This window comes from Pseudomonas sp. TE6288 (assembly GCF_054062095.1).
Window position 1 is genome coordinate 111,860 of record NZ_JBSSEW010000007.1, and the last position, 56,904, is coordinate 168,763.

The following is a 56,904-nucleotide window of genomic DNA, read 5'->3' on the forward strand; positions in this document are numbered from 1 at the left end:
AGATATTCAAAGTGTTTTCCATCGTGACCCCGCCGCGCGCAATGCCTTCGAGGTGTTGACCTGCTACCCGGGCATGCACGCCATCTGGCTGCACCGCCTGGGCAATGCCCTGTGGAAGCGCGATTTCAAGTGGCTGGCGCGCCTGGTGTCGAACTTCGGCCGCTGGCTGACCGGTATCGAAATCCATCCGGGCGCGACCATCGGCCGGCGCTTCTTCATCGATCACGGCATGGGCATCGTCATTGGCGAAACCGCCGAGATCGGCGACGACGTGACCCTCTACCAGGGTGTCACCCTCGGGGGCACCAGCTGGAACAAGGGCAAGCGTCACCCGACCCTGGAAAACGGCGTCGTGGTCGGTGCCGGGGCCAAGGTGCTGGGCCCGTTCACCGTGGGCGCCGGGGCCAAGATCGGCTCCAACGCGGTGGTTACCAAGGCGGTGCCGGCCGGCGCCACGGCGGTAGGCATCCCGGGGCGGATCATCGTCAAGACCGAGGATGACGCCATCGAGGCCAAGCGCAAGGCCATGGCCGAGAAGATCGGCTTCGACGCCTATGGCGTCAGTGGCGACATGCCGGACCCGGTGGCGCGCGCCATCGGCCAGATGCTCGACCACCTGCAGGCCGTCGACGAGCGCCTGGAGGGCATGTGTGGCGCGCTGACCCGGATGGGCAGTGACTACTGCGCCAAGGAGCTGCCAGCGCTGCCCGACGACGACTTCGCCGAGGCCTGCGTCGAGCTGAAGCAGGGCGACACTCGGTCGCATTGATTGCGCCGGCCCGATACAAGGGGCGTGTGCTCGCGCCCCTTGTCTGCTACACTCGCGGCCGCCTCCCGCATGCATACCCGACTAAAGCACTAGGTCTTATAGTTGACTTAAATGCTCGGGAATCGCATACTCGCACACATCCTGTAACTCCCGTGGTACCCATACGCCATGCGACTGACTACCAAAGGCCGATACGCCGTGACCGCCATGCTTGACCTGGCGTTGCACGCGCAGCAGGGGCCGGTGTCTTTGGCCGATATTTCCGAGCGCCAGGGCATTTCCCTCTCTTATCTGGAGCAGCTGTTCGCCAAGCTGCGCCGCAGCAGCCTGGTATCCAGCGTTCGCGGCCCAGGCGGCGGCTACCAGCTGTCGCGAGGCATGGAAACCATCCAGGTGGCCCAGGTCATCGACGCGGTCAACGAATCGGTCGATGCCACCCGTTGCCAGGGCCTGGGGGATTGCCACGCCGGTGATACCTGCCTGACTCACCACCTGTGGTGTGACCTGAGCCAGCAGATCCATGAATTCCTCAGTGGCATCAGCCTGGCCGACCTCGTCATGCGCCGCGAGGTGCAGGAAGTCGCCCAGCGCCAGGACCTGCGCCGCGTCGCAGGCCGAACCGCCCAGCTGGACAAGATTGAGACGTCCGCCGTCGACTGAAACTGCAGCGACGAGCGACGCCACCGCCTGATAGGAGATACTCAATGAAGTTGCCGATCTACCTCGATTACTCCGCGACCACGCCGGTCGATCCCCGTGTCGCCCAGAAGATGGCCGAGTGCCTGCTGGTTGACGGGAACTTCGGTAACCCGGCCTCGCGCTCCCACGTGTTCGGCTGGAAAGCCGAGGAAGCAGTCGAGAACGGCCGCCGCCAGGTCGCCGAACTGATCAACGCCGACCCGCGCGAGATCGTCTGGACCAGCGGTGCCACCGAGTCCGACAACCTCGCCCTCAAAGGCGTGGCGCACTTCTATCAGACCAAGGGCAAGCACATCATCACCTCCAAGATCGAGCACAAGGCGGTCCTGGATACCGCTCGCCAGCTCGAGCGTGAAGGTTTCGAGGTCACCTACCTCGAGCCGGGTGAAGACGGCATCGTCACCCCGGCGATGGTCGAAGCCGTCCTGCGCGACGACACTATCCTGGTCTCGCTGATGCACGTGAACAACGAAGTCGGCTCGATCAACGACATCGCCGCCATCGGCGAACTGACCCGTTCGCGCGGTGTACTGTTCCATGTCGACGCCGCGCAGTCGGCCGGCAAGGTCGAGATCGACGTGCAAAAGCTCAAGGTCGACCTGATGTCGTTCTCCGCGCACAAGGTCTACGGCCCCAAAGGCATCGGCGCGTTGTACGTCAGCCGCAAGCCGCGCGTGCGCCTGGAAGCCATCATTCACGGCGGTGGCCATGAGCGCGGCATGCGTTCGGGCACCCTGCCGACCCACCAGATCGTCGGCATGGGCGAAGCCTTCGCCATCGCCAAGCAGGAAATGGCCGCTGAAAACGTGCGCATCAAGGCCCTGAGCGACCGCTTCTTCAAGCAGGTCTCGGACCTCGAAGAGCTGTACGTCAACGGCAGCCAGACCCAGCGCGTTCCGCACAACCTGAACCTGAGCTTCAACTACGTCGAAGGCGAGTCGCTGCTGATGTCGCTCAAGGACATCGCTGTTTCGTCCGGTTCGGCCTGCACCTCCGCTTCGCTCGAGCCGTCCTACGTCCTGCGCGCCCTGGGCCGCAACGACGAGCTGGCGCACAGCTCGATCCGCTTCTCCTTCGGTCGCTTCACCACCGAGGAAGAAGTCGACTACGCCGCGCAGAAAGTCTGCGAGGCCGTGAACAAGCTGCGCGAATTGTCGCCGCTGTGGGACATGTACAAAGACGGCGTCGACATCTCCAAGATCGAGTGGGCCGCCCACTAAGCAGTCGCCGGCAAGAGCGGCTCCCTGATGAGGAAGGAATTGCACCATGGCATACAGTGAAAAGGTCATCGACCACTACGAAAACCCGCGCAACGTCGGCAAGATGAACGCCGACGATCCGGATGTCGGTACCGGCATGGTCGGCGCCCCGGCCTGCGGTGACGTGATGCGCCTGCAGATCAAGGTCAACGAGCAGGGCGTCATCGAAGACGCCAAGTTCAAGACCTACGGTTGCGGTTCGGCCATCGCCTCCAGCTCCCTCGCCACCGAGTGGATGAAGGGCAAGACCCTGGACGAGGCCGAGACCATCAAGAACACCCAGCTGGCTGAAGAGCTGGCATTGCCGCCGGTCAAGATCCACTGCTCCGTGCTCGCCGAAGATGCCATCAAGGCCGCTGTTCGCGATTACAAGCAGAAGAAAGGCTTGGTCTAAGTCGACTGCGAGGTAAGGAGTTCCGATGGCTATCAGCATGACAGAAGCCGCCGCCAACCACATTCGCCGCTCCCTCGACGGGCGCGGCAAGGGTGAGGGCATTCGCCTGGGCGTGCGCACCACCGGCTGCTCGGGCCTGGCCTACGTGCTGGAGTTCGTCGACGAGCTCGCCGCCGAAGACCAGGTGTTCGAGAACCATGGCGTGAAGGTCATCATCGACCCGAAAAGCCTGGTGTACCTCGATGGCACCGAGCTGGACTTCGTCAAGGAAGGGTTGAACGAAGGTTTCAAGTTCAACAACCCCAACGTGCGCGGTGAGTGTGGCTGCGGCGAAAGCTTCAACGTTTGAGGCTGGCTGTGGGTACTCTTTGCCATTTCGCCCTGTTCGACCTGCAACCGGCTTTTCGCCTGGACCTCGACCAACTGGCCGTTCGCTATCGTGAACTGGCCCGTGAGGTCCACCCTGACCGCTTCGCCGACGCTTCCGAGCGTGAGCAGCGTGTCGCCCTGGAAAAGTCCGCAGCATTGAACGACGCCTACCAGACCTTGCGCAGCGCGCCGCGTCGCGCCCGTTACCTGCTGGCCATCGGTGGCCACGAAGTGCCTCAGGAAGTCACGGTGCATGACCCGGACTTCCTGCTGCAGCAGATGCAGTGGCGCGAAGAGCTCGAAGAGTTGCAGGACGAAGCCGATCTTGACGGTGTTGGTGTGTTCAAGAAGCGCCTCAAGGGTGCCCAGGACGCACTGAACAATGACTTCGCCGACTGTTGGGACGATGCAGCCCAGCGCGACAAGGCCGAGCGCCTGATGCGCCGCATGCAGTTCCTCGACAAGCTCGCCCAAGAAGTGCGCCAACTCGAAGAGCGCCTCGACGATTAACCCCGGCGTCGCCCGTGATGACGCCTAAGGTACTCAGATAAGCATGGCCCTACTGCAGATCGCCGAACCCGGTCAGAGCCCTCAACCGCACCAGCGCCGCCTGGCGGTGGGCATTGACCTGGGCACCACCAATTCTCTCGTCGCCGCCGTGCGCAGCGGGCGCAGCGAGCCGCTGCCCGATGACCAGGGCCAGGTGATCCTGCCCTCGGCCGTGCGTTATCTCGAAGGCCGCAATGAAGTGGGCCAGGCTGCCCGCGATGCCGCCTCCAGCGACCCATTGAACACCATCCTGTCGGTCAAGCGCCTGATGGGGCGCGGCCTGGCCGACGTCAAGCAGCTGGGCGAGCAACTGCCGTACCGTTTCGTCGGTGGCGAGTCGCACATGCCATTCATCGACACCGTCCAGGGCCCGAAGAGCCCGGTGGAAGTGTCGGCCGATATCCTCAAGGTGTTGCGCCAGCGCGCCGAGGAAACCCTCGGCGGCGAGCTGGTGGGTGCGGTGATCACCGTGCCGGCATACTTCGACGATGCCCAGCGCCAGGCGACCAAGGATGCCGCCAAGCTGGCCGGCCTCAACGTCCTGCGCCTGCTCAACGAGCCCACTGCGGCGGCCGTGGCCTATGGCCTGGACCAGAATGCCGAAGGCCTGGTGGCGATCTACGACCTGGGCGGCGGTACCTTTGATATTTCCATCCTGCGCCTGACCGGCGGTGTCTTCGAGGTGCTGGCCACCGGTGGCGATACCGCCCTGGGCGGCGATGATTTCGACCACGCCATCGCCGGCTGGATTATCGAGCAGGCGGGGCTGTCCTCCGACCTCGACCCGGCCACCCAGCGCCAGCTGCTGCAGGCTGCCTGCGCGGCCAAGGAAGCCCTGACCGACGCCGATGTGGTCGGTGTCAGCCACGGCGCCTGGCAGGGCGAGCTGAGCCGGGTGGCTTTCGACGCCATGATCGAGCCATTGGTCGCCCGCAGCCTCAAGGCCTGCCGTCGTGCCGTGCGTGACAGCGGCGTCGAGCTCGAAGAAGTCGGCGCGGTGGTCATGGTCGGCGGTTCGACCCGCGTGCCACGTGTGCGCGAGGCGGTCGGCGCACTGTTTGGCCGTACCCCGCTGACCTCGATCGACCCGGACCAGGTGGTGGCCATTGGTGCCGCGATCCAAGCTGATACCCTGGCTGGCAACCGTCGCGAAGGCGGCGAGCTGTTGCTGCTGGACGTCATCCCGCTGTCGCTCGGCCTCGAGACCATGGGCGGGCTGATGGAGAAGGTGATCCCGCGCAACACCACCATCCCGGTGGCCCGCGCCCAGGAGTTCACCACCTACAAGGATGGCCAGTCGGCCATGATGATCCACGTGCTGCAGGGTGAGCGCGAGCTGATCAGCGATTGCCGCTCGCTGGCACGCTTCGAGCTGCGCGGCATCCCGGCGATGGTGGCCGGTGCCGCGAAGATCCGTGTGACCTTCCAGGTCGACGCCGACGGCCTGCTCAGCGTCGCGGCCCGCGAGCTGGGTTCGGGCGTGGAATCGAGCATTCAGGTCAAGCCATCGTATGGCCTGACCGACGGCGAGATCGCCCGCATGCTCAAGGACTCGTTCGTGCATGCCGGCTCCGACAAGCACGCGCGCCAACTGCGCGAGCACCAGGTCGACGCCGAGCGCCTGCTCGAAGCGGTGCAGGGCGCCCTGGACGCCGATGGCGAACGCTTGCTCAGCAGCGACGAGCGCGAAGCGATCGAATTCCAGATGCAGGAACTACGTGATTTGCTGAGCGGCACCGATGGCGCTGCCATCGAGCAACAGACCAAGCGTCTGTCGCAGGTGACCGATGCATTTGCCGCCCGTCGCCTTGATTCGACGGTCAAAGCCGCACTGGCCGGGCGCAACCTGAATGAGATCGAGGAGTAATCGATGCCGCTGGTGACATTCCTGCCGCATGAGAAGTTCTGCCCCGAAGGGCTGACCGTGGAAGTGCCGTCCGGGACCAATATCCTGGAACTGGCCCACGACCATCACATCGAGATGGAAAGCGCCTGCGGCGGCGTCAAGGCCTGCACCACCTGCCATTGCATCATCCGCAAGGGCTTCGACTCCCTTGAGGAGGCCGATGAGCTGGAGGAAGACATGCTGGACAAGGCCTGGGGCCTGGAGGCGCAGTCGCGCCTGGGTTGCCAGGTGGTCGTCGGCGATGAGGACCTCACCATCGAGATCCCCAAGTATTCGCTCAACCACGCCGCAGAAGCGCCGCACTGAGGTTTTGTACATGAGTCTGAAATGGGTTGATGTACTTGAGATCGCCATCCAGCTTGCGGAAAGCAAGCCTGAGGTCGATCCTCATTACGTGAATTTCGTCGATCTGCGCGCCTGGGTGATGGCGCTGCCTGAATTCGATGACGATCCGTCGCGTTGCGGTGAGAAGGTTCTCGAGGCCATCCAGGCGGCCTGGATCGAAGAAGCCGACTGAGCGCACGCTGCAGGTTAGGCAATCCCCTGGAACCCGCGTATAATTCGCGGGTTTAATTTTTCGCAACACTCAATATTCTGGAGTTTTCCATGGCTGTTCAACGTACTTTCTCCATCATCAAGCCTGACGCCGTTGCCAAGAACGTCATCGGCGAGATCACCACTCGCTTCGAGAAAGCCGGCCTGCGCGTCGTCGCTTCGAAAATGAAGCAGCTGTCCAAAGCCGAAGCCGAAGGCTTCTACGCTGAGCACAAAGAGCGCGGCTTCTTCGGTGACCTGGTTGCCTTCATGACTTCGGGCCCTGTTGTTGTGCAGGTTCTGGAAGGCGAAAACGCCATTCTGGCCAACCGTGAGCTGATGGGCGCCACCAACCCTAAAGAAGCTGCTGCCGGCACCATCCGTGCTGACTTCGCCGAGTCGATCGACGCCAACGCTGTTCACGGTTCGGACTCCGAAGCCGCTGCCGCTCGCGAAATCGCTTACTTCTTCGCTGCTACCGAGGTAACCACTCGCTAAGCGAAGGCTTACGAGTGAGGGTGAATCCATGACGACATCGACTGACAAGATCAACCTGCTGGGGCTTACCCTGGCGGAAATGGAACAGTTCTTCGACTCAATCGGGGAGAAGCGCTTCCGTGCCGGTCAGGTGATGAAATGGATTCACCACTTTGGCGTCGATGATTTCGCCGCCATGACGAACGTCGGCAAGGTCTTGCGCGAAAAGCTCGAGGCCGTTGCCGAAATTCGGGGCCCGGAAGTGGTCAGCGAAGACATTTCCGCCGACGGCACCCGCAAGTGGGTGATCCGCGTTGCCTCCGGCAGCTGCGTCGAGACCGTCTACATCCCCACCGACGATCGCGGCACGCTGTGCGTGTCGTCGCAAGCCGGCTGCGCCCTGGACTGCAGTTTCTGCTCCACCGGCAAGCAAGGCTTCAACAGCAACCTCACCGCCGCCGAAGTGATCGGCCAGGTGTGGCTTGCGAACAAATCCTTCGGGACCGTCCCGGCCAAGATCGACCGCGCGATTACCAACGTGGTCATGATGGGCATGGGCGAGCCCTTGCTGAATTTCGATAATGTCATCGCCGCCATGAAGATCATGATGGAAGATCTGGGCTATGGCATTTCCAAGCGGCGCGTCACCCTGTCCACCTCGGGCGTGGTGCCGATGATCGACGAGCTGGCCAAGCACATCGATGTGTCCCTGGCCCTGTCGCTGCACGCGCCGAACGACGAGCTGCGCAACAAGCTGGTGCCGATCAACAAGAAGTACCCGCTGAAGATGCTGCTGGAGTCGTGCATGGGCTATATGTCCACCCTCGGCGGCAAGCGTGTGCTGACCATCGAGTACACCCTGCTCAAGGACGTCAACGACCAGCCCGAGCACGCCGCGCAGATGATCGAGCTGCTGCGTGATGTGCCGTGCAAGATCAACTTGATCCCGTTCAACCCGTTCCCGCACTCCGGCTACGAGCGGCCGAGCAACAATGCCATCCGCCGCTTCCAGGACCTGCTGCACCACGGCGGCTTCAACGTGACCACGCGCACCACCCGCGGTGACGACATCGACGCTGCCTGCGGTCAGCTGGTGGGCCAGGTCAACGACCGCACTCGCCGCAGCGAGCGCTACATCGCGGTGCGGCAGTTGGCCGCCGACGAGCCGCAAGACAGCGCCGCGCGCCCCTGACGAGCATCTGCCCCATGAGCCTGCGCATCGCGCTGTCGATCCTGACGCTTTCGCTGCTGGCCGGCTGCGTGTCCGGAGGCGCGGGCGACCCCCTGGCCAACCGCCAGGGGCGCGAGGCGGCGGGGCAGGCCTATGTACAGTTGGGCTTGGGTTATTTGCAACAAGGTTTGACCGAGCGCGCCAAGGCCCCTCTGGCCAAGGCCCTGGCCCTCGATGCCCGCGACGCCGATGCCCATGCCGCGCTCGCCCTGGTGTTCCAGGCCGAGGATGAGCCCGCCCTGGCCGGCGAACATTTCGACAAAGCCCTGGCCATCCGCCCGGATGACTCGCGAATCCGTAACAACTACGGCAGTTTCCTATATGCTCAGGGCCGTTTCGACGAAGCCCACGCGATGCTCCTCCAGGCTGCCGCCGATACCCTGTATCCTGAGCGTTCGCGCGTCTACGAGAACCTCGGGCTCACCGCCTTGAAGCGGGGGCAGGGCGATCAGGCCCGCGAATACCTGGAAAAGGCCCTTCGGCTGAATCAGCGGCAACCGAAGGCTTTGCTCGAAATGGCTGAGTTGTCCTACGAAAACAGGCATTATGTGCCGGCCCGGAATTACTACGATCGATTCAGCCAGCTGAGCGACCAGAATGCCCGCAGCTTGCTGCTGGGCCATCGCCTGGCACTTGCCCTTGACGAGCAGGGCACCGCGGCCCGCTTGGGCCAGCAATTACAACGACTTTATCCCGGTACGCCGGAATATCAGCAATACCTGTCGGAGCAACGATGAAAGCCGCGCACACTGAAGTAGCAGCAGCGACTCGCCAGAACCCCGGTGACGTCTTGCGCCAGGCCCGCGAAAAACGCGAATGGAGCCAGGCCGAGGTCGCTCGCAAGCTCAACCTCACGGTATCTTCGCTGAACAACCTGGAAAACGGCGCCTTCGACAAGCTGCCCGGGCATACCTTCGCCCGTGGCTACATCCGCGCCTACGCCAAGCTGATGGACATGGACCAGGCGCCCCTGGTCGAGGCCTTCGACCAGATCACCGGGACCCATGCCAAAGGCAGTGAGGTGCACGCGCTCGGCCGTATCGAAGAGCCGGTACGCCTGTCGCACAACATCCTGCGCGTGGTCAGCCTGTTGCTGCTGGTCGCCGTGGTCGGCGGCGGTTTCTTCTGGTGGCAGGACCAGAGCAACCTGCGCGGCAAGGACCTGGCCAAGATCGCCCTGGAGCACGTCGAGGTCGAGAGCGCCGACGGCACCACGCAGATTCACCCGCTGGACGAGCCGGAAGACCAGGCCGTGAGCGAGGGCCAGCAGGCCGAAGGCCAGGCCCTGCCGCTGGAACCGAACAGCGCCGAGCAGACACCGGTCGCCGAGGCCCAGGCGCCAGTCGCCTCCGTGGCACCTGCAACGCCAGCCACCAGCGCCGCGCCGACTGCCGCCGCGCCTGTGGCACCGGTTGTCGCGCCAGCCGCGCCTGCCGTGGTCACCCCCGCCGCGCCTGCCCCCGCCGCGCCAACCACAGCCGTCGCGGCCACCGCTGCGGTCGCTGAAGCCACGCCGGCCCCGGCCGGCAGCGCCAAGGTTCATATCCAATTCACCGCCGATTGCTGGACCCAGGTCACCGACGGCAACGGCAAGGTGCTGTTCAGCGCCATCAAGCGCAAGGGCGACAGCCTGGAACTGACCGGCAAGCCACCGTTCGCGGTGCGCCTGGGCTTCGCCCGTGGCGCCCAGGTGAGCTACAACGGCCAGGCGGTCGATGTCGCCCCGTTCACCAGTGGCGAAACCGCTCGCCTGAAGTTGGGACAGTAAGTCATGCACGGCGAATCTCCGATCAAACGTCGCGAATCCCGCAAGATCTGGGTCGGCAATGTGCCGGTGGGTGGTGATGCGCCCATCGCGGTGCAGAGCATGACCAACACCGACACCAACGATGTCGCCGCCACCGTGGCGCAGATCCAGCGCCTGGTCGATGCCGGCGTGGACATCGTCCGTGTCTCGGTACCGGACATGGACGCCGCCGAGGCGTTCGGCAAAATCAAGAAACTGGTCAGCGTGCCATTGGTCGCCGACATCCATTTCGACTACAAGATCGCTCTGCGCGTGGCCGAACTGGGCGTCGACTGCCTGCGCATCAACCCGGGCAACATCGGCCGTGAAGACCGTGTGCGCGCCGTGGTCGATGCCGCCCGCGACCGTGGCATCCCGATCCGCATCGGCGTCAACGCAGGCTCCCTGGAAAAGGATCTGCAGAAGAAGTACGGCGAGCCGACCCCGGCGGCGCTGGTCGAGTCGGCCCTGCGCCATGTCGAGCACCTTGACCGCCTGGATTTCCAGGACTTCAAGGTCAGCGTCAAGGCCTCCGACGTGTTCATGGCCGTCGAAGCCTACCGCCTGCTGGCCAGGCAGATCATCCAGCCGCTGCACTTAGGCATCACCGAAGCCGGCGGCCTGCGCTCGGGGACGGTGAAATCCGCCGTCGGCCTAGGTATGCTGCTGGCCGAAGGCATCGGTGACACCATCCGCATTTCCCTGGCGGCCGATCCGGTCGAGGAAGTGAAGGTCGGCTACGACATCCTCAAGTCGCTGCACCTGCGTTCCCGTGGCATCAACTTCATCGCCTGCCCGAGCTGCTCGCGGCAGAACTTCGATGTGGTCAAGACCATGAACGAACTGGAAGGGCGCCTGGAGGACCTGCTGGTGCCGCTGGACGTGGCGGTGATCGGTTGCGTGGTCAACGGCCCGGGCGAGGCCAAGGAGTCGCACGTGGGCCTGACCGGCGGCACGCCGAACCTGGTGTATATCGACGGCAAGCCATCGCAGAAGCTGAACAACGACAACCTGGTCGACGAGCTGGAAAAGCTCATCCGCCAGAAAGCGGCCGAGAAGGCCGAGGCCGACGCGGCGCTGATCGCCCGCGGCTGATACACAGATTCGTAAGGACTATTCGTGAGCAAATCGCTGCAAGCCATCCGTGGCATGAACGACATCCTGCCCGACCAGTCGCCGCTGTGGCGCTACTTCGAGGGCACCGTGGCCGGCTTGCTGGACAGCTACGGCTACAGCCAGATCCGCACGCCGATCGTCGAGTTCACCGAGCTGTTCAAGCGCTCGATCGGTGAAGTCACCGATATCGTCGAGAAGGAGATGTACACCTTCGAGGACCGCAACGGCGACTCGCTCACCCTGCGCCCCGAAGGCACCGCCGCCTGCGTGCGTGCCGTGCTCGAGCACGGCATTACCGGCAACGGCCAGGTGCAGAAGCTCTGGTACATCGGCCAGATGTTCCGCCACGAGCGGCCGCAGAAAGGCCGCTACCGCCAGTTCCACCAGATCGGCGTGGAGGTGTTCAACCTCGACGGCCCGGACGTCGACGCCGAACTCATCATGCTGACGTGGCGTCTGTGGGGCTTGCTGGGTATCCAGGATGCGGTCGAGCTGCAGCTCAACAGCCTGGGCACCAGCGCAGCCCGCGCGCGTTACCGCGATGCGCTGGTCGAGTACCTGTCGGCTCGCCTCGAACAACTGGATGAAGACAGCCAGCGCCGCTTGAAGAGCAACCCGCTGCGCATCCTCGACAGCAAGGACCAGAACACCCAGGCGGTACTGGTTGGCGCACCGAAGCTCGAAGACTACCTGGACGAAGAGTCCCGCGTGCACTTCGAGGGCCTGAAGGCCCGCCTGGACGCCGCCGGCATTCCGTTCGTGATCAACACCAAGCTGGTCCGCGGCCTGGACTACTACAGCAAGACCGTGTTCGAGTGGGTCACCGACAAGCTCGGCGCCCAGGGCACCGTCTGCGCCGGTGGCCGTTATGACGGCCTGGTCGAGCAGATGGGCGGCAAGCCCACCCCGGGCGTCGGTTTTGCCATGGGCATCGAGCGTCTGATCCTGCTGCTGGAGACCCTGGGCAAGGTGCCCGAGTCGATCAGCCGTACCATCGACGTCTACCTGTGCGCCTTTGGCGAACAGGCGGAGTTGGCCGGCCTGCGCCTGAGCGAAAGCCTGCGCGACCTCCAGCCGAACCTGCGCCTGGCGATCAATGCCGGTGGCGGCAGCTTCAAGAGCCAGTTCAAGAAGGCCGACAAGAGCGGCGCGCTGTTCGCCCTGATCCTCGGCGACGACGAGCTGGCCAAGCAAGAGATTGGCGTGAAGCCCCTGCGCGGCCAGGGCGAACAACAGAACATTGCCTGGGATGCGCTTGCTGCGCACCTGGAAACCGCGATCGCCCAGGCGTGACGCGGTCCGACAACGAATAGGCGAATAGGAGTATTGGGGTGTCGAGTACCGATGATGAAGGCCTGGCAGCGGCCAAGGACTGGTGGAACCGCAACGGCAAGCCACTGCTGACCGGCGCCCTGCTGGCCGGTGTGGTGGTGATGGGCTGGCAGACCTGGCACAAGTATCAGGCCAACCAGTCGCAAGGCGCTTCGGCGCTGTATCAGGCCCTGCTGGAAACCTCGCTGACGCCAGATGGCAAGCCTGACGCGAGCAAGGTGGCGGAGCTTTCCGGCAAGCTCAAGAGCGAGTTCGGCGGCACCGCCTACGCCCAGTACGGCAGCCTGTTCGTCGCCAAGGTGGCGGTCGAGAGCGGCAAGCTGGACGACGCGGCGAGCGAACTCAAAAGCGTGATGGACAAGCCGGCCGACGCCACCCTGAGCGAGATTTCGCGCCAGCGCCTGGCCCGCGTGCTCGCGGCCCAGGACAAGGCCGAGGACGCTCTCAAGCTACTCGACGGCGACACCGACAAGGCCTTCCTGGCCAGCCGTGAAGAACTCAAGGGCGACCTGCTGGTGCAGCTGGGCCGCGCCGACGACGCGCACGGCGCCTACGAAAAAGCCAAGGCCGCGCTGTCCGACGACGCCGCGATCGGTGGCCTGCAACTGAAGCTGGATGACCTGGCCAAAGGGGACGCCTGAAGTGAAGGGTTGGAAACAAGCAGCAGTGCTCACCCTCGCCGTCCTGGCGGCGGGTTGCAGCAGCAACAGCAAGAAGGAACTGCCCCCGGCCGAGCTGACCAAGTTCACCGAGGAAGTGGTGCTGAAGAAGCAGTGGAGCCGTTCGATCGGTGACGGCCAGGGTGAGACCTACAACACCCTGGTGCCAGCCATCGAGAACGACCGCATCTACGCTTCCGATGTCAACGGCGAGGTCTTCGCGCTGAACCGCATCACCGGTGACGTGGTGTGGAAGAAGGACCTCGAGCTGCCGGTTTCCGGCGCCGTGGGCGTGGGCTATGGCCTGGTCATGCTGGGTACCCTCAAGGGCGAGGTCATTGCCCTGGACTCCAGCACCGGCGAGGAGCGCTGGCGCTCCCGCGTCTCCAGTGAAGTGCTGGCTCCGCCCGCCAACAATGGCGACGTGGTGGTGGTGCAGACCCAGGACGACCGCCTGGTCGGCTTCGACGCCGCCACGGGCGACCGTCGCTGGATCTACGAGAACAGCCCGGCCGTGCTGACCCTGCGCGGTACCGGCGCGCCGGTGGTGACCAACCGCCTGGCCGTTGCCGGCCTCTCAACCGGCAAGGTGGTGGCGGTCGACATCAGCAACGGCGTGCCAGTGTGGGAAAGCCGCGTGGCCGTTCCGCAGGGCCGTTCCGAGCTGGACCGCGTGGTGGACATCGACGGCGGCCTGCTGCTGTCCGGTGGCACCCTGTACGTCAGCACCTACCAGGGCCGCGTCGCCGGCCTGGACCTGGAAAGCGGCCGCGTGCTGTGGCAGCGCGATGCCTCCAGCTACGTGGGTGTCGCCCAGGGCTTCGGCAACGTCTACGTGAGCGAAGCGTCGGGCACCGTACAGAGCGTCGACGAGCGTTCTTCCAGTTCGCTGTGGAGCAACGATTCCATGGCCCGCCGTCAGCTGTCGGCGCCGGAAGTGTTCTCCAGCTATGTGGCTGTCGGTGATTTCGAGGGTTACCTGCACCTGCTCAGCCAGGTCGATGGTCGCTTCGTCGGCCGTGAGCGTATCGACAGCGATGGCCTGCGCGCCCGCCCACTCGTGGTCGGCGACACCATCTACGTCTTTGGCAACAGCGGCAAGCTCGAGGCACTGACCATCCGCTGAAGCTATGCTTGAGCCCGTTCGCGGGCTCAGGTTGCGGCGTAGGAAACGCCGCCCGAACTCCGGCCGCTGCCTTGCAGCGGCCTTTGCATTTTCAAGAATTCAAGAGTGGAGAGCCGCATGGTTCCCGTAATCGCCCTGGTGGGCCGCCCCAACGTCGGCAAATCCACCATGTTCAACCGCCTGACCAAGACCCGCGATGCCATCGTCGGTGACCTGTCGGGCCTGACCCGTGACCGCCAGTATGGTGATGCCAGCTGGCAGGGTCGCTCGTTCATCCTGATCGACACCGGTGGTATCACCGGCGACGAAGTAGGCATGGACGAGAAGATGGCCGAGCAGTCGCTGATGGCCATCGAGGAAGCCGACTACGTCTTGTTCCTGGTCGACGCCCGTGCCGGCATGACCGCCGCCGACCAGATGATCGCCGACCACCTGCGCAAGCGGAACAAGTCGGCGGTGCTGGTGGCGAACAAGATCGACAACATCGACCCCGACATCGCCCGCGCCGAATTCTCGCCGCTGGGCATGGGCAATGCCATCCCGGTGGCCGGCTCCCAGGGGCGTGGTATCAACGCCCTGATGGAGTCGGTGCTCGGCCACATTCCGCGTGACGCCGAAGAAGAAGCCCTCGACCAGGACGTCGCCGAAGGCGAAGAGGCCGTGCGCATTCCCGGCCCGAGCGAAAAGGATGGTATCAAGATCGCCATCATCGGCCGCCCGAACGTGGGCAAGTCGACGCTGGTCAACCGCATGCTCGGTGAAGAGCGTGTGGTGGTGTACGACGAACCCGGCACCACCCGCGACAGTATCTACATCCCGTTCGAGCGCGATGGTGAGAAGTACACCTTCATCGACACCGCGGGCGTGCGCAAGCGCGGCAAGATCCACGAGGAAGTCGAAAAGTTCTCGGTGGTGAAGACCCTGCAGGCGATCAAGGACGCCAACGTGGTGATCTTTGTCATGGACGCCCGCGAAGGCGTGGTCGACCACGACCTCAACCTGCTGGGCTTCGCCCTCGACGCAGGCCGGGCGATCGTCATCGCACTGAACAAGTGGGACGGCATGGAGCCTGGCGAGCGCGACTATGTGAAAACCGAGCTCGAGCGCCGGCTGTTCTTCGTCGACTTCTGCGACATCCACTTCATCTCCGCCTTGCACGGCACCGGCGTTGGCCACCTGTACAAGTCGGTGCAGGCCGCGTTCAAGTCGGCAGTTACCCGCTGGCCGACCAGCCGCCTGACGCAGATCCTCGAAGACGCCATCAGCGAGCACCAACCGCCGCTGGTCAACGGCCGCCGCATCAAGCTGCGCTATGCCCACCTCGGTGGCGCCAACCCGCCGCTGATCGTGATCCACGGCAACCAGACCGAGAAGGTGCCCAAGTCCTACTCGCGTTACCTGGAGAACACCTACCGCCGCGTGCTCAAGCTGGTCGGCACGCCGATCCGCATCGAGTACAAGGGCGGTGAGAACCCGTACGAGGGCAACAAGAACACCCTCACCGATCGCCAGGTCAACAAGAAGCGCCGCCTGATGTCGCACCACAAGAAGGCCGAGAAGAAGCGCCGCGACAAGCGCTGATTCCGTGCTGGCTTCATCGCCGGCAGGCCGGCTCCCACAGCGTATGCACAAGCCACAATACCTGTGGGAGCCGGCTTGCCGGCGATAGGGCCCTTTGATCCACCGCAATCCCCCTATTGTTTCAACCTTTTTCCTGACCGCTCGTTCCGCTATGCTCGGATCCACCCCCGTGCCGGACAAACCCCAGGAAAGAGGGCTCCATGATCCGCAGCAAACTGCCGAACGTCGGCACGACCATCTTTACCACCATGTCGCAACTGGCCATGCAGACCGGTGCGCTCAACCTGTCCCAGGGCTTCCCTGACTTCAACGGCCCCCCGGCCTTGCTCGATGCCGTTGGCCGCCATGTGGCAGCCGGGCATAACCAGTATTCGCCGATGACCGGCCTGCCAGCCCTGCGCCAGCAGGTTGCAGCCAAGATCGCCCGGCTGTATGGCGTGGCAGTGGATGCCGACCAGGAAGTGACCATCACCCCGGGCGCCACAGAGGCGATCTTCTGCGCGATCCAGGCGGTGATCCATCCCGGTGACGAGGTGATCGTCTTCGACCCCAGCTACGACAGCTACGAGCCGTCGGTGGAGCTGGCCGGTGGCCGCTGCGTGCATGTGCCGCTGCGCGACGGCAGCTTCAGCATCGACTGGCAGAAGTTCAGCGACGCCCTGAGCCCGCGCACGCGCATGGTCATCCTCAATTCGCCGCACAACCCAAGCGGCGCCTTGATCAGCCGCGACGACCTGGAGCAGTTGGCTGCGTTGATCGGCGACCGCGATATCTACCTGGTCAGCGACGAAGTCTACGAGCACCTGATTTACGACGGCGTGCGCCACGCCAGCGTGCTGGCCCACGCGCAGCTGTACAGCAAAGCCTTCGTCATCAGCTCGTTTGGCAAGACCTATCACGTCACCGGCTGGAAAACCGGCTACGTGGTCGCGCCACCGGCGCTCAGCGCCGAATTGCGCAAGGTGCACCAGTACGTCAACTTCTGTGGCGTCACGCCCTTGCAGTGCGCCCTGGCCGACTTCATGGCCGAGCACCCTGAGCATATCGACGAACTGCCGGGCTTCTACCAGGCCAAGCGCGACCTGTTCTGCGACCTGCTGCAAGGCTCGCGCTTCAACTTCACCCGTACCCCAGGCACCTATTTCCAACTGGTGGACTACTCGCAGATCCGCCCCGACCTGAACGACGTCGACATGGCTCTGTGGCTGACCCAGGAGCATGGCGTGGCCAGCATTCCGGTGTCGGTGTTCTACCAGCAACCCATCCCCGAGCAACGCCTGGTACGCCTGTGCTTTGCCAAACGCGAGGAGACGCTGCGCCAGGCAGCGGAAAGACTATGCGCGATCTGAGCCAACTGCCGAACCTTAAAATCGCCTTGGTGCAGACCACCCTGGCCTGGCACGACCGCGAGGCGAACTACGCGCACTTCGAGGAGCTGATCACCCAGGCCGGCGAGGTGGACCTGGTGGTCCTGCCGGAAATGTTCACCACCGGGTTTTCGATGGAGTCCGAAAGCCTGGCCGAGCCGGAAAACGGTCCTACCTACAAATGGCTCAAGGCCCAGGCGAAGAAAGCCAACGCCGTGATCACTGGCAGCGTGATCATCCAGGCCGCCGACGGCAGCCATCGCAACCGGTTGCTGTGGGCGCGGCCCGATGGCGAGATCCTGCATTACGACAAGCGCCACCTGTTCCGCATGGCCGGCGAGCACAAGCACTACACTCCGGGCGAGCGCCAGGTGCAGTTCGAGCTCAAGGGCTGGCGGATTCGCCCGCTGATCTGCTACGACCTGCGTTTCCCGGTGTGGAGTCGCGATGCGCAGGACACCGACCTGCTGCTGTACACCGCCAACTGGCCGGCGGCGCGGCGCCTGCACTGGAACCGGCTGCTGCCGGCACGGGGCATCGAGAACCTGTGCTTCGTGGCAGCGGTGAACCGGATCGGCACCGATGGCAAGGGCTTTGCCTACTCCGGCGACAGCCAGGTGCTGGACTTCCAGGGTGAGAGCCTGCTCAGCGCGGGCGAGGCCGACGGTGTGTTCACCGTGGTGTTGCGGGCGGCGGAGCTGGCCGCGTATCGGGCGCGGTTCCCGGCCAATATGGATGCCGATACCTTCGAATTGCATTGATTGCTGCGCGGGCCTCATCGCTGGCAAGTCGCGGCGGCGAACCGCAGCTCCCGCAGGGACGGCGCTTGGCTTGAGGGCGGCGCGGTCGGAGTGGGAGCCGGCTTGCCGGCGATGAGGCCGGCATTGCTGACCTGACTGTCTGATCAGTACACATCCCGGCGATAGCGCCCATCCTCGATCAGCCGCTGCACCCGCTCCTCGCCCAGAATTCCCTGCAGCGCCGCATCCACCCCGGCCGCCATCCCTTGCAAACTGCCGCAGACGTACACACAGGCGCCGTCATCGACCCCGCGCTTGAACTCGGCGGCCTGCTGCAACAGCACATCCTGCACGTAGATCTTCTGCGCCTGGTCCCGCGAGAAAGCCAGGTCCAGCCGTTGCAGGTCGCCGCTTGCCACCCAGCCTTGCAGTTCCTCACCGCACAGCAGATCGTGCGCCCGGTTGCGCTCACCGAACAGCAGCCAGTTGCGCTGCTCTCCCGCCGCGATGCGCGCCTTGAGCAGGCTGCGCAGGCCAGCCAGGCCGGTGCCGTTACCGATCAGCACCAGAGGGGCCGATCCGCCGGGCAGGTGGAAACCGCTGTTGCGACGCAGGCGTGCGCTGACGCTGCCATCGAGTGGCAGATACTCGGTCAGCCAGCCGGAACCCAGGCCCAGGCTGCCATCGGCGTGGCGCTCCTGGCGCACGATCAGCTCCAGCACGCCGTCGCTGGCGATGGATGCAATCGAGTATTCGCGAGCGGTCAGCGGGATCAGGGCATCGATCAGCGCCTGGGCATGCAGGCCGACCAGGTGTTCGCGGCCGACCGGCAGTTGGCGGCTGGCCAGGGCCTGCGCCAGGCTTTCCTGCAGGCCGTCGAGCTGCACCGGGCAGCGAGGATCGAGGCCCAGGCCTGCCAGGAAGGCATCGACACGGGGCTGGCCATTGCGCGGCAGGATCTCGATCAGGTCGCCTGCTTCCCAGGTTGCGGGCATTTGCGCCTGCAGTCCCAGCAGGTAGACCGGCGCGCCCTCGCTACCTGGGTTGAGCAGTTCACGGCGCAGCAGACGCCAGTTGCCGAAGCTCGGCGGCTGCCAGGCGGCGATCGGTCGGGCGCCGGTCAGTTGCGTCAGTTCCTGTTGCCACAGTTGAAGCGCGGTGGGGTCGGCATTGTCCACTTCCACCGGGCTGAAGGCGCAGGTGGCGCCACGCTCGCCAAGCCAGGCCTGGAGGCGGCGGGCGAAGCCGCAAAAGTGCGGATACTGGCGGTCACCCAGGGCCAGCAGGGCGTAGTCCAGATGCTCGAGTGCCCAAGGTTGGCCGAGCACCTTGCGCTCGAAGCCGCGGGCGCTGTCCGGGGCTTCGCCGTCGCCGAAGGTGCTGACCACGAACAGGGCACGGCTGGCCTGGCGCAATTGGGCTTCGCCCAGCTCGGCCAGCGGGCGTACCTGCACCGGCAAGCCGGCGGCTTGCAGCTGGCCGGCGCTCTGCCAGGCCAGTTGTTCGGCGAAACCGCTCTGGCTGGCGAAGCCGATCAGCCAGCTGTCGCCAGCGTTGCCCCGGTCGGCCACTGCGCCACGGGCAGCGCGTACCTGGCGTTTCTTGCGCCGACGGTCGAGGTACAGCAGCCAGCCGGTGACAAAGAACAGTGGCATGGTCAGGCTGGCGAGGGTGACGATGATGCGCCCCGGCAGACCGAAGTATTCGCCGACGTGCAGGGCATAGACGCTTTGCAGCAGTTGCGCCTTGAACGACTTGTCGGCATAGCGTTCGTGACGCTTGACCTGGCCGCTGGCCGGGTCGAGGGTCAGGGTGTTGAAGGCCCGCTCGTGCTCGGCGCCTTGCAGCAGGTAGAACAGCGTCGCGGGCTGGCTGCCGGCCGGCGGCAGGCGCAGGTTGTAGGTGGCCAGGTCCGGGCCTGCGGCTGCCTTGAGGTTGGCCCAGATGGCGTCATAGTCCACCACCCGTGGCGGGGCGTTCTTGTCCACTTTGGGCGGACCATGACGACCGCCACGGCCTTCGCCGCGTTTCTGCTCGCCCGCCGCGGGCTGGTCGGCCAGCAGGCGGTTGAGGCCTTCGCGGTACCACTCGTAGGACCAGAACAGCCCGGTCAGGGCGAACAGCAGGTAGAACAGCAGGCACCAGGTGCCGAACACCGCATGCAGGTCCCAGTTGAAGGCACGGCCTTTCCTGGCCCAGTCGAGGGTCAGCCAGGTCCGCCAGTTCAGGGCCTTGCGCGGCCAGCGCAGGTACAGCCCGGAGAGGCAGAAGAAGATCAGCATCAGGGTGCAGGCGCCGGTTATCTGCCGGCCGGTGTCGCCCATGGCCAGGAACCGGTGCAGGTTGAGCATGAGGTTGAAGAAGCCAAGGCCTGCGACTTCACCCTTGAGCTCGCCGGTGTACGGGTCGGCGTAGCGCAGCGCGCCACGGCGCTCGCCGGGCGCCGGGGAGAAGAAGATCCGCGCGGCGTTGCCGTCGCGGGTATCGACCCAGAGCATGGAGACCTGGTCGCCTTGCGCGGCCTCGACCCGACGCACCAGCTCGGCCGGCGGCAGCACGCCTTCCTGGCGTACCTCGACCTTGAGCACCTCGGCGTTGAACGCGCGCAGCAGTTCTTCCTGGAACGACCAGATCGCGCCGGTGATGCCCATCAGCGCCAGCACCAGGCCGGCGCTGATGCCAAAGAACCAGTGCAATTGGAACAGCGTCTTCTTCACCACATCGATCACCTTGTCTTGCCGCCAGCAACTGCGCGGCGTGCATTATGCCTTGATACGCAAAAGCCCCGTTCAATCGATTGAACGGGGCCTGGGGTGCGGCTTTTAGAAGTGGACGCTGGTGGTCAGCAATGCCGTGCGTCCCGCCGCCTGGTTGGCGAAGTGGGTGGAGTAGGCCTTGTCGTAGTAGACCTCGTTGGTGAGGTTCTGCACGTTCAACTGCAGGTCGATGTTCTTGGTCAGCTTGTAGGCCGCCATGGCGTCGTAGCGCACGTAGCTGTCGACCATGGTGGTGTTGGCCACGCTGCCGTACACGTCGTCTACATAGAAGGCGCCGCCACCGACCGTCAACTTCGGCGTCAGCTGGTAGGTGGTCCACAGGCTGGCGCTGTTGTTCGGCGTGTTGGGCAGCTGGTTGCCGTCGTTCGCCTTGCCCAGCGGGCCACCGTCGATCTGGCGGGCCTGCATGTAGGTGTAGCCGGCGAACACCTGCCACTTGTCGGTCAGCTTGCCGCTGGCCGACAGCTCGATGCCTTGCACACGGGTTTCACCGACGTTCTCGTAGGTGTTGGTGTTGACCTGCACCCGGGCGTTTTCCTTCTCGGTGCGGAACAGCGCCGCTGCCAGGGACAGGCGCTGGTCGAGCAGGTCCCACTTGGTGCCGATTTCGTAGTTGGTGGTTTCTTCCGGCTCCATGTCACTGTTGAGCAGGTTGCCGGAGCGGTCGGTGGTGTTGCCCAGCGGGTTGCCTTCGGTGCCCTCGCCGAGCATGGCGCCAGGCGGTGTGGCCGAGGTGGCGTAGGACACATAGATGCTGCCGTTGTCGGCCGGCTTCCACACCAGGCCCAGCTGGCCGGTGATGAATTCGCTGGTGTCCTGGCCCTTGGCGGGTACGCCTTTGGTGCTCACTGCGGTACTGCCGTCGGCATTGTAGCCACGATAGTCGGTGTCGAAGTGGTCATAGCGCAGGCCCATGTTGAGCAGCCACTGCGGGGTCAGCTCCAGGGTGTCGAAGACATATAGTGCGCGGGTCTTGCTGCTGGTCTTGGTGCCGGCGTAGTTGCGCGCGACGGTGCCGACCCAGGCATCGTCCGGGTTCGGGTTGTCCAGCGAGGTGCAACTGCCGCCGCTGCCCGGCCCGGTGCAGGTGAGCTTGCTGTTGGGGGTGACGGTGTAGCTCTGGCGGTCGGACTCTTCCTTGGTGAACTCGACGCCGGTGGAGAAGCTGTTCTTCAGGCCGCCCAGGTAGAACTCGCCGAACAGGTCGGTCTGGTTGGTGGTGGTGGCGGTGTTGCCCACACGGGTGTTGGCGCGACGCCAGACGCCGTTGTTGTTGACGTTGCCGGCACTGTCGTCGGGCTGGGTCAGCACGTAGTCCTGCATGCTGTTGCCGTGGCGCAGGGTGTTCTTGAGGGTCAGCGTGTCGGACAGGTCGTGCTCGATGGCGAAGGTCGCGATATCGACACGGGTCTTGCGGAAGTCGCGGCCGGTCAGGCCGTAGAAGTTGTCGCTGTCGCCGCCGTCCACCGGTTTGTCCGGATGGGCAGAGGTACGGGCTCCGCTGCCTGCCAATGGCACGCTGTAGGGGATGCCGGAGTCCGGCAGGTCGTCGCTTTCCAGGTGGTAGTAGTCGAGGTTGACGCGGGTCGGCGTGCCCAGGCCGAACGCCAGCGACGGGGCGATGCCCCAGCGGTCGTAGTTGACCTTGTCGCGGCCGGCGACGTTGCTCTCGTGGGTCATCAGGTTCAGGCGCCCGGCGACGCTGTCGCTGAACTGGTAGTTGCCATCGAAGGTGTAACGCTGGGTCTGGTCGCTGCCCCAGGTCCAGGCGCCGTCCAGCGAGTTGCCCAGGTGCGCGCGCTTGCTCACCAGGTTGATGGTGCCGCCGGCCGCACCGCGACCACCAATGGCCGAGTTCGGTCCCTTGGCCACTTCGACAGACTCGATGGCGAAGATTTCGCGGGTCTGGGCGCCGGTGTCACGCACGCCGTCCAGGTAGGTGTCGCCCTGGGCGTCGAAGCCACGGATGAAGGGGCGATCGCCTTGCGGGTTGCCGCCTTCGCCGGCACCGAAGGTGATCCCGGGTACCGTGCGCAGGGCGTCCTGCAGGGACATGGCGTTGGTGTCCTTGATCACCTGCTGGGGAATCACCGTGATCGAGCGCGGCGTGTCCACCAATGGCGCGGTGTACTTCTGCGACGAGGCCTTGTCGACCTTGTACTCGGTGCTTGCCTGTTCGGCCTTGCCATTGACGCTGGTGGCGTCGAGGGTGATGGCGTTGCTGGCGGCCGGGTCGGCGGCATAGGCCGAGGTGGCGGTGATCGCCATGCCGATGGCAGAGGCGAGCAGTCGTGGTGAACTCACAGCAGATGGCACGTGACGCATTGTTGTAGACCTTCCCCAAGGTATGAAGGCCGCGGATGTTAATGTAAGCGAATGTAAGGAACAATTGAGAAGCGTTACCATTCGCCAGGAATTTACATTCTTTACAATTTTGCCTTACGGTTTTTACGGTCTCATCCGTCGCGCTCTGGAGAAAGGGGCTTGTGGTAGGTAAAAGGTAATCAATATCATTGACGCCCCTTTCGCTCTTGGTGCCGTCGCCATGCTGCTTCACATCCCAGGCCTGTTCGAGGCCGACGAAATCCTGCGCATTCGCGAAGCCCTGGAGCAGGCCGACTGGGCCGACGGCAAAATCACCGCCGGATACCAGTCGGCCAAGGCCAAGCACAACCTGCAGTTGCCCGAGGGGCATGCGCTGGCCAAGGAAATCGGCAGTGCGTTGATCGAGCGGCTGTGGCGCAACCCGTTGTTCATGTCCGCGGCGCTGCCGCACAAGGTGTTCCCGCCACTGATCAACTGCTATCGCGAGGGCGGCAGTTTCGATTTCCATATCGACAATGCTCTGCGCCAGCCCAAGGGCAGCCCGGAGCGCGTGCGTACCGACCTGTCCTCGACGCTGTTTCTCAGCGACCCGGACAGCTATGACGGCGGCGAGCTGGTGATCCAGGACACCTATGGCGTGCGGCAGGTCAAGCTGGCCGCCGGCGACCTGGTGCTGTACCCCGGCACCAGCCTGCACAAGGTCAACCCGGTCACCCGCGGGGCGCGCTATGCGGCGTTCTTCTGGACCCAGAGCCTGGTGCGCGAGGACAGCCAGCGCACCTTGCTGTTCGAGATGGACAATGCCATCCGTCAGCTCGGCGCCGATGTGCCGGAGCACCCGTCGCTGCTGCAACTGACGGGCACCTACCACAACCTGCTGCGCCGCTGGGCCGAGGTCTGAGCCGTGTCTTATCAATTGCGTCGTGAGGAAGTGGTGGATGTGGCCGGGCTGAAGGCGATGCTCGAGCACAGCCCGGGACAGGCCGCGCAGGCGATCCTGACGGCGGCGGGGCAAGGGGCGGTCGAGGCGCAGCTGTTGCTTGGGCAGATCCTGCTCGATGGGCGCGGTATCGAAGAGGATGCCAACGTGGCCCGGCGTTGGTTCGCCATTGCCGCCCAGGGTGGCAGTGCCATGGCCCACAACATGCTTGGCCGTTGCCTCGAGCATGGCTGGGGTGGCGAGGTGGATCTCGCCCAGGCGGCCATTCACTATGCCCGGGCGGCCGACGCCGGGCTGGACTGGGGGATGTACAACCTGGCCAACCTGCTGGCCACCGGTCGTGGGGTGGCGGCCAGCCAGGCCCAGGCGTTGATGTGCTACGAGAAAGCCGCGCAGCTGGGGCATGCCAAGTCGATGAACCTGTATGGGCGGTATCTGGAGCAGGGCATTGCCACCGCTGCGAGCCCGGTGCGGGCCATGCGCTGGTATCGCCGTTCAGCCGAGGCGGGGGATTTCCGCGGGATGTTCAGCCTGGCGCTGGTGCTGGTCGAGCGGGGGCAGATAGCCGAGGCCGGGCCGTGGCTGGACCGGGCCAGGGTCGAGGGCAACCTGAATTTCCTGCGCAGTGCGCTGGTGACGTTGCAGGGGGCGGGGCCAGCATTGATGGCCTTTGCGGCGCGTTATGCCGAGGAGATCGAACGGCGGGAAGACTGAGCCTGATCGTGCGGGCCTCTGCGCGAGACCGCTGCCACGAGCAAGTAGGGGCCGCCTTGCGGCCCATCGCCGGCAAGCCGGCTCCCACAGGTTCAGCGCAGGTCTCAGAACTGCGCGATCCCTGTGGGAGCCGGCTTGCCGGCGATGGGCTGCGTAGCAGCCCCAAGTGACGCCTCGAGTTACAGGTAGTAGGCTTTCAGCGGCGGGAAGCCGTTGAACTCCACCGCGCTGTAGCTGGTGGTGTAGGCACCGGTCGACAGCCAGTACAGGCGGTCACCGATGGCCAGGTTCAGCGGCAGGCCGTACTTGTAGTTTTCGTACATGATGTCGGCGCTGTCGCAGGTCGGGCCGGCGATGACGACTTCTTCGGTTTCGCCTTTCTTTTCGGTCCAGATCGGGAACTTGATGGCTTCGTCCATGGTTTCGATCAGGCCGGAGAACTTGCCCACGTCGGTGTAGATCCAGCGCTCGACGGCAGTACGAGACTTGCGCGCCACCAGCACCACTTCACTGACCAGGATGCCGGCGTTGGCGATCAGCGAACGGCCAGGCTCCAGGATGATTTCCGGCAGGTCGTCACCGAAGTCTTCCTTGAGGAAGCGGATGATCTCTTCGGCGTAGGTCTCGAGGCTGTTGGTGCGGGTGATGTAGTTGGCCGGGAAGCCGCCGCCCATGTTGATCAGCTTCAGCTCGATGCCGTCTTCTTCCTTGAGGCGCTCGAAGATCACCTTGACCTTGGCGATGGCTGCGTCCCACACGCTGATGTCGCGCTGTTGCGAGCCGACGTGGAAGGAGATGCCGTAGGGCACCAGGCCCAGGTCGCGGGCGAGGATCAGCAGGTCCATGGCCATGTCGGTCTGGCAGCCGAACTTGCGCGACAGTGGCCAGTCGGCGGTGGTGGAGCCTTCGGTGAGAATACGCACATAGACTTTCGAGCCCGGCGCGGCCTTGGCGATGTTGCGCAGGTCGGCCTCGGAGTCGGTGGCGTACAGGCGCACGCCTTTCTCGTAGAAGTAGCGGATGTCCTTGGACTTCTTGATGGTGTTGCCGTAGCTGATACGGTCGGCGCTGACGCCACGGCCGAGCACCTTGTCCAGTTCATAGATCGAGGCGATGTCGAAGCTCGAGCCTTTTTCCTTCAGCAGGTCGATGATCTCGACCGCCGGGTTGGCCTTGACCGCGTAGTAGACCTTGGCGAATTCGAACCCGGCGCGCAGGTCGTCATAGGCCTGGCTGATCATCTGGGTATCGATGAGAACGAACGGGGTTTCCTGCTTGTCGGCGAACGCCTTCATTTTCTGGAAGGTGTCACGCGCAAAGTAGTCTTCGACCTGGATCGACATGCTCAGGGGCTCCATGGGCAAACTGAAAAGATAAGTGGCAGCAACTGAACGTCCTCCGTATCCCCACTTTGGTTCGCCTACTTCCCAAGGCATGTCGCCGAAAGCAAAAAGGTCAGCCGTGCCGGGATAAAGGCGGGTGACCTTGCTGTCTCGTCGTCAGTACTTGAGCCGGATGGATCGTTTCCAGCATGGACGTTCGGCGCGCACTTTAGGGTGTGAAAACGCCAATATCAACAGGCAATCCGAGGGCATTCGTCGTGTGCCGGCGGCCTGCCGTTGCGATAACCGACCGATGTGAACCAGGTAGGTTCAGGAAAAGACCATGAGCGTAAAAAATTGTGGAATAGGTGGCGATCTGGCTGCGATCGGTTGATAGCTTCATTCTTTGCATGATGGCTCTGGTTTCGCTGCGAAAGGGCGGATGAACCTGTTGGTGACCGTTTGTCGTTGGCTGAGGCAGGAGGGCGAATGAACACAGGGTGTTCAAATTTATGGCCACATGCTCAGCCTGGTCTTTACCGCGAAATTGGCCATAAATTTTTTGTTACGCAGAGCCTATCTGGGCCATTGGTCGTGCAAGGGACATGTCGATTGCCGTCCTTGATGAGAAACATTACTATTCGCGACCTCATCTGCCTCCCTGACGACCCCGACCGTGTCCGGACCCAAAGGCTTCCTCGACCATTACCAAGAGCTGATCGGCACCTGGACGCGCAAACTGCGCAGTCGACAGCAGGCCGAGGACCTCACCCACGATGCCTTTGTGCGGGTGCTGGAAAACCCGCGCGAGCAGGTCGAGCAGCCACGCGCCTATCTGCACCAGACCGCCCGCAACATCGCCGTCGACGGCTTTCGCCGCGAGGACCGGCGCCAGGCCCTGGAGCTTGAGGCCTTCACAGGTGATATGGCCGCAGGGGACGACCCGGAAGCGTATGTGCACGCCCTGGAACTGGCCGACAGCGTCGAGCGTGCGCTGGCCGAGCTGCCGCTGAATTGCCGCAGGGTGTTCATCTGGCAGAAGCTCGAGGGCCTGACCCAGGCCGAAATTGCCGAGCGCATGGGTTTGACCAAGAACATGGTCGAAAAGTATATGATCCGCACGCTCCGACATCTGCGTGAGCACCTGGATGTGTCGGCCAGATGAGTCAGGAGACCCCTTCGATGAAACAGCACGTGCCCGATCCCGTGGGCGAGCAGGCGGCCTGCTGGTTCGCCCGCGCTCAGGACGCGCCGCACGACAAAGCCGTGCACGCGGCATTGCAGGCGTGGTTGGCGCAGCACCCCTCAAATCGGCAAGAGTACGAGCGCCTGGCGCAACTGTGGCGCGCCGCCGACTTCATTCCGCGTCAACACCTCGAAGCGCTGTGCCAGCCCGAGCCGGTGCGCCAGCTTCCGCGCCGCCGTCTGCTGCGCCAGGCTTTGGCGGCCGGCGTGGCGGTGGTCGCGCTGGGGCTGGGTTGGACAGGTTGGCAGTATCAGCAGCTCAACCACCAGGACACGTTGAGCACGGCCCTGGGCGAGCGGCGTCAGGTCGAGTTGCCGGACGGTTCACAGTTGGAACTCAACAGTGCCACCCAGGTGCAGGTGATGTTCTCTGCGGGGCAGCGCCATGTGCGCCTGGGCGCGGGCGAGGCGATGTTCATCGTCGCGCACGACAGTGACCGCCCCTTCGTGGTGAGCACTGCCCAGGGCGATGTCACCGTCACCGGCACCCGCTTCGATGTACGCCAGGATCCGAACAGCACCCGCGTGGCGGTGGAGCAGGGTTCGGTCAAGGTACAGGGCGCAGCCGAGTCGCTGGCGCTGCTCACTGCCGGCCAGGGTTCGCATATCGATGCGCAGGGCAAGGTCGCCGCGCCCTATGCCATCGATGCCAAGGCGCTGACCGCCTGGCGCCAGGGCAAGCTGGTCTTCGACAACGCGCCGCTGAGCGACGTAGTGGCGGAGGTTTCGCGCTACCGCGCCCGACCTTTGCATGTGGCGTCCGGCAAGGCCGCTGCTCTGCGCCTGTCGAGCACCTTCAGCACCGACGACCCGGACGCCCTGTTGCGGGCCTTGCCGAGCATACTGCCGGTGCGCGTGAAGAACCTTGCAGACGGCTCCAGCGAAATTGTTCTGAAATAGATTCAGGTTTTTTTCCGTTCGTTCGTCTTCCCCGCCAGCTGCAACTGCCAAGCATTTCCATTTGCATGCGGTTGGCGTTTATCCCGACTCTCAGGACCCATCGAAGACGTGAACAACAATAATCCCCTTCTCCAGCTGCGCCGCCTGGCGCTGGCCCTGGCGGTCAGCGCCGCCGCCGGCAACAGCTACGCCGATACCATCCAGATCCAGGCCCAGCCATTGGCGGGCGCACTCAAGCAGTTGGGCCAGCAGACCAACCTGCAACTGTTCTTCAGCCCCGAGCTGGTGGACGGCAAGCAGGCCCCGGCGGTGTCCGGCAACCTGGCGCCGGAGCAGGCCCTGCAGCAACTGCTGCAAGGTAGCGGGCTGACCTTCGAGCAGTCCGCGGACACCGTGGTGGTCAAGCCGGCCCAGGCCGCCGGTACCCTGACCACCGGCAGCCTGGAGCTGGCGCCCACCGATATCAAGGTGGTCGGGGACTGGCTGGGCGACGCCGACCAGAGCGTGGTGCAGAACCACCCGGGCGCGCGCACCGTGGTACGCCGTGAAGCGATGGTGGAGAAGGGCACGATGAACGTGCGTGACGCCCTGCGCGGTATCCCGGGCGTGCAGGTGCAGGATTCCAACGGCACCGGTGGCAGCGACCTGTCGCTGAATGTCGGCGTGCGTGGCCTGACGTCGCGCCTGTCGCCGCGTTCGACCGTGCTGATCGATGGCATTCCGGCGGCCTTCGCCCCCTACGGCCAGCCACAGCTGTCGATGGCGCCGATCTCCTCGGGCAACCTCGACAGCATCGACGTGGTCCGTGGTGCAGGCTCCGTGCGCTATGGCCCGCAGAACGTCGGTGGGGTAATCAACTTCGTCACCCGGGCGATACCCGAGAAGGCCAGCGGCGAGCTGTCGACCACCCTCGAGACCTCGCGCGATGGCGGCTGGAAGCACACCGAGTCGGCCTTCGTCGGCGGCACCGCCGACAACGGCATGGGCGTGGCGTTGCTGTATACCGGCGTGAATGGCGATGGCTATCGCGAAAGCAACAACGACAACGATATCGACGACGTGATGCTCAAGACCCACTGGGCACCGACCGATGTCGACGAGTTCTGGCTCAATTTCCACTACTACGACGGCCGCGCCGACATGCCGGGTGGCCTGACCCAGGCGCAGTACGATCACAACCCCTACCAGTCGGTGCGCGACTACGACTACTTCAGCGGCCGCCGCAAGGACGTGTCGTTCAAGTGGCAGCGACAGATCGACGACGCCACCCAGTTCGAGGTGCTGACTTACTACACCGACAGCTTCCGTGGCAGCGCCATCGCCGCCCGCGACCAGAAGACCCTGTCGTCGTACCCGCGCAACTATCACACCTTCGCCATCGAGCCACGTCTGTCGCGGATCTTCTTCGTCGGCCCGACCACCCAGGAAGTCAGCGTCGGCTATCGCTATCTGAAGGAAGCGATGCGCGAGCAGTCCACCCGCCTGGCGCTGGTCGACAACGTGCCGACCGTGACCCCGACCTCCGACGGCCATGTGTTCCAGGACCGCAGCGGTGGCACCGAGGCCAGCGCCTACTATATCGACGACAAGATCGACGTCGGCAACTGGACCATCACCCCGGGCATCCGCTTCGAGCACATCAACACCGACTGGCGCGACCGCCCGGTGATGGACGCCAACTATCGCCCAGTGCCGGAGAAGAACCGCAGCATCACCAGCAACGAACCGCTGCCGGCGCTGAGCGTGATGTACCACCTGTCCGATGCGTGGAAGCTGTTCGCCAACTACGAGACCTCGTTCGGCAGCCTGCAGTACTTCCAGCTGGGCCAGGGCGGCGTCGGCGACAGCACGGCAAACGGCCTGGAGCCGGAGAAGGCCAAGACCTACGAAATTGGTACGCGCTATGACAACGGCAACTGGGCCGGTGAGCTGACAGCCTTCTACATCGACTTCGACGATGAGCTGCAGTACATCAGCAACGATGTCGGCTGGACCAACCTGGGGGCGACCAAGCACCAGGGCATCGAGGCCTCGGCGCGCTACGACCTGTCCGGCCTGGACCCACGCCTGCAGGGGCTGTCGGTGAATGCTGGCTACACCTACACCCGTGCCACCTACGAGGGCGAGATCCCTGGTTTCAAGGGGCGTGACCTGCCGTTCTATTCGCGCCAGGTGGCCACCGCCGGCGTGCGCTACGAGGTCAACCGCTGGACCTGGAACCTGGATGCCTACGCCCAGTCGAAGCAGCGCGCGCCGGGTACCGGGATGAACGCCGATGGCAGCTTCAACGGCAACTACATCACCCAGCCGAGCGCCGACGGGCAGTATGGCGACATTCCGGGCTACGTCACCTGGCATGCCCGGGGTGGCTATGCGTTCGGGCCGCAGCTGTCGAACCTGAAGCTGGCCGCCGGGGTGAAGAACCTGTTCGACAAGCAGTATTTCACCCGCTCAAGCGACAACAACGCGGGAATCTATGTGGGTGAGCCGCGCACGTTCTATGTGCAGGCCAGTGTAGGGTTCTGATAGCGCGTCGCCTTTATCGCGGATGAATCCGCTCCTACCTGTAGGAGCGGATTCATCCGCGATGAGGCCGGCTCAGGAAATCACTGCCTGCGCCGGCGACACGATCGAGGTCTTCGCCCCGCGCGAGCGCCCAGAACTCAGGTACGCCGCAATCGACTCCTGTGTCACCTCTCCCAGGAACACCTGTTCGGCATCCAGCACCGGCAACCACGCCCGATTGAACTCGTACATGCGCGACAGCAGGATGCGCAGGTGCTCATCGTGCGCCGCCGTGGCATTGAACGGACGCAGGAAATCCGCGCACGTGCCCTGCTGGCGGTGCATGTCGCGGCGGCGCACATAACCCAGCGCGCGATTCTGCGCATCGGTCACCACCACGTAACGGCGGTCATGCTCGTCCAGCAGTTCCAGCGCATCGCTCACCGGTGTTTCCGGACTCACCGATGGTGCGTTGTCCGCGGCATCCTCGGCACGCACCAGCAGCAGGCGCTTGAGCGTGCTGTCCTGACCGACGAAGTTGCTGACGAAATCGTCCACCGGGTGTGCCAGCAGGGTGTCCGGGTGATCCAGCTGCAACAGCTTGCCGGCGCGGAAGATGGCGATCTTGTCGCCCAGCTTGATGGCCTCGTCGATGTCATGGCTGACCATGATCACCGTCTTGTTCAGGGCCCGCTGCATCTCGAAGAACTCGTTCTGGATCATCTCGCGGTTGATCGGGTCGACCGCGCCGAACGGCTCGTCCATCAGCAGCACCGGGGCCTCGGCGGCCAGGGCGCGGATCACGCCGATGCGTTGCTGCTGGCCACCGGACAGTTCACGCGGGTAGCGCTGCAGGTACTGCTTGGGCTCGAGCTTGATCATGCTCATCAGCTCGCGGGCGCGATCGTGGCAGCGCTGCTTGTCCCAGCCGAGTAAGCGCGGGACCACGGTGATGTTCTCCTCGATGGTCATGTTGGGGAACAGGCCGATCTGCTGGATCACGTAGCCGATGTGCCGGCGCAGGGTCACCTCGTCCAGGCCGGTGGTGTCCTCGCCATTGATGAACACTTGCCCTGAGGTCGGGGTGATCAGGCGGTTGATCATCTTCAGCGTGGTGCTCTTGCCGCAGCCGGAGGGGCCGAGGAACACGCAGATTTCGCCTTCGTTGACGGTGAGGCTTACCGCGTCGACGGCTTTGACGTCCTTGCCGTTGACGTTGAAGGTCTTGCTGAGGTTCTTCAGTTCGATCATGAGCGCAGTCCTTCTGGAGTCAGGGCACGTTGCAGGGCTTGCAGGATCAGGTCGGCGATGATCGCCAGCAGGCTGACCAGCACCGCGCCGACCAGCAGCATCGACATGTCGCTGCGGCTGATGGAGGTAAGAATGAGCACGCCCAGGCCGCCGGCGCCGATGGTCGCGGCGATGGTCATCACGCCGATGTTCATCACCACGGCGGTGCGCACGCCGGCGAGGATCACCGGCACGGCGATGGGCAACTCGACCATGCGCAGGCGCTGGCCGAAGGTCATGCCGATGCCGCGTGCGGCTTCACGGATACCGGGCTCGACGTTGGTCAGGGCCAGGTAGGTGTTGCGCAGGATCGGCAGCAGTGAATAAAGGAACACTGCAGTGATCGCCGGCAGTGGCCCCAGGCCCTGGCCGAACTTCGAGTAGAACGGCAGCAGCAAGCCGAACAGGGCGATCGAGGGGATGGTCAGCAGCACGGTGGCGCTGGCCTGCAGCGGGCCGGCGAACACCGGGAAGCGGGTCATCAGGATGCCCAGCGGCACGCCGACAAGGATCGCCAGGCCCACCGCGATGCCGACCAGCATGATGTGCTGCCAGGTCAGTTGCAGGACCTGTGCCCAGTCGAGGTGGACGAAGGTGTCGAGCAGGTTCATGGCTGTACCTCGCTGAGTGGGTGCTCACGCAGGAACGCGGCGGCCACCACCGTCGGGCTCTGGTGCTCGACATCGACCTTGGCGTTGAGCTGGCGCATGGTCTCGTCGTCCAGCTGTTCGGCCAGCGGCTTGAGCAGGGTGGCCAGCTGAGGATGGGCGTCGAGCACGGCCTGGCGCAGCACCGGGGCGGCGGTGTAGTCGGGGAAATAGTGCTTGTCGTCTTCCAGCAGCTTGAGGTCGAACGCGTTCAGGCGCCCGTCGGTGGTGTAGACCAGGCCGGCGAACACCTGGTTGTTGCGCATGGCGGTGTACACCAGGCCTCCGTCCATCTGGCGGATGTTGCGCCGGTCCAGCGGCAGCTCGTACAGCTCGCGCAGGCCGACCAGGCCATCCGGGCGGTTGGCGAACTCGGTGTCCAGCGCCACCAGGTGGTGGCGGTCGGCTTCGTCATGCAGCACCTGGTTGAGGTCGCTGATCGAGTTGATCTGCGGGTAGGCCGCGGCGACTGCCTTTGGCAGGCCCAGGGCGTAGGTGTTGCTGAACTTCGACGGAGTCAGCCAGACCAGGCCCTTTTTCGCGTCGAGCTCTTTCACTCGCGCATAGGTGGTTGCGGCGTCGGGCATGCGCTCGTCGATATGGTTGTACGAGACCAGCGATACGCCGGTGTATTCCCACATCAGGTCGAGCTGGCCGGTTTCCTGGGCCTGGCGGGCGATGTTGCTGCCCAGGCCGGTGGTCACCCGCACCTCGAAGCCGTTGGCGCGCAGGTGCTGGGCGGTGATCTCGGCGAGCACGGTCTGTTCGGTGAACACCCGGGCGCCGATGCGGATCTGTGGTTTTTCCGCGGCCTGGGCAACGCCTGCGCAAAGCAGGGCCGCGCCCAGGAACAAGGCGATTGTCTTCTTCATGCTTTGCCTCTTCTTATTGGGCCAGGCCACGTTCCAGCCAGCGCTTGCTGGAGAAACTCACCAACGCATCGAGCGCCAGGGCCAGCAACGCCGTGCAGGCGGCGCCGAGCAGCAGCTGCGGCTGGTTGTTCAGGGCGATGCCGGGGAAGATCAGGCTGCCCAGGCTGTTGGCGCCGATCAGGAACGCCAGGGGCGCGGTGCCCACGTTCAGTGCCAGGGCCACGCGCACGCCGCCGACGATGATCGGCACGGCGTTTGGCAGCTCTACCTGCCAGAGTTGCTGGCGCGGGGTCATGCCGATACCGGTGGCGGCTTCCTTGAGCGAGGCGGGGACGTTTTTCAGGCCCTCGTAGGTGTTGCGCACGATGGGCAGGAGGGAGGCGAGGAACAGTGCGAAGATCGCAGGACCTGCGCCGATGCCCAGGATACTCAGGGCGATGGCCAGAACGGCCAGGGGAGGAATGGTGTTGCCAACGTTGAACAACTGCATGAAGCGCTCGGCCTTGTCGACCCGGTGCGGTCGACTCAAGGCAATGCCGGCGGGGATGCCCACGGCCAGCGCCGCCGCCATCGAAGCCAGCACCAGGACCAGGTGCGCTTGCAGGTAGAACCCAAGATCGTCGCGGTAGCGGGCGATCGTGTCGATGCCGATCCAGTGGATCAGCAGGGCCAGGATGACGAGCACGGCGGCCCATCCCAACAGCCCTTTTCCGTAGCGTGCAGCCACAGGCGGACTCCTTTTTTATAGTCGGCGATCACACCCCCGTGCGGCCGGCCATTCCTGGCGGCGGGCAGCGTGGTCGCGAGTAGCAGCCCGATGCGCGGCATCAGGCCATGAGCCGAACCCCGTCGGGCTCGTGAAGCAGGTAAAACCAGCCCTGAAGCGAAGCGGCTTGCAGGGGAGTGGACGTCTCCGTGGGCGTAAAGGTTCCCATCTGGGGCGGCATTTGGCCAGTGTTAATCACTGGTGTGTAGGAAATTTCACGCGAAAATCAAGCGTGAATATTACGTTGAGACGTTGAAGTACCTGCTATCGAGGCATCTTGCAGATGTTCAGAATTTCTTCTCGAATATTCTTGATATGCGCTTGAGGGGATATTCCCTTGGAGGTATTTTAATGGGGTGGTCTATTGGAATGTGCCGGGAGTTCAATTCCGAGCTACAGGTGTTGACCGAGGTGGTACAGGATGAATTGCTGGCGCAGCTTCATCTGCTCAAGCATTTTGGCCCCGCATTGGGGCGTCCGCATGTGGACACGCTGAAAGGCTCGAGGCATTCGAACATGAAAGAGTTGAGGTTCAACGCAGATGGCGGTGTATGGCGAGTCGCATTCGCTTTCGATCGTTCGCGCTCTGCGTTGTTGCTCGTTGCGGGGGACAAGGCTGGTATCAATGAGCGTAGATTTTATGGAAGCCTGATTACCCGTGCCGATGAACGGTTTGATCGACATTTGTCCAGAGGTTGAGAAATGTACAAGACGCTTGAAGACGTGATGAACGAGCTGACGCCTGAGCGCAGGGCAAGAATCGAGGAGCGTGGTCGCGAACTGATTCGTGAGGAAATGACGCTTCAGGCCTTGCGTAAACAACTCGAGATCACCCAGGAAAGCATGGCCGAGCGCCTCGACGTTCGTCAGGGCAATGTTTCCAGGTTCGAGAACCGTAGCGATATGTTGATCTCTACGTTGCGTGACTATCTGGAAGCCATGGGGGGAAGACTGGAGCTGGTCGTTCATCTGCCTGGCCGAGCTCCTATAACCATCGAGGGGCTTGCCGGCGATTCGCTTGTTGATGGTTAACCAATGCGGCAGGGACGAATTGGGTCGAACCGTTGGGGCTTGTTTTGGCCTGACGCCCGACTTCAGGTATGATATCGCCCCTTTTTGAATCCCCAGTCAGGCGATTTCCCATGACCAACCAGGCCGCCGAAGTCGCGAAGCGCCGCACTTTCGCAATCATTTCCCACCCCGACGCCGGTAAGACCACCATCACCGAGAAGCTCCTGCTGATGGGCAAGGCCATTGCCGTCGCCGGTACCGTGAAGTCGCGCAAGTCCGACCGCCACGCCACCTCCGACTGGATGGAAATGGAGAAGCAGCGCGGCATCTCCATCACTACCTCGGTGATGCAGTTCCCCTACCGCGAGCATATGATCAATCTGCTCGACACCCCCGGCCACGAAGACTTCTCGGAAGACACCTATCGCACCCTGACCGCGGTGGACTCGGCGCTGATGGTGCTCGACGGCGGTAAAGGCGTCGAGCCGCGCACCATTGCCCTGATGGACGTGTGCCGCCTGCGCGATACGCCGATCGTCAGCTTCATCAACAAACTCGACCGGGACATCCGCGACCCGATCGAACTGCTCGACGAAATCGAGGCGGTGCTGAAGATCAAGGCCGCGCCGATCACCTGGCCGATCGGTTGCTACCGTGATTTCAAGGGCGTGTATCACCTGGCCGGCGACTACATCATCGTCTACACGCCGGGGCATGGCCACGAGCGCACCGAAGCGAAGATCATCGAGAAGCTCGACTCCGATGAAGCCCGCGCCCACCTGGGTGATGAATACGACCGTTTCCTCGAACAACTCGAGCTGGTGCAGGGCGCCTGCCACGAGTTCGACCAGGACGCGTTCATCAATGGCCAGCTGACCCCGGTGTTCTTCGGTACCGCATTGGGCAACTTCGGTGTCGACCATGTGCTCGACGCGGTTGTCGACTGGGCGCCGCGCCCACTGGCCCGTGTCGCCCGCGAGCGCACCGTGGAACCGGTGGAAGAGAAATTCACCGGCTTCGTGTTCAAGATCCAGGCGAACATGGACCCGAAACACCGTGACCGTATCGCCTTCATGCGTATCTGCTCGGGCAAGTACGAGAAGGGCATGAAGATGCGCCACGTGCGCACTGGCAAGGACGTGCGCATCGGTGATGCCCTGACCTTCTTCTCCTCCGAGCGCGAGCAACTGGAGGAGGCCTATGCCGGCGACATCATCGGCCTGCACAACCACGGCACCATCCAGATCGGCGACACCTTCACCGAAGGCGAGGCGCTGGGCTTCACCGGTATTCCGCACTTCGCCCCGGAGCTGTTCCGCCGCGTGCGCCTGAAGGACCCGCTGAAATCCAAGCAGCTGCGCCAGGGCCTGCAGCAGCTGGCCGAAGAGGGCGCGACCCAGGTGTTCTTCCCCGAGCGCAGCAACGACATCATCCTCGGCGCGGTCGGTGTGCTGCAGTTCGACGTGGTCGCCAGCCGCCTGAAGGAAGAGTACAAGGTCGAGTGCGCCTATGAGCCGATCACCGTCTGGTCGGCGCGCTGGATCAGCTGCGACGACAAGAAGAAGCTCGAGGAATTCCAGAACAAGGCGGTGGAGAACCTGGCCATCGACGGCGGTGGTCACCTGACCTACCTGGCCCCGACCCGGGTCAACCTGGCGCTGATGGAAGAACGCTGGCCGGATGTGAAATTCCGCGCGACCCGCGAGCACCACTAAGAGCAGCTGCAAGCTGCGAACTTCAAGAAGAGGCGGGCCCGGAAAGGCCCGCCTTTTTCTTGTCGCTTGCAGCTTCAAGCTTGTAACTGCCGAGTGTCAGTTGCCGGCTTTTATGCTGGTCCAGATCCGCGTCCTGATGCGGTCGATCTTCGCCGGCATGGCCTCCAGCGCATACAACTTGCCCATCACGTCGTCACTCGGGTAGATCATCGTGTTGCCCTTCAGCGCCGGGTCCACCAGCGCATCCGCCTGCTGGTTGCCATTGGCGTACTGCACGAAGTTGCTGATGTTGGCCATCACCTCCGGCTGCAACAGGTAGTTCATGTACGCATATCCGGCTTTCTCGTCAGGCGCATCGGCCGGCATGGCCACCATGTCGAACCACATCGGCGCGCCTTCCTTCGGGATCGAGTAGCCCACCTTCACCCCGTTCTTCGCCTCCTCGGCACGGTTCTTCGCCTGCAGCACGTCGCCCGAGAAACCCACCACCAGGCACACGTCGCCATTGGCCAGGTCGCCGGTGTACTTCGAGGAGTGGAAGTAGCTGATGTACGGGCGCACCTTCATCAGCAACGCCTTGGCCTTGTCGTAGTCCGCCGTGTTCTGGCTATGGTGCGGCAGGCCCAGGTAGTGCAGGGCGATCGGCAGCAGCTCGGGGCCGTTGTCCAGCACCGCCACGCCGCAACTCTTGAGCTTGGCGAGGTATTCGGGCTTGAAGAACAGGTCCCACGAATCGATGGGCGCATTGTCGCCGAGCACCGCCTTGACCTTGTCGATGTTGTAGCCGATGCCGGTGCTGCCCCACAGGTACGGGAAGCCGTACTGGTTGCCCGGGTCGTTGACCTCCAGGGCCTTGAGCAACACCGGGTTGAGGTTCTTCCAGTTGGGCAACTGCGACTTGTCCAGCTGCTTCAGGGCTTTGCCCTGGATCTGCCGGGCCATGAAGTGGTTGGAGGGGAACACCACATCGTAGCCGGAGTTGCCGGTCATCAGCTTGCCGTCGAGGGTCTCGTTGCTGTCGAACACGTCGTAGGTGGGATTGATGCCGGTGGTTTGCTGGAAGTGCTTCAGCGTGTCCGGGGCGATGTAGCTCGACCAGTTGTAGATCTTCACCGAGTCGGCGGCACTGGCAACGCTGGTGGCCAGCATCAGAGGAGCGAGAAGGAGGGTGCGCATGTCGGGGTTACCTTGCTTTGTCTGTTGTTATCGAAGGCAGGCGATCAGCGGATCAGAAAATGAGGACGTAGGTCTTGCGCACGGTCTCCTGGATATCCCAGGTGCCGAGGCTGTTGGCCGGTAGCATCAGGGCGTCTCCGGCTTCTATGACCAGGGGCTCGCCACCGTCGGGAGTGAAGGTGCAGCGGCCCTTGATGAAATGGCAGAACTCCTGCTGCACGATCTGCCGCCGCCAGCGCCCCGGGGTGCATTCCCAGATGCCGGTCTCGACGCCGTCGCTGCGCTCGACGCAGGTGACCGAGGTGACTGCGACCGGCTCGCCAAGGGGCACGGCGACCGGAGTGCTGCTGTCCAGGATGACGCTGTCGGTGTGTTTGAACTGGGTGATGCTCATGACCGGTGGATCCTGTGTGGTGGTGAGGGGAAGTCAGTGCATGAAGCCTTCCATGAAATCGGCCAACCCACTGGCCAGGCGCCGCCGCCAGGGGGCGCTGGTCGGGTTGGCGAGGGTCCGGTCCTCGTGGACGAAACTCTGGATGATCGCGTTGTAGCCCAGCCAGCGGCACGGCTCGGGCGGCCAGCTGGCCAGGCTCGACAGCGGGCGGTTGTCGTGCACCCAGGGCTGCGCGGTCAGTTCGTTGTGCTGGCCGAGGATCAGCGCGGCCAGGGTACGTCCACCGAGGTTGGTGGCGCCGACGCCTTCGCCGCCATAACCGCCGGCCAGGGCGATACCGCGCTGGCGGTCGCAGAGCATGTGCGGGCGGAAGCGCCGGGCCATGCCGAGGTTGCCACCCCAGGAGTGGGTGATGCGTACGTGCTTGAGCTGTGGGAACAGTTCGCCGAACAGGTAGCGGCGCAGCTCCACCTCGTCGGTGGTCAGGGTGAAGTCCTCGCGCAGGCGGCCACCGAAGCGGTAGCCGCCGCGGGCACCGAACACCAGGCGGTTGTCGGCGCTGCGCTGGCCATAGGTGACCTGGCGGCTGTTTTCGCTGAAGGCCTGGCCCTGGCTCAGGCCGATCTGCTCCCATGTCGACTCCGGCAGCGGCTCGGTGGCCACCAGCAGGCTCTGTACCGGCAGCTGGTGCCGCCCGAGCGGTGGCAGGCTGGCGGCGTAGCCTTCCACGGCCGGCACCACCCAGTGGCTGCGGATACGTGCCAACGGGGTGCGCACTTCGCCGGTCTGCCAGTCAATGGCTGGCGTGTTCTCGTAGATCGGCACGCCCATAGCCTCGACCGTCCGTGCCAGGCCACGCACCAGCCTGGCCGGTTGAATCGTGGCGACGTGCGGGCTGTAGAGGGCGCCGTAGGGGTTGCTTACCTTCAGCTGGGCATCCAGTTGTTCGGGGCGCAGCCAGCGGTAATCGTCTTCATTCATGCCCTGGCGGTAGAGGTTGTCGAGCCAGGCGCGCAGGCCGCGTTCCTGTTCCGGGTAGCGGGCGGCGCAGTAGAGCACTCCGCCTTTGCGGTAGTCGCAGGCGATGCCTTCGCGCAGGAGCACGTCGTGGACTTCGTCGGGGATGCCGTGCAGCAGGTCGATGCTTTCACGCCGTTGCTGCGGCGAGAGCGTGGCCAGCAGGCGGTCCTCGCCCAGCAGGTTGCCCATCAGCCAGCCGCCATTGCGTCCGGAGGCGCCGAAGCCGGCGATGTTGGCCTCGATCACCGCGATGTTCAGCTGCGGCGCCTGGCGCTTGAGGTAGTAGGCCGTCCACAGCCCCGTATAGCCGGCACCGATGATGCACACGTCGAGGTCCAGGTCCTGGCGCAGGGCCGGGCGCGCGCACAACGGCTCGTCGAGCTGGTCCATCCACAGGCTGATCGTGCGCAAAGGTTGCATCGGGTCGTGCTCCACATCCACTGAGGGTCTGTGGCGATCCTAGTGAAGCGTGGCGTGGGCTGTCTTACGTGCGTGCACGCAGGGAAATTTGCTTGAGGTAAGCCTTGGGCGACAGGCCGGTATGCTCGCGAAAGCACTTGTAGAACGCCGACAGCGAATTGAAGCCGGCGTTGAACGCCAGTTCATCGACGGGCGCCGCGACGCAGCTATTGTCCAGGCTGCTCATCAGGTGTTGCAGGCGTGCCTGGTTGACGTAGCGGTAGAAGCTTTGGCCAAGCACCTGGTTAAGCAGGTAGGAAATCTGGTTGCGGCTGTAGCCGCTTTCGTCGGCGACCCGTTGCAGGTCCAGCTCGGGGTCCAGGTACGGGCGCTGGGCCTGGAAATAATGCTCCAGGTCCTGGGCCATGGTCGATAGCTGGCGGGGAGACAGGCCGAGCCGACTGGTGGCTGGGCGCGGCCCGCTGGAGCGCAGGCCCTTTCCGTTGCCATGGACCAGCGTGGCGTACTCGTTGACCCGCCAGATCAGTCCGTCCAGCACGGTGATCGCCTCGCTGGACTGGAACGCCACCAGCCCGTCGCCACCCTGCACCGTGACCTGATACTGGATGAACGCGGTGCAGCCATCGACGCGGATGCGGTCGCTGTGGACGATGTCCTCGCCGGCTTCATGGGGCAAGCTTGCGCGCACGTAGTCGCGCAGCTCGTCGAAACCGAGCACGCGGTTCTGGAAGAAGTCGTGGTACTGGATATCCGGGTGGTACAGGGCCATCACCCCGTCCAGGTCGCGATGCTTCCAGCACAGGTGGTAGCGCATGACGGTGGCGGCGGTGAGCGGGGTTTGCCCGGGGCCGTCGGGGACGGTGGCGATAGACATGCCGTGGATGGTGCCTCGTCATGTCCCGGTCTGACAAGAACCCGCCCGTGCGCACAGGCCGCATCCCGGGTTGCAGAAGGCCCTGCCGTTTCCGCACCGATCTGGCATTTTGCATGATGCTCAGACGTTGCCTACAAGCCAACCGCCTGATTTATAAGGAAGTCATGTTTTGACACAAAGTGGCACAGCCCCTGCACGACCTTACCTGAGAACGGACCTCCCCCTCAGATAAAGGCGTCGAATCATGATCACACCTGCCGACTACCCCACCAACGACCCCAATCGCTCCGGAGTTTCCTGGGCCGCGATCTTCGCAGGCGCAGCAGCGGCGGCGGCCTTGTCCCTGATCCTGGTGGTACTGGGGACAGGGTTGGGCCTGGCCGCTACCTCGCCTTGGGCCGACGAAGGCGCCAGCGCCAAGGCGCTTGGGATTTCGACCATCATCTGGCTATTGATCACACAAATATTGGCCTCGGGCCTGGGTGGTTACATCGCCGGTCGCCTGCGGGTGAAATGGGCCAACCTGCACGGTGACGAAGTGTATTTCCGGGATACTGCCCATGGCTTCCTGGCCTGGGCGGTTGCCACGCTAGTGGCCGCCATGCTGGTGCTGGGTACCGCTGGCAACTTGCTGGGTGCCGGCGCTACCGCTGTGTCCGGGGTGGCTACAACTGCCGCTGCGGGCGTGGCTGGCAGCGACAGACAGGGCAAAGACCCGATGGGTTACTTCGTCGATAGCCTGTTCCGTGGTCAAGGCCCGGTGGCAGTAAGTGACGATGCGGCAAATGGTGTGGCAGCCCGCATTCTGACCCGCTCGCTGGCCCAGGGCGGCGCGCTCTCGCCGGAGGACCGGACCTACCTGGCCCAGGTAGTGGCCCAGCGCACTCGCCTGACACAGCCCGAGGCCGAAGCACGCGTTGATCAGGTCTATGCACAACTGCAGCAGGCCAAGGTCGAGGCCAAGCAAGCCGCGGACGCTGCGACCAAGGCCGCCGCCTGGACGGCGTTGTGGACTTTCGTCGCCCTGCTTTGCGGCGCCTTCTTCGCCAGCCTGGCGGCACTGTTCGGCGGCCGGCAGCGTGATCGGGTGCAGTGGCTCGAAGCCAGTCCGGCGGACTACAACCCGCGCCACGCCTCTGCACCGATCCGATAACCCGCACAGGAACAAGGAGAATTGTCATGCGCTCATTATTGCTGTGGATGCTCGGGGTCCCTATTCCGGTGATCATCCTGATTGCATTGTTCATGCACTGAGAAATGAAAACGCCGCCCGAAAGGGCGGCGTTTTCATTGGCGCATACAGCTACAGGAACTGCTCGGCGTAGTGGCACGCCACCTGCCGCGTACTCACTTGGCGCAACGCCGGTACTTCCTTGGCGCATCGCTCGGTCGCGTACGGGCAACGTTTGTGGAACGCGCAACCGTCCGGGGGATTCAACGGGTTGGGCAACTCACCGGCAATGCGGATCTTCGGCTTCAGCGGGTCCGGGTGGATCGCCGGGGTGGCCGATAGCAGCGCCTGGGTATACGGGTGCAGCGGCTTGTCGTAGATGTCCTGCTTGGGCCCCATTTCCGCTGGCCGGCCGAGGTACATCACCAGTACCTGGTCCGCCACATGGCGCACCACTGCCAGGTTGTGGGAGATGAACACGTAGGCGGTGTTGAATTCCTTCTGCAGGTCCATGAACAGGTTCAGCACCTGGGCCTGGATCGATACGTCGAGCGCGGAGGTCGGCTCGTCGGCCACCAGCACCTTGGGTTGCAGCATCATCGCCCGGGCCAGGGCGATGCGCTGGCGCTGACCGCCGGAGAACATGTGCGGATAACGCTGGTAGTGCTCGGGGCGCAAGCCCACCTGCTCCATCATCTTCTGCACTTTCTCGCGGCGTTCGGTCTTGCTCAGCGAGGTGTTGATCAACAGCGGTTCGGCGAGCTGGTCGCCGATCTTCTGCCGCGGGTTGAGCGAGGCGTATGGGCTCTGGAACACCATCTGCACGTCACGGCGCAGCTGTTTGCGCTGGTCCTTGCTGGCGCCCTTGACCTCGTGGCCGGCGATTTGCAGCGAACCTGAGGACGGCTCCTCGATCAGGGTCAGGGCACGCGCCAGGGTCGACTTGCCGCAGCCGGATTCACCGACCACGGCCAGGGTCTTGCCGGCCTCCAGTTCGAACGACACGCCGTTGAGCGCCCGCACCAGCGCATGGCCCTTGAACAGGCCGCGGGAGACTTCGTAGTGGCGGGTCAGCTCACGAGCGGAAAGTACGACGGCCATCACGCCACCTCCTGGTTCAGCGGATAGAAGCAACGCACCAGGCTGTGGGCCTGGGGATCAAGGGCCGGGCGCTGCCGGCGGCAGTTTTCCTGCACATAGGGGCAGCGTGGCGACAGCAGGCAACCCTGCGGGCGGTCATAGCGCCCTGGGACGATGCCGGGCAGGGTGGCCAGGCGTTCGGCGCCGATGCTGTGCTCGGGAATGGCCGCCAGCAGCGCTTCGCTGTACGGATGGGCGGGAATGTCGAACAGCTCCGGCACCTGGCCGACTTCGACTGCTTGCCCTGCGTACATCACGCACACGCGCTTGGCGGTTTCGGCGACCACGGCCAGGTCGTGGGTGATGAGAATGAGCGCCATGTTGCGCTCTTTCTGCAGGTTGACCAGCAGTTCCATGATCTGCGCCTGGATGGTCACGTCCAGCGCGGTGGTCGGTTCGTCGGCGATCAGCAGTTTTGGCTCGCCGGCGATGGCCATGGCGATGGCCACGCGCTGGCTCATGCCGCCGGACAGCTGGTGCGGGTAGGCGTCGAGGCGGCTTTCGGCGGCCGGGATCTCGACCTTCTTCAGCAGCTCCAGCGCGCGCTGACGCGCTGCCTTGCCCTTGAGGCCCAGGTGCTGGCGCAGCACTTCCTCGATCTGGTAGCCCACGGTATAGCTGGGGTTGAGCGCGGTCATCGGGTCCTGGAAGACCATGGCGATGTCCTTGCCCACCACCTTGCGGCGCTGGCGGCCGCTGAGCTTGAGCATGTTGGTGCCGGCGAAGTCGAGCACGTCCGCGGTGATGCGCCCGGGGGCTTCGATCAGCCCCATCAGGGCCATCATGGTCACCGACTTGCCCGAGCCCGACTCGCCGACGATGGCGAGGATCTCGCCGGCATCCACGCTCAGGTCGAGGCCGTCCACCACGGGCACGGCATTGGCGTCGCCGAAGCGCACGTTCAGGTTGTTGATCTGCAACAGTGACATGGCGATCTCCTCAGGCGGCGTTCTTGAGTTTCGGGTCCAGCGCGTCGCGCAGGCCGTCGCCCATCAGGTTGATTGCCAGCACACTGAGCAAAATGGTCAGGCCCGGCAGGCTCACCACCCACCAGGCGCGTTCGATGTAGTCGCGGGCCGAGGCCAGCATGGTGCCCCACTCGGGGGTTGGCGGCTGCACGCCGAGGCCGAGGAAGCCCAGGGCCGCAGCGTCGAGGATTGCCGAGGAGAAGCTCAGGGTGGCCTGCACGATCAGCGGCGCCATGCAGTTGGGCAGCACGGTGACGAACATCAGCCGCGGCAGCCCGGCACCGGCCAGGCGCGCGGCGGTGACGTAGTCGCGGTTCAGTTCGCCCATCACCGCGGCGCGGGTCAGGCGCACGTAGGACGGCAGCGAGACGATGGCGATGGCGATCACGGTGTTGATCAGGCCTGGGCCGAGGATGGCGACGATGGCCACGGCCAGCAGCAGCGAGGGCAGCGCCAGCATCACGTCCATCAGGCGCATGATCGAGGGGCCGAGGATCTGCGGGAAGAATCCGGCCAGCAGGCCCAGCAGGATGCCTGGGATCAGCGACATCACCACCGACGACAGGCCGATCAACAGCGACAGTCGGGCGCCCTGGATCAGCCGCGAGAGCAGGTCGCGGCCCAGTTCGTCGGTACCGAGGATGAACTGCCAGGTACCGCCTTCGAGCCATACCGGCGGCGTGAGCAGGAAGTCGCGGTATTGCTCGCTGGGGTTGTGCGGCGCCACCCAGGGGGCGAACAGGGCGCAGAACACCACCAGGCACATGAACGCCAGGCCGGCCACCGCGCCCTTGTTGCGCGAGAAGGCCTGCCAGAATTCTTTGTACGGCGAGGGGTAGAGCAAGCTTTGGTCGACCACGCTGGGCGGGGTGGCGGATTTTGGAATCGGGCTGGTCATGGCGTAGTCCTCAGCGCTGATGACGGATGCGTGGGTTGGCCAGGCCGTAGAGGATATCCACGACGAAGTTGACCAGGATCACCAGGCAGGCGATCAACAGGATGCCGTTCTGGACCACGGGGTAGTCACGGGCACCGATGGCCTCGATCAGCCATTTGCCGATGCCCGGCCAGGAAAAGATGGTTTCGGTGAGCACGGCGCCGGCCAGCAGTGTGCCGACCTGCAGGCCGAACACGGTCAGCACCGGGATCAGCGCGTTGCGCAGGCCGTGGATGAACACCACCCGTGACGGCGACAGGCCCTTGGCGCGGGCGGTACGGATGTAGTCCTCGCGCAGCACTTCGAGCATCGACGAGCGGGTCATGCGGGCGATCACCGCCAGCGGAATGGTGCCCAGCACGATGGCCGGCAGGATCAGGTGCATCACCGCATCCTTGAACGCGCCTTCCTCGTCGCTGAGCAGGGTGTCGATGAGCATGAAGCCGGTTTTCGGCTCGATGTCATAGAGTAGGTCGATGCGCCCGGAGACTGGCGTCCAGCCCAGGCTCACCGAGAAGAACATGATCAGGATCAGGCCCCACCAGAAGATCGGCATCGAGTAGCCGGCCAGGGAGATGCCCATCACCCCGTGGTCGAACAGCGAGCCGCGCTTGAGCGCGGCGATCACCCCGGCCAGCAGGCCGATGACCCCGGCGAACAGCAGGGCGGCCATGGCCAGCTCCAGGGTGGCCGGGAACAGGGTGAGGAATTCGTTCCATACGCTTTCACGGGTGCGCAGGGATTCGCCCAGGTCGCCCTGGGCGAGCTTGCCGACATAGTCCAGGTACTGGGCCGGCAGCGGTTTGTTCAGGCCCAGGCGCTCCATGGCCTGGGCATGCATTTCGGGGTCGACCCGGCGTTCGCCCATCATCACTTCGACGGGGTCGCCGGGGATCAGGCGTATGAGCGCGAAGGTCAGCAGGGTGATACCGAAGAAGGTCGGAATCAGCAGACCCAGGCGTCGGGCAATAAAACTCAACATTGTCAGGGGTACCTCATCAGCCGGAAACGGCGCGCCGCCGGGGCCTCTTGCACAAGGTCCGGCGGCTGTTGTTGTTCTACTTCACCTTGGTGGTGGCGAAGTTGTTGTTGGTCAGTGGGTTGATCACATAGCCTTCGACGTTCTCGCGCATGGCGGTGAACATTTTCGGGTGGGCCATGCTGATCCACGGCTGGTCTTCATCGTACACCGCCAAGGCCTCGTTATAGAGCCTGGCGCGTTCGTCGTTGTCGATCACTTCGCGGGCGCGGGTGATCAGGTCCTGGAATTTCTGGTTGCACCAGCGCGCATAGTTCTCGCCACTTTTCACCGCGTCGCAGCTGAGCATCGGCGTGAGGAAGTTGTCCGGGTCGCCGTTGTCGCCGGCCCAGCCCGCCGACACCAGGTCGGCCTCGCCCTTCTTGGCGCGACGCAGCATCTCGGCCCACTCCATCACACGGATGTCGAGCTTGATGCCGATCTTGGCCAGGTCCGACTGCAGCATTTCGGCGGACAGGCGCGGGTTGGGGTTGGTCGGGCCACCGCCGTTGCGGGTGAACAGAGTGATCACCGTGCCCTCCGGCACACCGGCTTCCTTGAGCAGGGCGCGGGCCTTGTCGAGGTCGTGGGGCGGGTTCTTGTTGTCGGTGTTGTAGCCGATCATGGTCGGCGGATACGGGTTGACCCCAACCAGGGCGTTGCCCTTGCCGAACAGCTGGTCGACGTGGGTCTGGCGGTCGAAGGCCATGTCGATCGCCTTGCGCACGCGCACATCGCTCAGGTACTTGTGCTGGGTGTTCATCGAGATGTAGCCGGTAACCAGCGCCTCGATCTCGGCGACCTTGAGTTTCGGGTCGGTCTTGATCCCCGGCACGTCGTCAGGCTTGGGATACAAGGCGATCTGGCATTCGTTGGCGCGCAGTTTCTGCAGGCGCACGTTGCTGTCGGTGGCGATGGCGAAGATCAGCGCGTCGGCGGGCGGCTTGCCACGGAAGTAGTCCGGGTTGGCCTTGTAGCGGACGTTGGCGTCCTTGTTGTAGCGCTGGAACACGAACGGGCCGGTGCCGACCGGCTTGCTGTTGAGGTCGCCGGTCTTGCCGGCCTTGAGCAGCTGGTCGCCGTACTCGGCGGAGTAGATCGAGGTGAAGGCCATGGCCAGGTCGCGCAGGAAAGGCGCTTCCGGGCGGGTCAGGGTGATCACCACGGTGTGATCGTCGGTCTTCTCGACCGACTTGAGCAGGTCCTTGAAGGCCATGCTCTCGAAGTAGGGGTAGCCGACGCTGGTCTTGTCGTGCCACGGATGGTCTTTCTTCAGCTGACGGTTCAGGCTCCACAGCACGTCATCGGCATTGAAGTCGCGGGTGGGCTTGAAGTAGTCGGTGGTGTGGAACTTGACGCCTTCGCGCAGGTGGAAGGTGTAGACCAGGCCGTCGGCGCTGACGTCCCAACTGGTGGCCAGGGCCGGCTGGATCTCGGTGGTGCCGGGCTTGAAGTCGACCAGGCGGTTGAAGATGGCCTCGGCCGTGGCGTCGGCGGTGACGGCGGTGGTGTACTGGACGATGTCGAAGCCTTCCGGGCTGGCTTCGGTGCACACCACCAGCGGCTTGGCCGCCAGATTCGATGCGGCGCCCAGGATGACGGCTGCCAGGGCAGCGCGTAGCGGTAGCGATTTCATGGAACCTCCCTGCAGTGCTAGTTCCAGCGTAGCCGCCACGGCCCGTGGGGAGGCGGGCCGTGGCGCCAACGGTCAGAGGATGTTGAACGGAATGGTGGTGACGACACGGAACTCGTCGAGACTGCCGTCGCTCTGCGCCTTGCTGGCACGGTGGGCGGTATAGGTGGCGCGGATGGTGGTGTCCTTCAGCATGCCGCTCTGCACCGCGTAGCTGGTGCCGATGCCCCACTCGTAGTGGTTCTCGCCGTCCTGGCCCCGGACGTCATAGGCGGTGCCCTTGTAGTGGGTACCGTCGATATCCCAGCCGCGGGCGTTGTAGACGTTGAACTTCAGGCCTGGCACGCCATAGGGCGCCATGTTCAGCACATAGCTGATCTGCAGCGATTTCTCGTTCGGGCCGTTGAAGTCCGACAGCAGGGAGTTGGCCAGGTAGATGCCGTTGGTCTCATGCAGATAGTCGAAGTACTCGTTGCCGTTGACCTGCTGCCAGGAGGCGGTGAGGGTGTGGGCCTGGTGGGTCAGGCCGAACGACAGGCTGTAGGTGTCGTTGTCGATCTCGCCCATCTTCTTGCTGCCTTCGTCCACGGTCTTGTAGTAGTTCAGACCGGTGGTCAGGCTCAGCACCGCGCTGTCGCCCAGCACGTGGTTGGCGCCGAAGTAGTACTGGTTCCAGAAGTCGTCGACCTTGGTCGCGTAGAGGCTGGTGGTCAGGCTCTTGAGCGGCTGGTAGTTGATGCCGACGGTGCTGGCTCGGTCGGTCTCGACCCCGGCGGCGCCGTACTCGCTGCGGAACTTGCTCAGGCTCTGCTCGGTACGTGGCGAAACGCGGTCGAAGGTACCCACGTCGAACGACAGGTTCTCGAACTCGGCGCTGTGCAGGAACGCGCCCTGGAAGCTCGATGGCAAGGCACGGTTACCGATGTAGGCGATCATCGGCGTGTCGACCGACTGGCGACCGACGGTCAGCGTGGTGTTGGAGATGCGCGCCTTGACGTTGCCCAGGCCCATCTTGCTCCACTGGCCGATCGGGTCGCCGTCGCTGTGGGTCAGGGTACGGTTGTTCGGGCCGGCCACGGCGGCGCGGCCCTGCTCGAGGGCGATGGCATTGTAGGCGGCGGCCTCCACCGCAAAGCCGACGGTGCCTTCGGTGAAGCCCGAGCTGTAGTTGAGGATGGTGCCCTGCACCCAGTTGTCACGGCTGTGGGTGTCGTGGCGGGTGCCGTCGCCCTTGGTGTATTTCCACAGCGGCGCGCGGGTGGCGCGTTCGCGGGCATACCAGTTGCGGGTGCTGCCGGACAGGCTCTGGCCATCGATGAAGCCTTTGGCTTCGGCCTGTTCGCTGCTGGACTTGAGCGCGAACGGCACGAAGTCCTGGCTTGCGGGTTCGGCCTGGGCGAGGGCGCAGAAGGCGCCGACGGACAAGGCCAGTGCGGTGGTTGTGGTACGAATCAACATGAAAGCTCCCTGATATTTTTCTAGTTATCACCCGGCCTTGTGAGCCGGGCTTGTCACGGTGACGCGGTACTGCAGTGTCTGCCTGGGGGTTGCCAGGCAAATCCGGGCTGCACGCTGGCGCGGGAGTGGGTCGCACTCCCGTCCGGGCGTTGCAGGGTCAATCGATGCTGACGCCGGAGAAAACGTTGCGTCCGAAGGGGCTGACCTTGAAGTCTTTCACGCTGATGCTCAGCGGCTGGTTGACCGTGGAGTGCGCGACCGGGGTGATCGGCACCTGTCGCTTGAGACGTTGCTGGGCTTGTTCGTAGAGGCTGGTGCGCTGGTCGCGGTCGGTGACCTGCTTGGCTTTTTTCACCAGCGCGTCGTATTGCGAATCGCACCACAAGGAGTAGTTGTTGCTGCCGATGGCGTCGCAGCTGAACAGGGTGCCGAGCCAGTTGTCCGGGTCACCGTTGTCGCCGGTCCAGCCGATCAGGGCGATGTCATGCTCGCCGTTCTTCATGCGCTTGAGGTATTCACCCCATTCGTAGCTGACGATGCGCACCTTGAAACCGAGCTTGCTCCAGTCGGACTGGAGCATTTCGGCCATGAGCTTGGCGTTGGGGTTGTAGGGGCGCTGTACCGGCATAGCCCACAGGGTGATCTCGGTGCCATCCTTGACCCCGGCCTGCTTGAGCAGCTGCTTGGCTTTTTCCGGGTCGAAGGGGGCGTCCTTGATCGATTTGTCGTAGGACCACTGGGTTGGCGGCATGGCGTTGACGGCGGTCTGACCGGCATCCTGGTAGACCGCCTGGATGATCGCCTGCTTGTTCACCGCCATGTCCATGGCCTGGCGCACTTCCAGCCGGTCGAAGGGTGGGTGCTGGGTGTTGTAGGCGATGTAGCCAAGGTTGAAACCGGGTTGCGTCATTACCTGCAGCTTGCCGTCTTCCTTGAGCGCGGGCAGGTCGGCCGGGCGCGGGTGTAGGGTGACCTGGCATTCGTTGCGGCGCAGCTTCTGGATGCGCACCGACGGGTCGACGTTGATCGAGAACACCAGGTTGTCGATCTTCACCCGGTCAGGTGCCCAGTAGTCCTTGTTGCCCTTGAAGCGGATCTGCGAATCCTTCTGGTAGCGCTGGAACACGAAGGGGCCGGTGCCGATCGGCTTCTGGTTGATATCGCTGGCCTTGCCGCCGGCCAGCAGGTGGTCGGCGTACTCGGCGGAGAGAATCGAGGCGAAGGCCATGGCGATGTTCTGCAGGAACGCGGCGTCGACCTTGTTGAGGGTGAAGACCACGGTGAGCGGGTCGGTCTTCTCGACCTTGGCGATGTTCTTGTCCAGCCCCATGCTGATGAAGTACGGGAATTCGGTGGGGTAGGCCTTGCGGAAGGGGTGGTCCTTGTCGAGCATGCGGTTGAAGGTGAACAGCACGTCGTCGGCGTTGAAGTCGCGGCTGGGCTTGAAGTCCTTGTTGCCATGGAACTTCACCCCGGGTCGCAGGTGGAAGGTGTACTTCAGGCCGTCCTCGGACACCTGCCAGTCGGTGGCCAGGCCCGGTTGCACGGCGGTGCCGCCACGCTCGAACTCCACCAGGCGGTTGTAAATCGGTTCGGCGGCGTCGTTGTCGGTGGCCGCGGTGTACTGGGCGGTGTCGAAGCCCGCCGGGCTGCCTTCGGAGCAGAACACCAGGTTGTTGGCGAGGCTCGCGGGAGCCTGGCTCAGCAGGCCGAGGGCAAGCAGGGTGGAGCTCAGTGTGGTGAGGCGCATGGCAGGTCCTTTGTCCGTGTTTTCAGGCAGCGGCAGGCAAAACGCGGCTGCTGCATCCCAGTCCTGACGATAGGTGCGCCAGAATGCGGGAGCCAGGGTTCGCTACTGATTTGGGTGCGGGAGCGTTCCGGCGAACACTAGGGAATTGCCCTGCGTATCGCCCGATCATGTCACCGCCCCGCCGCCAAACGCTGGCGGGGCGGTCACGACCGTTACTTGTCCACGCTGACCCCGTAGAAGGAGTTCAGGCCGAAGGGGCTGATCTTGAAGTCCTTCACTTTCGCGCTCATGGGCTGATACACGGTGGAGTGGGCGATGGGGGTGATCGGCACCTGCTCCTTGAGGATATGTTGCGCCTGCTTGTACAGCTCGGTGCGCTTGGCCTGGTCGGAGGTCGCCTTGGCTTGCTTGATCAGGTCGTCGTAGGGCTTGTAGCACCACTTGGAGAAGTTGTTGCCATCCATGGCATCGCAGCCATAGAGCGTGCCCAGCCAGTTGTCCGGGTCACCATTGTCGCCGCTCCAGCCGATCAGCATGGCGCCCTGCTCGCCGCCCTTGGAGCGTTTGATGTACTCGCCCCATTCGTAGCTGACGATCTTGGCCTTGATGCCGATCTTGGCCCAGTCGGACTGGAGCATCTCGGCCATCAGCTTGGCGTTGGGGTTGTAGGGGCGCTGCACCGGCATGGCCCACAGGGTGATCTCGGTACCCTCCTTGATGCCGGCTTCCTTGAGCAGTTGCTTGGCCTTCTCTGGGTCGTACGCGGCGTCCTTGATGGTGTCGTCATAGGACCATTGGGTTGGCGGCATGGCGTTGACCGCCAGCTGGCCGGCACCCTGATACACCGATTCGATGATCTGTTGCTTGTTGACCGCCATGTCCAGGGCTTGGCGGACCTTGAGTTGGGACAGGGGATTCGCTTCGTTGCTGCCCTTGATCTTGTCCATCACGTTGTAGGCGATATAGCCGAGGTTGAAGCCGGCCTGGTCGGGCATCTGCAGCTTCTTGTCTTCCTGCAGCGGCTTGATATCGGCCGGACGCGGGAACAGCGTCACCTGGCACTCGTTCTTCTTGAGTTTCTGCATGCGCACCGAGGCGTCGGTGCTGATGGCAAAGATCAGGTTGTCGATCTTCACTTCTTCAGGATTCCAGTAGCTCTTGTTGCCAGTGAAGCGAATGTTCGAGTCTTTCTGGTAGCTCTTGAACACGAACGGCCCGGTGCCGATCGGCTTCTGGTTGATGTCGGCGGGCTTGCCCTGCTTGAGCAACTGGTCGGCGTATTCGGCTGACTGGATCGAGGCGAAGTGCATGGCCATGTTCTGGATGAACGCGGCGTCGACCTGGGCGAGGGTGAACTTCACCGTGTGGTCGTCGAGTTTTTCCACCTTGGCGATGTTCTTGTCCATGCCCATGTCGGTGAAGTACGGGAACTCGGTGGGGTAGGCCTTGCGGAAGGGCTGGTCCTTGTCGAGCATGCGGTTGAAGGTGAACAGCACGTCGTCGGCGTTGAAGTCGCGGGTCGGCTTGAAGTAATCGGTGGTATGGAACTTGACGCCTTCACGCAGGTGGAAGGTGTAGGTCTTGCCGTCATCGGAGACGTCCCAGCTGGTGGCCAAGCCCGGAATGACCTTGGTGCCGCCGCGTTCGAATTGCGTCAGGCGGTTGAAGATGGTCTCGGCGGAGGCGTCAAAGTCGGTTCCGGTAGTGTATTGCCCCGGGTCGAACCCGGCCGGGCTGCCTTCGGAGCAGAACACCAGGTTGGATGCGGCGAGGGCGGAGGGAGCGCCGGCTAGCAAGCCTGCACCTACCAGGAACGGAATGACTGCGTGTTTGAGCATGGTGGCCTCATTGTTGTCATTTTTCGAATTGAGGCGGCCTCGTGAGCCGACCTGCGGATACTTATGCAGGGGGTATTCCCAATGCAACACTCAGCAGGATGGTTGACGGCAAAAACGTGGTACGGACGTACATGGATGTCGCATCCATATAACTTTGGCGAATGTTGATCGTTTGCGAGGGGGAAAAGGGCGAAAATTTCAGGATATTTCGCACTTTATGTGACAAGCAGACGCACCCGTTTGGTGCGTAGGAAAGGTCTGAAACTGCTGTCAGAGACGGTTTTGACCGCCTCTGACATCCGGTTGAGTGAGTCAGGGCACCTGGACTTCGATCAGGCCATCGGCACTCATGCTCACTTCGCTGGTTCCGGCTTCGATATCCGGCGCCGGCGCGGATTCATCGGCGGCGCCCTTGGCCATCATCGCCATTGGCGCGTTACGCAGGTAAGGGCGTGGGTAACCGCTGCTGTTGAGGTTCAGGCTGACCACCTTGTAGCCTTTGCCGCCCAGGGCATCGGTGGCCAGTTGGGCACGCGCCTTGAAGGCGGCGACGGCATCCTTGAGCAACTCGTCTTCATTGGACTTGCGTGTGGCCGGGGCAATGGAGAAGTCCATGCCGCCCATCTTCAGGTCTTGCAGCAGGTCACCGGTGAGCTTGGACAGGGCCGGGAAGTCGGCGCTTTCCAGGCGCAGTTCGGCGCGTTCGCGCCAGCCGGTGATCTTTTGGCCCTTGGTGTCGTAGATCGGGTAGCTGTTGCGGCTGCCCTGGCTGATCTTCACGTCCTTGACCTGGCGGGCCTGCTGCACGGCCTTGTTCATGGTTTCGGTGATCTCCTTGGCCAGCTTGCCCGGGTCGGTGTTCTGCGCTTCGCTGTACAGCGTCACGACCATCAGGTCACGCGCCACTTCCTTGCTGACTTCGGCACGCAGCGACACCTGGTTGTAGCGTGGCTCGTCGGCCGCCAGGGCCGGCAGGCTGGCGAGCATGCCGCAGGACAGGGCAACGGCGGCGGCGCCGCGACGGGTAATGTGCATGTGGAACTCCTTGGCAGGGTAAGGCGTGGGTGAGCAGATCCGTTCCACGCATGGCCGATCAGACCGGTGACAGTGTAGAGGGTTCAAAAGTGCCATCATGAATCTATGACAAAGTGTGGCGCTTTGCCGCATCGCTGCAGTGGAGCGCCCGGCTTCGGTATACTCCAGCCGATTTTCCTGGAGCACTCAATTGGGAGAGCTCATGCTCGCCGTCGCACATCCGTTGTCCGCCACACGCCAGAACCTCTGGCGCCTGACCTTCATCCGCATTCTCGTCCTGGCGGCCCAGGCCGGCTCGGTAGGCGTGGCCTACTGGACCGAGCTGCTGCCGCTGCCGTGGTTCTCGCTGGCAGTCACGCTGGCCCTGTCGTCGCTCCTGTGCGCGTTCACCGCCCTGCGCCTGCGCCTGTCGCTGCCGGTCACCGAACTCGAGTACGCCCTGCAACTGGCCTGCGACCTGCTGATCCACAGTGCCCTGCTTTATTACTCGGGCGGTTCGACCAACCCCTTCGTCTCCTATTACCTGGTGCCGTTGGCCATCGCCGCGGTCACCCTGCCGTGGATCTACTCGTTGGTGCTCTCGGGTATCGCCCTGGTCGCCTACAGCCTGTTGCTGGTGCAGTACTACCCGCTGGAAACGCTGCCGCTGGCGCGCGATACCATGCAGGTCTACGGCATGTGGCTGAGCATCGCCCTGGCCGCCGGGGTGATCACCTTCTTCGCCGCGCGCATGGCCGAGGAGTTGCGCCAGCAAGAGAACCTGCGCGCCGAGCGTCGGGAAGAAAGCCTGCGCGACGAGCAGTTGCTGGCCGTGGCCACCCAGGCCGCCGGCGCCGCCCACGAACTGGGCACGCCGCTGGCGACCATGAGCGTGCTGCTCAACGAAATGCGCCAGGACCACGCCGACCCGCTGTTGCAGGAAGACCTGCAGATCCTTCAGGACCAGGTCAAGCTGTGCAAGGAAACCTTGCAGCAACTGGTGCGCGCTGCCGAGGCCAACCGGCGCCTGGCGATCGTTGAGCAGGATGTCACCGCCTGGCTCGACGAGGCGCTCAACCGCTGGCACCTGATGCGCCCGGAAGCCAGCTACCGCTTCCAGCGCCTGCGCGACGGCGTGGTGCCGCGGCTGACGCCGCCGCCGGACCTGACCCAGGCCCTGCTGAACCTGTTGAACAATGCCGCCGATGCCTGCCCGGACGACCTGGAGGTGCGCCTGGATTGGGACGCCCAGGACATCGTCATCAGCATCCGCGACCATGGCCCCGGCGTGCCGCCGGCCATCGCCGAAGCGATCGGCAAACCTTTCATTACCACCAAGGGCAAAGGCTTCGGCCTGGGCCTGTTCTTGAGCAAGGCCAGCGTGACGCGTGCGGGCGGTTCGGTGAAACTCTATAGTCATGAGCAGGGTGGCACCCTGACCGAATTGCGCCTGCCCCATGGCAAGCGAGGAGATGCATGATGAGCGAAGAAAACCAGGTCGAAGGCGAAGAGCTGCCGCACCTGCTGCTGGTGGATGACGACGCCACCTTCACCCGGGTGATGGCCCGGGCGATGTCGCGTCGTGGGTTCCGTGTGAGCACCGCGGGCTCCGCCGAGGAAGGCTTGAAACTGGCCGAGCAGGACCTGCCCGACTACGCCACGCTGGACCTGAAGATGGAGGGCGACTCGGGCCTGGTGCTGTTGCCCAAGCTGCTGGAGCTGGACCCGGAGATGCGCGTGGTGATCCTGACCGGTTACTCGAGCATCGCCACGGCGGTCGAGGCAGTCAAGCGCGGGGCCTGCAACTACCTGTGCAAACCGGCCGACGCCGACGATGTGCTGGCGGCGCTGCTCTCGGAGCATACCGACCTGGACACGCTGGTGCCGGAAAACCCGATGTCGGTGGACCGCCTGCAGTGGGAGCACATCCAGCGCGTGCTGGGCGAGCACGAGGGCAATATCTCCGCCACGGCGCGGGCGCTGGGCATGCACCGGCGCACCTTGCAGCGCAAGTTGCAGAAGCGTCCGGTCCGACGCTGAAGTCCACTGGGGGCGCTGCGCGCCCATCGCCGGCAAGCCGGCTCCCACAAGGATCATCGATGCCCTGTGGGAGCCGGCTTGTCGTGGCGACGAACCGCGACGAAAGGGCCACGTAGTGGCCCCCTGCGTTTTGTCAGGCTTTTTCTCCCGAGCGGTCAACCCGTACCGCCAGCTGTCCGGCTCCCGATGGTGCCTCGAACGCCACCTGTCCGCCTGCCGGCACTTTCGCCCGGCCAATCACCTTGCCCTCACGCAGCAATTCCAGCGGCATGCCTTCCATCGACTGGCCCGAAGCCAGTTCCAGTTTGACCTTGATATTCATCGGTGACCTCCTTGTCACGCGTTGCGATCGATATAGAGAGTGGTCTTGCCGTCCAGGCTGGCAATCAGCTCCGGTGAACCTCCGCGGAACTGGCGGAACAGGTTGCGCCCGCGTTGCTTGCCGTCCGCCGGCACCTGCACGCTCGGGTGGAACTGGTCGGTGAGCTCGGCATAGCCGCTCCAAGGGCCAATGTACGACTCGTTGAGCTGGTCGGTGATGCTGAAGGCATAGCGCACCGCGTTGCCCCGTTGCCAGTTCAGGCCATCGGGCTCACGGCGCTCCCAGCCGGTGATCACCGGCGAGGTGGCAGGGGCATCGATGAAACCGGTGGGCTTGTTCGGCTTGTAGTCCTTGAGCAGCAGGTAGGTACTCCAGCCCCACCAGTCGCCGATGCGGTTGCGGTCGTTGAGGTCGTTGACGTCCTTGCGCCGCAGCACCGCCTTGCCGTCCTGGAAGTACAGCGCGGCGAAGTTGCCGGGCACCAGGTCCTGTTCGGCGGCGTGCAGGTCGGGCGCCAGGCGCAGGGCCGAAAAGTCCTTGGCCTGGGGCACGCGGCCCTCGGCGAAGGCCTGGAACACTTCATCGGCCGAGCGCTGCACGGCGCGCGCCACTTGACGACGGTTGGCCACATCGACGCTGTCGAAATAGCGCTTGTCGCCGTAGGCGCGCCATTGCTCGCCCTCGGCATTGCGCACGGCCAGGCCGTACTTGCTGTCCTCGTCGTGCATGAAGCGCGAGATCAGCGAGCCAACGTCGCTCGGCGTGACGGTATCGGCCAGGGCCTTGCGCGGTACCCGCAGGTGGCCGG

53 protein-coding genes (2 of these 53 only partly in view) are annotated in these 56,904 nt (G+C 64.0%); 31 read left to right on the forward strand and 22 right to left on the reverse strand.

Annotated features, from left to right (window positions below; all coding sequences use genetic code 11):
- The 20 genes from cysE to ACVWY1_RS09285 all read left to right on the forward strand — a co-directional run.
- Positions 1-769 carry the 3' portion of a serine O-acetyltransferase gene (cysE, locus tag ACVWY1_RS09190; protein ID WP_102682079.1) on the forward strand. Its footprint begins 20 nt before the window's first position, so the window shows 769 of its 789 coding nt (coding positions 21-789); the start codon falls outside the window, past its left edge; its stop codon occupies positions 767-769.
- Between the two features lie 168 nt (positions 770-937).
- Positions 938-1,429, forward strand: a complete 492-nt coding sequence (gene iscR, locus ACVWY1_RS09195; protein WP_023630639.1) for a Fe-S cluster assembly transcriptional regulator IscR — start codon at positions 938-940, stop codon at positions 1,427-1,429.
- A 44-nt stretch (positions 1,430-1,473) separates the two neighbouring features.
- Positions 1,474-2,688, forward strand: a complete 1,215-nt coding sequence (locus ACVWY1_RS09200) for an IscS subfamily cysteine desulfurase (RefSeq protein ID WP_023630638.1) — start codon at positions 1,474-1,476, stop codon at positions 2,686-2,688.
- A 46-nt stretch (positions 2,689-2,734) separates the two neighbouring features.
- On the forward strand, positions 2,735-3,121 hold the full coding sequence (gene iscU / locus ACVWY1_RS09205) for a Fe-S cluster assembly scaffold IscU (RefSeq protein WP_023630637.1): 387 nt from the start codon (positions 2,735-2,737) through the stop codon (positions 3,119-3,121).
- A gap of 25 nt (positions 3,122-3,146) precedes the next feature.
- A complete protein-coding gene (gene iscA / locus ACVWY1_RS09210; RefSeq protein WP_023630636.1) occupies positions 3,147-3,470 on the forward strand; it encodes an iron-sulfur cluster assembly protein IscA in 324 nt (107 codons plus the stop codon).
- A gap of 8 nt (positions 3,471-3,478) precedes the next feature.
- Positions 3,479-4,000, forward strand: a complete 522-nt coding sequence (gene hscB / locus ACVWY1_RS09215; protein WP_102682078.1) for a co-chaperone HscB — start codon at positions 3,479-3,481, stop codon at positions 3,998-4,000.
- A gap of 43 nt (positions 4,001-4,043) precedes the next feature.
- Complete coding sequence (gene hscA / locus ACVWY1_RS09220; protein ID WP_457378161.1) at positions 4,044-5,906, forward strand: Fe-S protein assembly chaperone HscA; 1,863 nt, start codon at positions 4,044-4,046, stop codon at positions 5,904-5,906.
- A gap of 3 nt (positions 5,907-5,909) precedes the next feature.
- On the forward strand, positions 5,910-6,251 hold the full coding sequence (fdx, locus tag ACVWY1_RS09225; protein WP_046854253.1) for an ISC system 2Fe-2S type ferredoxin: 342 nt from the start codon (positions 5,910-5,912) through the stop codon (positions 6,249-6,251).
- A 10-nt stretch (positions 6,252-6,261) separates the two neighbouring features.
- Positions 6,262-6,462 carry a Fe-S cluster assembly protein IscX gene (gene iscX / locus ACVWY1_RS09230; RefSeq protein WP_102682076.1) on the forward strand — a complete coding sequence of 67 codons (201 nt, stop codon included), beginning with the start codon at positions 6,262-6,264 and terminating at the stop codon, positions 6,460-6,462.
- An 89-nt stretch (positions 6,463-6,551) separates the two neighbouring features.
- A complete protein-coding gene (gene ndk / locus ACVWY1_RS09235; RefSeq protein ID WP_023630072.1) occupies positions 6,552-6,977 on the forward strand; it encodes a nucleoside-diphosphate kinase in 426 nt (141 codons plus the stop codon).
- A 28-nt stretch (positions 6,978-7,005) separates the two neighbouring features.
- The gene (gene rlmN, locus ACVWY1_RS09240; RefSeq protein WP_102682075.1) at positions 7,006-8,148 is read left to right on the forward strand and encodes a 23S rRNA (adenine(2503)-C(2))-methyltransferase RlmN; all 1,143 of its coding nucleotides are present in this window, start codon (positions 7,006-7,008) and stop codon (positions 8,146-8,148) included.
- A 14-nt stretch (positions 8,149-8,162) separates the two neighbouring features.
- On the forward strand, positions 8,163-8,924 hold the full coding sequence (pilW, locus tag ACVWY1_RS09245) for a type IV pilus biogenesis/stability protein PilW (protein WP_457378162.1): 762 nt from the start codon (positions 8,163-8,165) through the stop codon (positions 8,922-8,924).
- A complete protein-coding gene (locus ACVWY1_RS09250; RefSeq protein ID WP_457378163.1) occupies positions 8,921-9,955 on the forward strand; it encodes a RodZ domain-containing protein in 1,035 nt (344 codons plus the stop codon). The genes pilW and ACVWY1_RS09250 overlap by 4 nt, the downstream gene beginning before the upstream one ends.
- A gap of 3 nt (positions 9,956-9,958) precedes the next feature.
- Positions 9,959-11,068 carry a flavodoxin-dependent (E)-4-hydroxy-3-methylbut-2-enyl-diphosphate synthase gene (ispG, locus tag ACVWY1_RS09255; RefSeq protein WP_023630055.1) on the forward strand — a complete coding sequence of 370 codons (1,110 nt, stop codon included), beginning with the start codon at positions 9,959-9,961 and terminating at the stop codon, positions 11,066-11,068.
- Between the two features lie 24 nt (positions 11,069-11,092).
- The gene (hisS, locus tag ACVWY1_RS09260; RefSeq protein WP_457378164.1) at positions 11,093-12,382 is read left to right on the forward strand and encodes a histidine--tRNA ligase; all 1,290 of its coding nucleotides are present in this window, start codon (positions 11,093-11,095) and stop codon (positions 12,380-12,382) included.
- A gap of 38 nt (positions 12,383-12,420) precedes the next feature.
- A complete protein-coding gene (locus ACVWY1_RS09265) occupies positions 12,421-13,062 on the forward strand; it encodes a tetratricopeptide repeat protein (protein ID WP_038706767.1) in 642 nt (213 codons plus the stop codon).
- Positions 13,037-14,206, forward strand: a complete 1,170-nt coding sequence (bamB, locus tag ACVWY1_RS09270; RefSeq protein WP_094011722.1) for an outer membrane protein assembly factor BamB — start codon at positions 13,037-13,039, stop codon at positions 14,204-14,206. The genes ACVWY1_RS09265 and bamB overlap by 26 nt, the downstream gene beginning before the upstream one ends.
- A gap of 117 nt (positions 14,207-14,323) precedes the next feature.
- Positions 14,324-15,787, forward strand: a complete 1,464-nt coding sequence (der, locus tag ACVWY1_RS09275; protein WP_102682071.1) for a ribosome biogenesis GTPase Der — start codon at positions 14,324-14,326, stop codon at positions 15,785-15,787.
- A 200-nt stretch (positions 15,788-15,987) separates the two neighbouring features.
- Entirely contained in the window at positions 15,988-17,136 is a 1,149-nt protein-coding gene (locus ACVWY1_RS09280) for a pyridoxal phosphate-dependent aminotransferase (RefSeq protein ID WP_457378165.1), read from the forward strand.
- Complete coding sequence (locus ACVWY1_RS09285; RefSeq protein ID WP_102682069.1) at positions 17,124-17,915, forward strand: amidohydrolase; 792 nt, start codon at positions 17,124-17,126, stop codon at positions 17,913-17,915. Before ACVWY1_RS09280 ends, ACVWY1_RS09285 begins: the two co-directional genes overlap by 13 nt.
- A gap of 143 nt (positions 17,916-18,058) precedes the next feature.
- On the opposite strand, the gene ACVWY1_RS09290 is transcribed toward ACVWY1_RS09285, so the two are convergent.
- Both ACVWY1_RS09290 and ACVWY1_RS09295 read right to left on the reverse strand, forming a co-directional pair.
- On the reverse strand, positions 18,059-20,614 hold the full coding sequence (locus tag ACVWY1_RS09290) for a PepSY domain-containing protein (RefSeq protein WP_457378166.1): 2,556 nt from the start codon (positions 20,612-20,614) through the stop codon (positions 18,059-18,061).
- A 102-nt stretch (positions 20,615-20,716) separates the two neighbouring features.
- Positions 20,717-22,996 (reverse strand): TonB-dependent receptor, encoded by a 2,280-nt coding sequence (locus ACVWY1_RS09295; protein ID WP_139668992.1) that lies wholly within the window; start codon positions 22,994-22,996, stop codon positions 20,717-20,719.
- A 220-nt stretch (positions 22,997-23,216) separates the two neighbouring features.
- Here ACVWY1_RS09295 and ACVWY1_RS09300 point away from each other — a divergent pair, with 220 nt between their 5' ends.
- The gene (locus ACVWY1_RS09300) at positions 23,217-23,897 is read left to right on the forward strand and encodes a Fe2+-dependent dioxygenase (RefSeq protein ID WP_046854262.1); all 681 of its coding nucleotides are present in this window, start codon (positions 23,217-23,219) and stop codon (positions 23,895-23,897) included.
- A 3-nt stretch (positions 23,898-23,900) separates the two neighbouring features.
- The gene (locus ACVWY1_RS09305) at positions 23,901-24,650 is read left to right on the forward strand and encodes a tetratricopeptide repeat protein (protein ID WP_457378167.1); all 750 of its coding nucleotides are present in this window, start codon (positions 23,901-23,903) and stop codon (positions 24,648-24,650) included.
- A gap of 179 nt (positions 24,651-24,829) precedes the next feature.
- Here ACVWY1_RS09305 and ACVWY1_RS09310 read toward each other — a convergent pair whose 3' ends face one another.
- On the reverse strand, positions 24,830-25,993 hold the full coding sequence (locus tag ACVWY1_RS09310) for a type III PLP-dependent enzyme (protein WP_102684931.1): 1,164 nt from the start codon (positions 25,991-25,993) through the stop codon (positions 24,830-24,832).
- Positions 25,994-26,648: 655 nt separating this feature from the next.
- Between ACVWY1_RS09310 and ACVWY1_RS09315 the strand changes: the two genes are divergently transcribed.
- The 3 genes from ACVWY1_RS09315 (at position 26,649) to ACVWY1_RS09325 (ending at position 30,643) form a co-directional block, all read left to right on the forward strand.
- Positions 26,649-27,137, forward strand: coding sequence for a sigma-70 family RNA polymerase sigma factor (locus ACVWY1_RS09315; protein ID WP_102684930.1), 489 nt, complete (start codon positions 26,649-26,651; stop codon positions 27,135-27,137).
- Positions 27,138-27,154: 17 nt separating this feature from the next.
- Complete coding sequence (locus ACVWY1_RS09320; RefSeq protein WP_457378168.1) at positions 27,155-28,117, forward strand: FecR family protein; 963 nt, start codon at positions 27,155-27,157, stop codon at positions 28,115-28,117.
- 108 nt (positions 28,118-28,225) lie between these two features.
- Entirely contained in the window at positions 28,226-30,643 is a 2,418-nt protein-coding gene (locus ACVWY1_RS09325) for a TonB-dependent siderophore receptor (protein WP_110699929.1), read from the forward strand.
- Positions 30,644-30,715: 72 nt separating this feature from the next.
- On the opposite strand, the gene ACVWY1_RS09330 is transcribed toward ACVWY1_RS09325, so the two are convergent.
- The 4 genes from ACVWY1_RS09330 to ACVWY1_RS09345 are packed head-to-tail and all read right to left on the reverse strand — an operon-like array spanning position 30,716 to position 34,158.
- The gene (locus ACVWY1_RS09330) at positions 30,716-31,873 is read right to left on the reverse strand and encodes an osmoprotectant ABC transporter ATP-binding protein OsmV (RefSeq protein ID WP_102684927.1); all 1,158 of its coding nucleotides are present in this window, start codon (positions 31,871-31,873) and stop codon (positions 30,716-30,718) included.
- On the reverse strand, positions 31,870-32,523 hold the full coding sequence (locus ACVWY1_RS09335) for an ABC transporter permease (protein WP_110699925.1): 654 nt from the start codon (positions 32,521-32,523) through the stop codon (positions 31,870-31,872). The genes ACVWY1_RS09330 and ACVWY1_RS09335 overlap by 4 nt, the downstream gene beginning before the upstream one ends.
- Positions 32,520-33,431 carry a glycine betaine ABC transporter substrate-binding protein gene (locus ACVWY1_RS09340; protein ID WP_457378169.1) on the reverse strand — a complete coding sequence of 304 codons (912 nt, stop codon included), beginning with the start codon at positions 33,429-33,431 and terminating at the stop codon, positions 32,520-32,522. Before ACVWY1_RS09340 ends, ACVWY1_RS09335 begins: the two co-directional genes overlap by 4 nt.
- A 13-nt stretch (positions 33,432-33,444) precedes the next feature.
- A complete protein-coding gene (locus ACVWY1_RS09345; protein WP_111532099.1) occupies positions 33,445-34,158 on the reverse strand; it encodes an ABC transporter permease in 714 nt (237 codons plus the stop codon).
- A 291-nt stretch (positions 34,159-34,449) separates the two neighbouring features.
- On the opposite strand from ACVWY1_RS09345, the gene ACVWY1_RS09350 reads away from it, so the two are divergent.
- The 3 genes from ACVWY1_RS09350 to ACVWY1_RS09360 all read left to right on the forward strand — a co-directional run bounded on the left by ACVWY1_RS09350 (position 34,450) and on the right by ACVWY1_RS09360 (position 36,923).
- Positions 34,450-34,896, forward strand: coding sequence for a type II toxin-antitoxin system RelE/ParE family toxin (locus ACVWY1_RS09350; RefSeq protein ID WP_256582536.1), 447 nt, complete (start codon positions 34,450-34,452; stop codon positions 34,894-34,896).
- 3 nt (positions 34,897-34,899) lie between these two features.
- On the forward strand, positions 34,900-35,229 hold the full coding sequence (locus ACVWY1_RS09355) for an XRE family transcriptional regulator (RefSeq protein WP_102684922.1): 330 nt from the start codon (positions 34,900-34,902) through the stop codon (positions 35,227-35,229).
- A 110-nt stretch (positions 35,230-35,339) separates the two neighbouring features.
- Positions 35,340-36,923 (forward strand): peptide chain release factor 3, encoded by a 1,584-nt coding sequence (locus tag ACVWY1_RS09360; protein ID WP_102684921.1) that lies wholly within the window; start codon positions 35,340-35,342, stop codon positions 36,921-36,923.
- Positions 36,924-37,019: 96 nt separating this feature from the next.
- Here ACVWY1_RS09360 and ACVWY1_RS09365 read toward each other — a convergent pair whose 3' ends face one another.
- The 4 genes from ACVWY1_RS09365 to ACVWY1_RS09380 form a co-directional block, all read right to left on the reverse strand.
- On the reverse strand, positions 37,020-38,099 hold the full coding sequence (locus tag ACVWY1_RS09365) for a polyamine ABC transporter substrate-binding protein (protein ID WP_198755464.1): 1,080 nt from the start codon (positions 38,097-38,099) through the stop codon (positions 37,020-37,022).
- A 52-nt stretch (positions 38,100-38,151) separates the two neighbouring features.
- Positions 38,152-38,493 carry a cupin domain-containing protein gene (locus ACVWY1_RS09370; protein WP_102684919.1) on the reverse strand — a complete coding sequence of 114 codons (342 nt, stop codon included), beginning with the start codon at positions 38,491-38,493 and terminating at the stop codon, positions 38,152-38,154.
- A gap of 33 nt (positions 38,494-38,526) precedes the next feature.
- A complete protein-coding gene (locus ACVWY1_RS09375) occupies positions 38,527-39,933 on the reverse strand; it encodes an NAD(P)/FAD-dependent oxidoreductase (protein WP_457378170.1) in 1,407 nt (468 codons plus the stop codon).
- 64 nt (positions 39,934-39,997) lie between these two features.
- Positions 39,998-40,807: a helix-turn-helix domain-containing protein gene (locus ACVWY1_RS09380; protein WP_139669012.1), complete on the reverse strand. Its 810-nt coding sequence runs from the start codon at positions 40,805-40,807 to the stop codon at positions 39,998-40,000.
- Positions 40,808-41,051: 244 nt separating this feature from the next.
- On the opposite strand from ACVWY1_RS09380, the gene ACVWY1_RS09385 reads away from it, so the two are divergent.
- Positions 41,052-41,960 (forward strand): hypothetical protein, encoded by a 909-nt coding sequence (locus ACVWY1_RS09385; protein WP_258599941.1) that lies wholly within the window; start codon positions 41,052-41,054, stop codon positions 41,958-41,960.
- A 150-nt stretch (positions 41,961-42,110) separates the two neighbouring features.
- Here ACVWY1_RS09385 and ACVWY1_RS09390 read toward each other — a convergent pair whose 3' ends face one another.
- The 9 genes from ACVWY1_RS09390 to ACVWY1_RS09430 form a co-directional block, all read right to left on the reverse strand.
- Positions 42,111-43,079: a peptide ABC transporter ATP-binding protein gene (locus ACVWY1_RS09390; RefSeq protein ID WP_102684915.1), complete on the reverse strand. Its 969-nt coding sequence runs from the start codon at positions 43,077-43,079 to the stop codon at positions 42,111-42,113.
- Positions 43,079-44,047: an ABC transporter ATP-binding protein gene (locus ACVWY1_RS09395; RefSeq protein ID WP_046854275.1), complete on the reverse strand. Its 969-nt coding sequence runs from the start codon at positions 44,045-44,047 to the stop codon at positions 43,079-43,081. The genes ACVWY1_RS09390 and ACVWY1_RS09395 overlap by 1 nt, the downstream gene beginning before the upstream one ends.
- A 10-nt stretch (positions 44,048-44,057) precedes the next feature.
- The gene (locus ACVWY1_RS09400; RefSeq protein WP_457378171.1) at positions 44,058-44,984 is read right to left on the reverse strand and encodes an ABC transporter permease subunit; all 927 of its coding nucleotides are present in this window, start codon (positions 44,982-44,984) and stop codon (positions 44,058-44,060) included.
- A 10-nt stretch (positions 44,985-44,994) separates the two neighbouring features.
- Positions 44,995-46,005 (reverse strand): ABC transporter permease subunit, encoded by a 1,011-nt coding sequence (locus tag ACVWY1_RS09405; RefSeq protein WP_028689623.1) that lies wholly within the window; start codon positions 46,003-46,005, stop codon positions 44,995-44,997.
- Positions 46,006-46,081: 76 nt separating this feature from the next.
- The gene (locus ACVWY1_RS09410; RefSeq protein WP_457378172.1) at positions 46,082-47,677 is read right to left on the reverse strand and encodes an ABC transporter substrate-binding protein; all 1,596 of its coding nucleotides are present in this window, start codon (positions 47,675-47,677) and stop codon (positions 46,082-46,084) included.
- A gap of 72 nt (positions 47,678-47,749) precedes the next feature.
- A complete protein-coding gene (locus ACVWY1_RS09415; protein WP_371918096.1) occupies positions 47,750-49,132 on the reverse strand; it encodes an OprD family porin in 1,383 nt (460 codons plus the stop codon).
- Positions 49,133-49,289: 157 nt separating this feature from the next.
- Entirely contained in the window at positions 49,290-50,882 is a 1,593-nt protein-coding gene (locus ACVWY1_RS09420) for an ABC transporter substrate-binding protein (RefSeq protein WP_457378173.1), read from the reverse strand.
- Between the two features lie 212 nt (positions 50,883-51,094).
- Entirely contained in the window at positions 51,095-52,720 is a 1,626-nt protein-coding gene (locus ACVWY1_RS09425; protein ID WP_102684912.1) for an ABC transporter substrate-binding protein, read from the reverse strand.
- A gap of 312 nt (positions 52,721-53,032) precedes the next feature.
- Entirely contained in the window at positions 53,033-53,755 is a 723-nt protein-coding gene (locus tag ACVWY1_RS09430; protein WP_102684911.1) for an SIMPL domain-containing protein, read from the reverse strand.
- A 202-nt stretch (positions 53,756-53,957) separates the two neighbouring features.
- Between ACVWY1_RS09430 and ACVWY1_RS09435 the strand changes: the two genes are divergently transcribed.
- Positions 53,958-55,214 (forward strand): ATP-binding protein, encoded by a 1,257-nt coding sequence (locus tag ACVWY1_RS09435; RefSeq protein WP_102684910.1) that lies wholly within the window; start codon positions 53,958-53,960, stop codon positions 55,212-55,214.
- Positions 55,214-55,774, forward strand: a complete 561-nt coding sequence (locus tag ACVWY1_RS09440; protein WP_023632665.1) for a response regulator transcription factor — start codon at positions 55,214-55,216, stop codon at positions 55,772-55,774. The genes ACVWY1_RS09435 and ACVWY1_RS09440 overlap by 1 nt, the downstream gene beginning before the upstream one ends.
- 133 nt (positions 55,775-55,907) lie before the next feature.
- Here ACVWY1_RS09440 and ACVWY1_RS09445 read toward each other — a convergent pair whose 3' ends face one another.
- On the reverse strand, positions 55,908-56,096 hold the full coding sequence (locus ACVWY1_RS09445; RefSeq protein WP_277501872.1) for a hypothetical protein: 189 nt from the start codon (positions 56,094-56,096) through the stop codon (positions 55,908-55,910).
- 14 nt (positions 56,097-56,110) lie between these two features.
- Positions 56,111-56,904: the 3' portion of a phospholipase gene (locus ACVWY1_RS09450; protein ID WP_102684908.1), read on the reverse strand. Its footprint extends 841 nt past the window's final position; 794 of the gene's 1,635 nt are visible here — the last part of the coding sequence; its start codon lies off the right edge, out of view; the stop codon is at positions 56,111-56,113.

Bases quoted from the DNA above. Each gene is read 5' to 3' on its own strand.
- iscR (WP_023630639.1), top strand. From the start codon at position 938: ATGCGACTGACTACCAAAGGCCGATACGCCGTGACCGCCATGCTTGAC.
- ACVWY1_RS09200 (WP_023630638.1), top strand. From the start codon at position 1,474: ATGAAGTTGCCGATCTACCTCGATTACTCCGCGACCACGCCGGTCGAT.
- iscU (WP_023630637.1), top strand. From the start codon at position 2,735: ATGGCATACAGTGAAAAGGTCATCGACCACTACGAAAACCCGCGCAAC.
- iscA (WP_023630636.1), top strand. From the start codon at position 3,147: ATGGCTATCAGCATGACAGAAGCCGCCGCCAACCACATTCGCCGCTCC.
- hscA (WP_457378161.1), top strand. From the start codon at position 4,044: ATGGCCCTACTGCAGATCGCCGAACCCGGTCAGAGCCCTCAACCGCAC.
- fdx (WP_046854253.1), top strand. From the start codon at position 5,910: ATGCCGCTGGTGACATTCCTGCCGCATGAGAAGTTCTGCCCCGAAGGG.
- iscX (WP_102682076.1), top strand. From the start codon at position 6,262: ATGAGTCTGAAATGGGTTGATGTACTTGAGATCGCCATCCAGCTTGCG.
- ndk (WP_023630072.1), top strand. From the start codon at position 6,552: ATGGCTGTTCAACGTACTTTCTCCATCATCAAGCCTGACGCCGTTGCC.
- rlmN (WP_102682075.1), top strand. From the start codon at position 7,006: ATGACGACATCGACTGACAAGATCAACCTGCTGGGGCTTACCCTGGCG.
- pilW (WP_457378162.1), top strand. From the start codon at position 8,163: ATGAGCCTGCGCATCGCGCTGTCGATCCTGACGCTTTCGCTGCTGGCC.
- ACVWY1_RS09250 (WP_457378163.1), top strand. From the start codon at position 8,921: ATGAAAGCCGCGCACACTGAAGTAGCAGCAGCGACTCGCCAGAACCCC.
- ispG (WP_023630055.1), top strand. From the start codon at position 9,959: ATGCACGGCGAATCTCCGATCAAACGTCGCGAATCCCGCAAGATCTGG.
- bamB (WP_094011722.1), top strand. From the start codon at position 13,037: ATGACCTGGCCAAAGGGGACGCCTGAAGTGAAGGGTTGGAAACAAGCA.
- der (WP_102682071.1), top strand. From the start codon at position 14,324: ATGGTTCCCGTAATCGCCCTGGTGGGCCGCCCCAACGTCGGCAAATCC.
- ACVWY1_RS09280 (WP_457378165.1), top strand. From the start codon at position 15,988: ATGATCCGCAGCAAACTGCCGAACGTCGGCACGACCATCTTTACCACC.
- ACVWY1_RS09285 (WP_102682069.1), top strand. From the start codon at position 17,124: ATGCGCGATCTGAGCCAACTGCCGAACCTTAAAATCGCCTTGGTGCAG.
- ACVWY1_RS09295 (WP_139668992.1), bottom strand. From the start codon at position 22,996: ATGCGTCACGTGCCATCTGCTGTGAGTTCACCACGACTGCTCGCCTCT.
- ACVWY1_RS09300 (WP_046854262.1), top strand. From the start codon at position 23,217: ATGCTGCTTCACATCCCAGGCCTGTTCGAGGCCGACGAAATCCTGCGC.
- ACVWY1_RS09310 (WP_102684931.1), bottom strand. From the start codon at position 25,993: ATGTCGATCCAGGTCGAAGACTACTTTGCGCGTGACACCTTCCAGAAA.
- ACVWY1_RS09320 (WP_457378168.1), top strand. From the start codon at position 27,155: ATGAAACAGCACGTGCCCGATCCCGTGGGCGAGCAGGCGGCCTGCTGG.
- ACVWY1_RS09330 (WP_102684927.1), bottom strand. From the start codon at position 31,873: ATGATCGAACTGAAGAACCTCAGCAAGACCTTCAACGTCAACGGCAAG.
- ACVWY1_RS09335 (WP_110699925.1), bottom strand. From the start codon at position 32,523: ATGAACCTGCTCGACACCTTCGTCCACCTCGACTGGGCACAGGTCCTG.
- ACVWY1_RS09340 (WP_457378169.1), bottom strand. From the start codon at position 33,431: ATGAAGAAGACAATCGCCTTGTTCCTGGGCGCGGCCCTGCTTTGCGCA.
- ACVWY1_RS09355 (WP_102684922.1), top strand. From the start codon at position 34,900: ATGTACAAGACGCTTGAAGACGTGATGAACGAGCTGACGCCTGAGCGC.
- ACVWY1_RS09360 (WP_102684921.1), top strand. From the start codon at position 35,340: ATGACCAACCAGGCCGCCGAAGTCGCGAAGCGCCGCACTTTCGCAATC.
- ACVWY1_RS09365 (WP_198755464.1), bottom strand. From the start codon at position 38,099: ATGCGCACCCTCCTTCTCGCTCCTCTGATGCTGGCCACCAGCGTTGCC.
- ACVWY1_RS09370 (WP_102684919.1), bottom strand. From the start codon at position 38,493: ATGAGCATCACCCAGTTCAAACACACCGACAGCGTCATCCTGGACAGC.
- ACVWY1_RS09375 (WP_457378170.1), bottom strand. From the start codon at position 39,933: ATGCAACCTTTGCGCACGATCAGCCTGTGGATGGACCAGCTCGACGAG.
- ACVWY1_RS09380 (WP_139669012.1), bottom strand. From the start codon at position 40,807: ATGTCTATCGCCACCGTCCCCGACGGCCCCGGGCAAACCCCGCTCACC.
- ACVWY1_RS09385 (WP_258599941.1), top strand. From the start codon at position 41,052: ATGATCACACCTGCCGACTACCCCACCAACGACCCCAATCGCTCCGGA.
- ACVWY1_RS09390 (WP_102684915.1), bottom strand. From the start codon at position 43,079: ATGGCCGTCGTACTTTCCGCTCGTGAGCTGACCCGCCACTACGAAGTC.
- ACVWY1_RS09395 (WP_046854275.1), bottom strand. From the start codon at position 44,047: ATGTCACTGTTGCAGATCAACAACCTGAACGTGCGCTTCGGCGACGCC.
- ACVWY1_RS09400 (WP_457378171.1), bottom strand. From the start codon at position 44,984: ATGACCAGCCCGATTCCAAAATCCGCCACCCCGCCCAGCGTGGTCGAC.
- ACVWY1_RS09405 (WP_028689623.1), bottom strand. From the start codon at position 46,005: ATGTTGAGTTTTATTGCCCGACGCCTGGGTCTGCTGATTCCGACCTTC.
- ACVWY1_RS09410 (WP_457378172.1), bottom strand. From the start codon at position 47,677: ATGAAATCGCTACCGCTACGCGCTGCCCTGGCAGCCGTCATCCTGGGC.
- ACVWY1_RS09415 (WP_371918096.1), bottom strand. From the start codon at position 49,132: ATGTTGATTCGTACCACAACCACCGCACTGGCCTTGTCCGTCGGCGCC.
- ACVWY1_RS09420 (WP_457378173.1), bottom strand. From the start codon at position 50,882: ATGCGCCTCACCACACTGAGCTCCACCCTGCTTGCCCTCGGCCTGCTG.
- ACVWY1_RS09425 (WP_102684912.1), bottom strand. From the start codon at position 52,720: ATGCTCAAACACGCAGTCATTCCGTTCCTGGTAGGTGCAGGCTTGCTA.
- ACVWY1_RS09430 (WP_102684911.1), bottom strand. From the start codon at position 53,755: ATGCACATTACCCGTCGCGGCGCCGCCGCCGTTGCCCTGTCCTGCGGC.
- ACVWY1_RS09435 (WP_102684910.1), top strand. From the start codon at position 53,958: ATGCTCGCCGTCGCACATCCGTTGTCCGCCACACGCCAGAACCTCTGG.
- ACVWY1_RS09440 (WP_023632665.1), top strand. From the start codon at position 55,214: ATGAGCGAAGAAAACCAGGTCGAAGGCGAAGAGCTGCCGCACCTGCTG.
- ACVWY1_RS09445 (WP_277501872.1), bottom strand. From the start codon at position 56,096: ATGAATATCAAGGTCAAACTGGAACTGGCTTCGGGCCAGTCGATGGAA.